The following is a 57671-nucleotide window of genomic DNA, read 5'->3' on the forward strand; positions in this document are numbered from 1 at the left end:
ATCCAGCGGAGCAGCGGGGCACGAGCCGGGTCGAACCGGGCCGCCCGGTCCGCGGCCATCAGCCGATCCCATTCGCGCGCATCGTCATCCAGCCCGGACAGGTCGAGTTCCGACCAGGGAACCTCGACGCCTTCATCGACCACCTGCACCGGTCCGGCGCCGGTGTCGGCGACGAACGCGGTGCGCAGATTCGCATGCCGGTCGAGCAGCAGCTGCGCGGCTCGGCGCAGCCGCTCAGGATCTACCTGCCCACGCAGCTCTAGGACCAACTGCACCAAGTAGGCGTCCATCGACTCCTCGGACACCAGCGCGTGGAACAGCAACCCCTCCTGCAACGGAGTCAATGGCCAGACGTCGCTCAACGCCGGATAGCTGTTTTCCAGTCGCTCGATCTCGGACTGCCCGAGCCTGACCAGATCCAGATCCGACGGCGTCCGTCCCCCGGCTCCGGCGCGATGGGTATGTCTCGCCAACGCGGTCAAGACCCGGCGCCACGACTCCGCCACCTCGCGCACCTCGTCGGCGGTGAGCACCCCGGCGGGATACGACCAGATCGCCCGCAACCGTGGCCTGCCGTCATCGTCGAGGGTGCAGGCCGTGATGTCGAGCACCGCCGACACCGGCATATCCGGATTCCGCGCACCGGCGAACTCGGCACCCGCGAGGTCGTCGTCCACCGGCAGCCATCCGGCCGACCGCATTCCTTCGGGAATCTTCGTGGAGACGTAGTCGAACGCGATCTGCGGCGTCGGCTGAGTCCCGAGTATCGGTCCGGTGTCCTCGTTGAGATACCGCAACAGGCCGTAGCCGATTCCGTGGTCCGGAACCGCGCGCAGCTGTTCCTTGACGGACTTGACCGCCGCTCCGACAGCTGGCCCACCGGCGCACGCGTCGTCGAGATCGATGCCCGAAAGATTCAGGCGCATCGGGAAACTCGTGGAGAACCAGCCGACCGTCCGGGTCAGATCCGAGCCAGGGACGACGCCTTCCGCACGGCCGTGCCCTTCGAGACCGATCACCATGTCCGCGAGCGGGTCGCCGGAGGCTTCCGTTGCACGCGCGCGCCGCCACTTCGTCACCGCTAGCGCCAGCGCGGTCAGTAGCCCGTCGCCCACGCTGCCGTGGAATGCCGCGGGCACGTCGGTCAACAGCGCCTCGGTCACCTCGGGGGACACGTCGACCTCGACCGCGCGGGCCGTGGCAGCCACATCGATCGCGGGGTCGAGAGGCCGAGACCCGATCACCGGATCGTCCCCGGCTGTCATCGCCCGCCACAAGTCGATCTCGGCGGCCGGCTCCGTGCGCTGGGCTGCCTCGACCAGCCCGTGCGCCCACCTGCGCATCGATGTCCCGACCGGGGCCGGATCGGGTGGCTCGCCGGACTCGATACGCGCCCATGCGGCCGCCAAGTCGGCCAGCAGCACCCGCCAGGAAGCCCTATCGATCGCCGAACGATGCACCAGCACAAGCACTCTGCCCGGCTCCGCCGCGTCGATCGGATCGAACCAGACCACCTGCATCACGATCCCGGCGCCAGGATCGAGCCGGTCCGCGGCGGCATCCAACTCCGCCGCCGCCGACGCACGGAACTCGACGCTTCCCGGCTTCCCCTCCATCGCGACCCGGTGGACGACGTCGTCGGCTCGAACCTTCCCGACCGGCAGCACCTCCCACGTCCAGCTCCCACCCGCGTCCGGGCGCAGCCGCGCGCGCAGCATGTCGTGCCGATCGAGTACCGCCTGCACCGTGCCCGCCAGCTTCTGCTGGTCGATACCCGCAGGCGGAGCCAGCAGAACTGCCTGCGAGAAGCGATCGAACCCCGACTTCGTGCGTTCGAGCAGCCGTCGCAGGATCGGCGTCAACGGTATCTGCCCGACACCCCCGCCGGGCAGTTCCTTCGGAAGGGAGGACGCCGCGGCGCTGTCGTCGAGAACGGCGATCTCGGCCAGCCCGGCAACCGTTTTGCGCTCGAACACGTCGCGCGCGGAGAACACCACACCCGCCGCCCCGGCCCGGGTAACCAGCTGGATCGACATGATGCTGTCGCCGCCCAGGGCGAAGAACGAATCGTCGAGGCCGACCGCATCGATACCCAATACACCGGCGAATGCTTCGGCGATCGTGCGTTCCAGGGGTGTCTCGGGTGCTCGGAACGCCTTGTCGCCGGTGAATACCGGATCCGGTAGCGCCTTGCGATCCAGCTTGCCCCCCGAGGTCAAGGGAATCCGCTCCAGCACCATGATCGAGGACGGGACCATATAGGATGGCAACCGGCCGGTGAGGTACTCCGTGAGGATCGCGGTATCGATCGAGTTACCTGGTGCCGCAGCAACATACGAAACCAGCGACTGGGCCCCGGAATCGCTGCGGTGACCGATCGTGGCGGCGAAACCGACGGATTCATGGGCGGCGAGCGCCGCATCGATCTCCCCGAGCTCGATGCGCAGACCACGAATCTTGACCTGGAAATCCGATCGGCCGAGATGTTGGATCGCTCCGTCGGCGGTCCATCGGACCAAGTCTCCGGTGCGGTACATGCGTTCGCCGGGCGCCCATGGGCATGCGACGAAACGCGCGGCGGTCAGGCCCGCCCGGCGGTGGTATCCGCGGGCCAGCAAGGTGCCCCCGATATACAATTCGCCTGTCACGCCGACCGGTACGGGTTGTAGCCGTCGATCGAGCACCCATGCGGAGGCACCCCGAATCGGGTTGCCGATGGTGACCGGTTCTTCTGCCGTCAACGGTGAGGCCAACGTCGCGGCGATCGTGGTCTCGGTGGGCCCGTATTCGTTGATCATGTTCCGGCCGTCGCGGCTCCATCGCTCGACCAACTCGGTGCTGCAGTCCTCGCCGCCGACCAGTAGGTTCCGCAAATCCGGTAGCGGCCAACGGGTGTGGTCGATGGTGGACAACGCCGTCGGTGTGATCAGGACGTGACTGACGTGCTCGCGGTCGAGTAGTTCGGCGAGTTCGTCGCCGCCGTAGACATCGCTGGGCGCGATGACCATGGTCGCGACCCAGTACACAGCGTCCAGTAATTCCAGTACCGACACATCGAAGCTCGGCGAAGCCAGATGCAGAACGCGAGAACCCGATCCGATTCTCATGCCGTGCCGGTGCACGGTGGCGCAGTTGCGGAGTCCGCGGTGGGTGACCGCGACGCCTTTGGGTAGTCCGGTCGATCCGGAGGTATAGAGGACGTAGGCGATGTTGTCGACACGCAGCGGGCGTACCCGGTCGCTATCGGTGACGGGGCGGCTTTCGGCCTCATCGAGGTCCTCCGGCGTCAGCCAGTCGATGTCGTCGGGTAATCGTGTTCGCGCGGAGGGCACGGTCAGACCGATCGACGCCTTGGAATCGGTCAGCATGTGGGTGATGCGTTCGACGGGATTGGTCGGGTCGATCGGCAGGAAAGCAGCGCCCGATTTGGCGATCGCCCACACCGCCAGTATGGAATCGAAGGAGCGTGGCATGCCGATCGCGACGACGTCCTCCGGGCCGATACCTCGCTGAATCAGTATCCGGGCCAATCGATTCGAACGCTCGTCCACCTCCCGGTAGCTCAGCTGCCGCCCCTCGAAAACGATCGCCGCGGTGTTGGGACCTCTTGCGGCCGCTCCGGTCAACAGGTCGGCCAGTGTGGCGGGCGCCGCTGCGGGCGCACCGGAGCGCGACAGTAGATCAGCACGTTCGGCGACCTCGAGCACCTCGATCATCCCCACCGGGACGGTGGGATCGGTGGCTATCGACTCGAGTATCCGGATCCACCGGTGCGCGAGCGAGTCGATTGTCGCGGTGTCGAACAGATCCGTGGCGTAGGTGACCGCTACCGCCATATCGCCACCGTTGTGGTTGTCCGACAGGACGACCTGCAGGTCGAAACGAGATACTTCGTTGGGGAGATCGATCACCGATACGTCGAGGCCGGGCAGTTCGAGCTTCACCTGTTCCAGATTCTGGAATGCCAGCATCACCTGGAACAGGGGGTGCCGGGACTGGGACCGCTGCGGAGCGAGTTGGTCCACCAGTTGCTCGAACGGCACGTCGGCGTGTCCGAAGGCATCCAGGTCGATCTGCCTGATTCGGCCGAGCAGGTCGGTGAACGACTCGTCGAGATCGATGTCGGTCCGCAACACGAGGGTGTTGACGAACATGCCGATCACGTCGTCGAGTTCGGCCGCGCCGCGCCCGGCGATCGGTGTGCCGATCGGTATATCGGTGGTACCGCTCAACCGGGCGAGCAGAACCGCCAGCGCGCCGTGGATCACCATGAACAGTGACGAACTATGTTGCCGTGCGAACGTTTCCAGCGCTCGCACCAATTCGGCATCCAAGGTGTAGTCGATGGTGGCACCCCGATTGGACGCCGCCACCGGCCGTGGCCTGTCGGTCGGCAAACGAAGTTCTTCGGCAACGCCGTCCAGGGTTTCGGTCCAGTACCGGATCTGCTGGGCGGCCAGCGATTCCGGATTGTCGGGCGAGCCGAGGGTAGCTCGTTGCCACAGTGCGTAATCCGCGTATTGGACAGGCAGCGGTGTCCACGAAGGGGCTTCTCCGCTGATCCGTGCGGTGTACGCGGTCGTCACGTCGCGGGCCAGCGGCGTCATGGAGAAACCGTCCGCGGCGATGTGGTGCACCACGACGGCCAGCACGTAATCGGGCTCCTCGCCACCGGCAGCGCGGAACAAGCGGGCGCGAACCGGCGCCCGGGTGCTCACATCGAAGCCTTCGGTGACGAATTCGGTTACCGCTGTATCCAATTGGCTCGGCGGAACCGTTACCAGGTCCAGCTCGGGGTCTATCGCGTCGGCGGGTTCGATGAGCTGGATCAGCATTCCGTCGTGGTCCGGGTACCGCGTCCGCAAAGACTCGTGCCTGCGCAGCACATCGACCATGGCCGATCGCAGGGCGTCGACGCTGAACTCGCCACGCAACCGAATGGCGATCGGCACGTTGTATGCCCCCGAGCTGGTGTCGTACTGGTTGAAGAACCACATCCGTTGCTGGGCCGGCGCCAATGGCACCAGATCCGGGCGCGGCCCGGCGATCAGCGGTGGGCGTTGGCGCCCCGTGCTGGAATGCTCCTCTATCCGGGTAGCGAGCACCGCTACCGTGGGCGCTTCGAACAACAGCCGCACCGGAATCTCGGTACCCAGCGCGGCCCCGAGTCGCGCGGCGACCCGGGTCGCGACCACGCTGTCCCCGCCGAGGGCGAAGAACGAATCGTCGAGGCCGACCGCATCGATTTTCAAGACCTCGGCGAACGATTCGGCGATCCTGCGTTCGAGGGGTGTCCGGGGTGAACGGAACGCCTTGTAGTCGGTGAACACCGGCGCCGGTAGGGCCTTGCGGTCCAGTTTGCCCACCGGCGTCAAGGGGATACGCTCCAGCACCATGATCGCGGACGGGACCATATAGGACGGCAACCGGTCGGCCAGGTACTCGGTCAGGATCGTGGTATCGATCGAACCACCGGACGCGGCAACAACATACGAAGCCAGTGACTCGCCCCCCGAATCGTTGCGATGGCCGATGGTCACGGCGAAATCGACGCTCTCATGGGTGGCGAGCGTCGTATCGATTTCGCCGAGTTCGATACGCAGACCACGGATCTTGACCTGGAAATCCGACCGGCCGAGATGTTGGATCGCTCCATCGGCTGTCCACCGGACCACGTCCCCTGTGCGATACATGCGTTCGCCGGCCGCCCACGGACACGCTACGAAACGCTCGGCCGTCAAAGGTGCCCGGCGATGGTATCCGCGGGCCAGCAGAGGACCCGCGACATACAACTCACCCGCCACACCGACCGGCACCGGTTGCAGCCGCTGATCCAGTACCCATTGCGAGACGCCGCGGATGGGGCGACCGATCGTGACCAACTCACCCGCCACCAACGGGGAAGTCAGCGTCACGGCAATGGTGGCCTCGGTAGGCCCGTATTCGTTGAACATGTTCCGGCCGTCGTCGCTCCATCGCTCGACCAACTCGGTGCCGTAACCCTCGCCACCGACCAGCAGGTATCGCAAATCCGGTAGCGGCCAACGGGTGTGGTCGATGGTGGACAACGCCGTCGGTGTGATCAGGACATGACTGACCTGCTCTCGGTCGAGCAGTTCGCCGAGTTCGTCGCCGCCGTAGACGTCGCTGGGCGCGATGACCATCGTCGCACCCGCGCACAACGCCAACAGCAATTCCAGTACCGAAACATCGAAGCTCGGCGAAGCCAAATGCGCGATACGAGAATTCGATTCGATGCGCATGGCATCGCGGTGCTCGGTGGCGCAGTTGCCGAGTCCGCGGTGGGTGACCGCGACGCCTTTGGGCAATCCGGTCGATCCGGAGGTATAGAGGACGTAGGCGACGTCATCGATACGCAGCGGGCATACCCGGTCATCGTCGGTGACAGGACGGTCCTCGGCCTCGTTGAGGTCCTCGGGTGTCAACCAGTCGATGTCGTCGGGTAATTGTGTTCGCGCGGAGGGCACGGTCAGACCGATCGACGCCTTGGAATCGGTCAGCATGTGGGTGATGCGTTCGACGGGGTGGGTCGGGTCGATCGGCAGGAAAGCAGCGCCCGACTTGGCGATCGCCCATACCGCGAGTACCGAATCGGGGGAGCGTGGCATGCCGATCGCGACGACATCCTCTGGGCCGATACCTCGCTGAATCAGTAACCGAGCCAATCGATTCGAACGCTCGTCCACCTCCCGATAGCTCAGCTGCCGCCCCTCGAAAACAATCGCTGCGGCGTCGGGATCCCGTGCGGCCGCCGCTGTCAACAAGTCGGCCAGGGTGGTGGGCGCTGTCGTTGGTGCACCACAGCGCGACACCAGATCGGCTCGCTCCTCAGGCTCGAGCACCTCGATGCCCCCCACCGCAACGGCGGGGTCGGTGGCTATCGACTCGAGTATCCGGATCCACCGGTGTGCGAAAGAATCAATCGTCGCGGCATCGAACAAATCAGTGGCGTAGGTGACCGCTACCGCCATGCCGCCACTGCCATGATCGTCCGACAATACGAGCTGTAGGTCGAAACGAGTTACCTCGTCTGGCAGGTCGGCCACCGACACATCTAGACCGGGTGACTCCAGCGCCACCCTCTCCAGGTTCTGGAAAGCCAGCATCACCTGGACCAGCGGGTGTCGCGACTGCGACCGCTGCGGAGCGAGTTGATCCACCAGTTGCTCGAACGGAACATCGGCGTGCCCGAAGGCATTCCGATCGGTCTGGCCGACCCGGACGAGCAGATCGGTGAACGACTCGTCGAGATCGACCTCGGTCCGCAACACCAGGGTGTTGACGAACATATCGGCCCTGTCGTCGAATTCGGTCGCGCCATGTACGGCGACCGGCGTACCGATCGGAATATCGGTCGAACCGCTCAACCGGGCGAGCAGAACCGCCAGCGCACCGTGAATAACCATGAACAGTGGCGAGCCACGTTGCCGCGCGAACCGTTCTAACGCACGAACCAACTCGGCGCCCATCGTGTAGCCGCGGGTTGCATGCCGATTCGACATCATCACCGGCCGTGACCTGTCCACCGGGAGATGGAGTTCCTCGGGAAGGTCCGCGAGCGTGGCTCGCCAGAACGCCAGGTTTTCGCGGCGGCGCCGTATCCCGGCGCCGTGGCGGGCGCTGTCGGGGTGGACCCGCTCGAGTTCGGTGTCCGGTGCGGCGGCGGCGAACGCGTCGAGAAACTGCGTGAATCTGGTGTAATGCGCCGACAATTCGAGGTCGGTGTAGAGATTGGGATTGGCCATGAAGTGAAGGATCGTTTGCGGCGGGTCTCCAGCCTGGTAGAGGTCGACCAGCAAATCTTCGACCGGTCCTGAGCTGAGGATATGAAACTCCGCGGTCATCGACCCGAGCCGGAGTTCCTGGTGGAAGAACATGACATTCACCAGCGGGCCCGCGAAACGCCGCTGCCCGTTGTGTCCCGCGGCGGCGCGAATGTCGGTGAGGCCGCACCGCTGGTGCCGTAGCGCTCCAACCAGATCGGACTGCACGCGCCGCACCAGCGTCGCGATCGTGTCGCCCGTGCCGAGCGTAATCGGAAGCGGCACAACGTTGACGAAGACTCCGGCGGACCGCCGCAGCACCGCGGTGGTACGACCCGATACGGGAATATTGACCAGGACCTTGTCCCGGCCGGTCATACGGGCCAGATAGCTTCCGAACGCGGCGATCACCACTGCGGCCGGGCTCGCCTCCAACGCCTCCGCGGAATGATCGATCCGCCCTACCGTCTCGGTGGGCAGTTCGGCTTTTGCCACGACACTGTCCGCGCGTGCGGGTGCGTATCCGTCGGCCAGGCTGGACTCTTCCTTGACGTCGGCGAGCTTGTCCAGCCAATATGCTTTGTCGCTGGTGAATCGGTTGGACTCCCGGTAACTGCGATCGGCCTCGTAGAGGGTGCGCAGGTCTGCCGCCCGGTTCGGCTCCGCTGTCCGGCCCTGCACCGCCGCTGTGTACAGCGCCGCGACCCGGTTCATTACCGTCATCGCGGCGTAGCCGTCCCCTGCGACGTGGTGGCCCTTGAGGTACCACAGGAAATGCCGATCCCCGACCTGCAGAACCACCCACCTCAGCAGCCGGTCTCGGAGCATATCGAAAGGCGATGTGTACTCCCGGCGCATCCACTCCAAAGCTGCCGCCATGGGGTCCGGTTCATCGCGCATATCGATGAGCGGTCCGGTCGAATCCAGCGAAGGGTCGAACAACTGATGCGGCTCACCGTCGATCTCTACCAGCCGCATATACCCCGATTGGCATTCGTGGCCTGCTCGAATCGAAACCTTGCGAAGTAAGTCGAGATCGAGATCCCCGTGGAACTCGAGATACTGTGCCTCACATATCGGCACATCCGGGCTCAATTTCTGTGCCAGCCACAGCCCCCGCTGTCCCGCGGACAGCGGCACCGGCTGAGTGACCGACACGTCGGGCTCGGAGTTCCCGTCCGATCTCCGGTCGGGCGGGAACTGCGGTCGCGGAACGGTCATCACTTGCCTCCAGACCCGACCGCGCCCCAGTATAAGCCGACTGATTGGTACGCGTATACCCCCCGAGTCGCGATTCGCGTCGCGTAAGTACGTCGATATTTACGAAAGTGATAGACGGCGCTCCGCGACTCCTCCACGTAGATCGTCGAGGCGCATCGGGTCCGAATAGCGATCGGCTCGAATAATGAATCATTCGCTATGGCTGGACACCTCGACGCAATTACGTTCGATGCCCGATTGCGAATTGCGTCTACTTGGTCGCGATCGAGCGCCGGGCTCGGCGGGATCGATGACGCGGACATATTCGGACAGGTATGAGTGCAGGCCCACCGCACTTCGCCTGATCTTGCGTCTTATTTGTCCGTATCCGCGATAAGGTGCCCGAACGTGCGTCTCCGCCTACTCCCCAGAACTGATGATCTGTTCGATATTGCGCTCGGCCAGCGCGCTGATCGTCAACGCCGGGTTCACGGTTCCGGTGCTGCCGGGCACAGCCGCCCCGTCCATCACGTACAGGCCTCGATAACCGCGCACCCGACCGTACTCGTCTGTCGCGCGCCCGAGCACCGCGCCGCCCAACGGATGTGAGGTGAACGATGCGTCCCCGCCGATGACTCGTAGGGCGATGGGCTCGCAGTCGCACGCGACCTTGTCGTTGACTTCCAGCGCTCGCGCGAGGTAGCCGGCCGCGCCGTTGTCGGGCCACTGCAGGTCCACTCGCCCATTGGCCGGGTTGTATACGAACCGGCCGCGGGTGTCGTCGAGCACGATGCCCAGCGATCCGAGAGTGGTGATGTCGAAAGGCGTCACGCCGGGGATGAACCAGCTCTCCAGCGACACAGGTGTGCCCGCCTCGTCCAGAATCCGGCTCGCGGACGGTGCGCCCTGCGTGCCCACTTCGAGTGAGCTGAGCGGTCGCGCCAGGCCGACATCACCGTTACTGCCCCAGCCTTCACCGATGTGTTCGTTCAGGTTCGGCAGCGCGCCGGTATCCCGCGCGCGCACCAACAGCTCGGAGGTGCCGATAGAGCCGGCGCCCAGGAACAACTTGTCGCAAGTCAGCGTCCGGGTCAGGAGCACCTCGCCGGTAGGTGCGAGTTTGGTCAAGGCGACGGTATAGCGACCCGACGGTCCCGGTTCCTTGGCGATGGCGTCCACGCGGTGGCCAGGGTAGATACGGGCGCGGCCGGTGTCCTCGGCATAGCGCAGGTAGTTCTGGTTCAGATCGAACTTCGCGCCGTTGGAGTTGCCGAGGTTCGAACAGCCGACCGTTGCCGACGGCTTCGATCGTCCGGCCAGCTCGTCGCGGATGATGTTCCAATTCCACATGCCGTCGATACGCTGCGGCACATAGCCGGCGGCGCGGACCTGATCGTCCCAAGCCCGCGAGTGCGCGAACGCGACGGAGTGATAGATGTCCTCCGGTATCGGGCTCGGCCGCAAAGCATCTCGAACTCTGGGGTAGTAGACGTCATGCATCTCGCGATAGTCGACAACACCGCCGAACACATGCTCGAAGAACCGCTGCTCGGGTTCGATCATCACCCCGGTGAACACCACCGAGCCGCCGCCGACGCATGCACCGCGCCACACGTCGATGCCAGGGTAATTGGAAACGTCGAGGACCCCGCCGAACGAATCGAACGACATGGGGGCCCTGGTCACGCCGGTGAACGTGGTGCGATGCCAGAAGCCGCGGCCATCCGGAATCGTGTCGACGGCGAAGATGTTGCGCCACGGATCGTTCGGCCAGCGCGATCCGCGCTCGAGCACCGCGACCTCGGTCCCGGACTGTGCCAGGCGCAGCGCGGCGATGGATGCCCCGAATCCCGATCCGACGACGATCGCGGGCACATGGTCGGCCGGATCCGGTAGCGGCGCGAAGATCTCCGGCACCAGTGCGCGGTACAGCAACGAATTCGGGCTCGGGCTGTAGTCGTCGGCCCGCACCGGGGAAGCGCCCGCCGTAAGCGCGCTTCCACCCGCGAGACCCAGCATCGCGGCGGCTAGGCCGACGCCTTTGACGAAACCGCGCCGGTCCATCGTGGCCCTCATGTGCTCTGAAGGTCGCTCCATCACATCCCCATACCTCTTGGTTTGTGTTGGGAAACTCGGTTACTCGCGGGCGGGCCGGTACCTGACGATGATCATTTCGATGTGTGTCCTGGGAGCTTGCTGATCAAGACATGGTCCGCTCTACCACGCTACCTGCGTGGCAGGACCGCGGAGCCGGAGTCGGTGCGATCGGCCACCGTGACGACCATGAGCAGTGCCTTCCGGCCCCGGTCGTCGACGTCGCAGACGGCGGCTAGCCCAGAATTAGCCAACCGTGCCGACGGTGGCGCTTACCATGGGGGACATCCAGCGTGGGAGGTGACGAATGTTAGCGCGCGCGTGGATACGGTGGCTGTTCCTCCATCGCGTGGCCCGGACCTATCTCTTGGTGTCGGCACGCCGGGGTGATCCCTTCGCGCAGATCGTGGTCGGTCCGGATCGCGAGCGGGGCGCGCCGCGCTCCGTAGAGGAGATCCGGCGGCGGGGCAGGATGTCCACGATAGCGCAGCAGGTGCGCGTGACCGCGGACCACGAACTGTGCAGGCTCATCCTGCGGGACCGTCGGTTCGGCACGTTCACGCCCAACAATCGAGCCCTGCCGAAGTCGATCCGATGGATACTGACCAAGACGGATCTTGGGCTTCCCAACCTCGCGGAACCGCCCTCGATGCTGGTGACCGATCCGCCGGACCACACCAAGTACCGACGCCTGGTCGGGCAGGCATTCGCTCCGAAGGCGATAGCCAAACTCGAGCGGCGGGTCGTCGAAGTGACCGATGACCTGCTCGAACGCCTGAAATCGACGCCGCGACCCGATCTGATCAGCGACTTCTCCGAGCAGTTGCCCATCGCGATCATCGCGGAAATTCTCGGGCTGCCCGCCGACATGCATTCGACCTTGCTGAGGTGGGGAGACACCGGTGCGCCGCTGCTCGACCGCGGCCTGACCTGGGCCGCTTTCCGCCGCGCCATCGAAGACTTGGCCGAGGGGCAGCGGTATTTCGACCAGCACCTCGACGGGCTCGCCGCCGAACCGGGCGACGATGTGCTGAGCCTGCTGGTGACAGGTGGCGAGCTCACCCGCCGCGAGCAGGTGGCCAACGCGGCCCTGCTGCTCGACGCCGGATTCTTGACGACGGTGAACATGCTCGGCAACGGAATCGTCCTGCTGACACGCCATCCGGACCAGCTGGAACTGCTGACGGCGCAGCCGGACCTGTGGCCGGGCGCGGTCGAGGAAATCCTGCGCTACGACGGTCCCATACGGATAACGGGACGCATCGCGAGCTGTGACATCGACATCGCCGGTGAGCACGTCGAATCCGGTTCCCTGATCCTGCTGTTGCTACAGGGCGCCAACAAGGACCCCACCGTCTTCCCCGATCCCGAACGCTTCGATGTGACCAGGGCCAACGCCGCGGAACATCTCTCGTTCAGTAGCGGGGTGCACAGCTGCCTGGGAGCCCACCTCGCCCGATTGGAAGGCGCCATCGGGCTGCGAGCGCTCTTCGAGCGGTACCCGGATCTGCGTCTGGACGGCCCGCCGATCCCGCGTGGCCTGGTGAACCTGAACAGCTACCGCTCCATGCCCGCCAAACTATCCGCCAACTAGCTGTCGCGGATGGGGGCGGCGGCGGGCCCGCCTCGTCGTGCTGGACCCGAATCCGGCGCTGCTGGAAGGCATCCGGTCACGCCAGTTATCGGCTACTGGCTCTGTTGTTCCATGCCAGCGGCGGTCATGCTGGGCCAATGCTTCTCCGGCGGTTGGTCGCGCTCTACAGCGGGTTGTGGTTGTACGGGTTCTCCATGGCGGTCATGGTGCGCGCCGGGCTCGGCCTCGACCCGTGGGACGTGTTCCATCAGGGTGTGGCCGCACACGTGCCGCTCAGTTTCGGAGCGGTCACCGCGGTGACCGGCGCGGTGGTGCTGCTCGCGTGGATCCCGTTGCGGCAGCGGCCCGGCCTGGGCACGGTCAGCAATATCGTGGTGATCGGGTTGTCGGTGGACGCCGGACTGTGGCTGCTGCCGACATGGGAATCGCTGCCGGTGCGCGTCGCCGCGATGTTCGCGGCCGTGGCGCTCAATGCCGCGGCCACGGTGCTCTACATCGGCGCCGGCATGGGTCCGGGGCCGCGTGATGGACTGATGACTGGCCTGGTCCGGCGCACCGGCTGGTCCGTCCGGCTGATCCGCACCGCCATCGAGGTGACGGTCCTTGTCACCGGCTGGCTGCTCGGCGGCGGCGTCGGCATCGGCACCCTCGTCTACGCCTTCGGCATCGGGCCGCTTATCCAGCTCATGATCCCCGCCGTAGACCGCCACCTTCCGGGTTTCCAGGCCGTCCGCGCACCGAAACCTGCTGCGGCGGAATTGACCTCGGAGCGACTCTAGTGCGAGTTGGCTTCAGCCTGCACACCGGCACCGCGACGCCGCGCGCGGGCGGACTGCGTGCGGCGATCGACTCGGTCGTCGCCGACCCGGCGGCCGATCAATCGAAACGCAGGGATTGGCAAATCCGCGAAAAGCGCCCCCTGGCTCACTACCCGGCGACATCCTGCACCAACGACACCTCGACCTGCCTACCTGAGTTGGGACGCGATCCTGGCTACCAGCGGCTGGGGGGTATTGAGCCGATGTCGTGAATGTCTTTCGTCGCAGCGGTTCCGGGGCGGTACGGATCGATCAACGGTTCGGCCGTGACCTGGTCTGCCCGCCGAGGGGTGGCCCGCCGACGGGTGGGCCGTCCAGCGAGACCGGCTGCGGGGCGACGAGCGGTATCGGTCGGCGCAGATCGACCATCGTCGCCGCGCGAATGATGCGCTTGCGTACCATGATCGGCCCGATTTCCGGCGCGCGGACCGACACCGTGACGGTGCAATCGCCGGGGCCCAACGCCGCTAGCATGCCATCGCGGACGGTCGCTGTGAGCGGCTGGAGCAGCATCGCGACGCAGAGTTCGAGCGCGAATTCGCCCACGGGACTTCCGCCGACGCTCACGTCGAGCCGAGGACGGTACGACTGGCTGATCTCGTGTTCGAACAAGGCGACTTGCTCGGCCCCGCCGGAGCGGGTGCGCGTCGCCGCACCGCGGAGCCGGTCGTAGCGGCGCCACCCCGCGACCGCGACTCCGCCGAGGTCGACCTCGAGCAGACCGTCGACCGCCTTGGCCACCTCGCACAGTGTCGTCGATTGCAGTGCGGCGGCGGCGCCGGGCATGCGGCGCAGCGCGAGCCGATCGACACCGCTCTGACGCAGGCATTCGGCCAGTTCACCCACTGCGGCGTCGGGTGCGCCGCTCCGGAACAGGACGGTCCGAGCCGTTATCCATGAAGTAGTCATCCTGGCACCTCCCTGATGTTCAGCCAGGGCTCGCCGACGCTCAGCCGGACCTGGACGCCCGGCGGACGGGTGAGCTGGCGAATGTGGATGGTCGGGCTGACGTCCTCGACCACGCGTACACGCACCTCGGGATCGGCCGGGCGGTTGCCCCGATGACGCAGAACCGCCGTCGCCACGCCCGCGGCGACGAGGAACCCACCGACGGCGAGCACGGCGGGGACGTGGTCGTCCGCCGGAGGCGGGTCCGGTCGCGCCGAAGTCGGGGGCTGCGAGCCGGGCGGCGTCACCTCCGGCGCGCTGACCGCGAACCCTGTTGTGGCGGAGACGGATTCCGTGACTGTTACGGCGGAGGTGGCCGTGACTCCTCCGGTTGTGGGCTCAGGGCGTTTCTCCGAACTGTCGGTGGATGAGGGGGAGGGAGTCACTGATGATGTGCTCGTGCTCGTGCTCGTGCTCGTGCCCGTGCCGGTGCCGGTGCCGGTGCGGGTGCCTGCGCCGGTGCAGGAGCCCGTGCCCGGGTCGGTGCCTTTGCCCGCGCCGGGGTCGGTGCCTTTGCCCGCGCCGGGGTCGGTGCCTTTGCCCGCGCCGGGGTCGGTCCCCTTACCGGTGCCGGGGTCGGTCCCCTTACCGGTGCCGGGGTCGGTGCCTTTGCCCGTGCCGGGGTCGGTGCCCTTACCGGTGCCAGTGCCAGTGCCAGTGCCTGCGCCGGAGCCAGTGCCCGGGTCGGTGCCCGTGCCGGGGTCGGTGCCGGGGTCGGTGCCTTTGCCAGTGCCCGGGTCGGTGGCCGTGCCTGTGCCTGCGCCCGGGTCGGTGCCTGTGCCTGAGCCTGAGCCTGTGCCAGGATCGGTGCCCGCGCCCGTGCCGGGGAGTGTGCCTGTGCCTGCGCCTGCGCTGGGGTCGGTGCCCGTGCCGGGGCCTGTGCCTGCGTCGGGGTCGGTGCCCGGCCAGCAACAGCCGGTGGTCACCGACTGTTCGATCGGCGAGTTCGGTGCGGTTGTCGGCGTCGTCGCCGCGATCGGTATCCACAGCGAGCCCAGGACTACCGCTGTGGCCGCCGCGACGAGGAACGATCGCGAATCGGTTCTCATGATCGTCTCTCCGGGACGGAGATGTTCTGGGGATTCCTTGTCCCGGAACAAGCCTGTGCTCATGACGACGCGCGAACGCGAGTAGTGGATTACCTGTTTCCGCCGGCTGATCGCGGGCGCGATCTCGCCGTCTCGGAAGTGCCTGCGATGAGCGGGTAGGCACCGCTTTCACCGCGCAAGCGCGGGCGGTGAAAACGGTCGTGGGTGGACCGTCGCACGTATCAGTCGGCGGCCACCGTTTCCTTGGCGGCCAGGTCGGCCTTCCATTCGCGGAAGCCCTCCTCGCTGCGGCCGCGGCGCCAATAGCCCGAGATCGAGGCGGCCCACTCGGGGGGTACCTGCCGTTCCCTGCGGATGTAGCGGCGCAGGTCGAGCATCACGGCCTGTGCCTCGCCGTGGATGAAGACTTGGACGCGGCCGTCGCGCCACGGGGTGGCCCGCACGGTCTCGGCGAGCAGTTCGCCCGTGGGTCGCGCGCCGCGGTGCAGCCAGGTGAACTCGACGCCTTCCGGCTTGTCGAGTTTCAGCTCGTCGTCGGGTCCCGACACCTCGACGAAGGCGTGGCCGACGGCGTCGGCGGGCATCGCCTCCAAGGCGGCCGCGATCGCGGGCAGCGCCGCCTCGTCACCGGCGAGCAGGTGCCAGTCCGCGTCGGCGCGCGGGGCGTACGCACCGCCGGGGCCGTACAAGTCGATGGTCTCGCCGGGCTGCACCGAGGCCGCCCACGGTCCCGCGATGCCCTCCGAACCGTGGAAGACGAAGTCGGCGGCCAGCGTTCCCGCGTCGACATCCACCGAGCGGACGGTGTAGGTGCGCAGCACATCGACGCCGTCGCGCGGGAAGATGAATTTCACGTAGGAGTCGGTGAATTCGCTCGGCCGGAAGGCGGTGAGACCCGGACCGCCGAAGTGCACGCGGATCAGGTGCGGGGTCAGCCATTCGGTGCGCAGCACGGTGAGGGTGGTGCGGGGGCGTGCCAAGGTAACCTCCGGACAATCGTCGATTTAGGTATGCCTTACCAACCGTACCTGGATCGGCGGCGGTGCGGTCCGCGCCGTTCCGCTCACGGTGACGGTTACCGCAGACGAGCGCGCCGCCGGTGGCCAAGATGAAGGCATGACCCAGATCGCACCGACCCCGGCCGACGCCCTGCGCCAGCGCTACCGCGACGAGACGCCGGTCGAACCCAGCCATTGGAACCCGGTCCTGCGGGTACTGCACGAGCACCGGTCGGTGCGGCGTTACCTGCCCGATCCGGTGTCCGACGACATCCTTCGGCTGCTGGTCTCCGCGGCCCAATCCGCGCCGACTTCGTCGAATCTGCAGGTGTGGAGCGTGATCGCGGTTCGTGACGAGGCGCGCAAGGCGCGGCTCGCGGCGCTGGCGGGCGGCCAGGCGCACATCGAGCAGGCGCCGGTGCTGCTGGTGTGGACCGCCGATTTCGCCAGGCTCCGCCAGCTCGCCGACGACCGCGGCGCCCCGCTGGACGGCGCCGACTACCTCGAATCCAGCTACGTGGGTTTCATCGACGCCGCCCTCGCCGCGCAGAACGCCGTAGTCGCGGCGGAATCGCTCGGGCTCGGCACCGTCTACATCGGCGCGTTGCGGAACAAGCCGGAACAGGTCGCCGCCGAATTGGGCCTTCCGCCACAGGTATTCGCGGTGTTCGGACTGGTGGTCGGTCATCCCGACCCGGCCGAGGCGGCCACGGTGAAGCCGCGGCTGCCGCAGCCCGCGGTGCTGCACCACGAAACCTACGAGCTGGCGGCCCAGCGCGAGCACGTCGCGCAGTACGAGGATCGAATCGCCGAGTTCTACGCCGAGCAGGGGCTCGCGCACTCCTGGACCGAGCGGGTGCTGAACCGGCTCGCCTCTGGGCGAAGTCTCAACGGCCGCGACCGGCTGCGCGAGGCATTGGCCGGGCACGGCTTCCCGTTGCACTAGGCCGCTCGCCGCGTGACCCGCTGCGACGTCGAGCGCCGTACTACGCGGCCGCGACCTTGGCGATGAGCTCGAAGGAGCGGGCGCGATCCTCGATGTCGTAGACGAGCGTGTTGAGCATCAGTTCGTCGGCCTCGGTGCGGCGCAGCAGGTCGTCGAGCTGCGCGCGCACCGTCTCCGGCGAGCCCATCACCTGGCCCGCGCGCCGCTGTGCGATGAAATGGCTCTCTCGTTCGGAGGGCTGGAAGGCCGCGGCCTCCTCCGGGGTCGGCAGCGCCCGCGGCCTGCCGGAGGTCAGGTAGAGGAAGGCCAGGTCGCGCGGGCGGGCCAAGGTGTCGGCGCGCTCGTCGGTGTCGGCGCAGATCGCCGAGACGGCGACCATGGCGTGCGGCCGCTCGAGCTGCTCGGAGGGACGGAAGTTGTCGCGATAGAGCGCGAGGGCGGCCTCGGTGTTCGTCGGGCTGATGTGGTGCGCGAACGCGAAGCGCACCCCGAGCACCGCCGCCACCTGCGCGCTGTAGCCGCTCGACCCGAGCAGCCAGATCTCCGGCGCCGCGCCCCGGCCCGGCGTCGCGGTGATGCCGCCCGGCCCGACGCCGCGAAAGTAGCGCAGCAGATCGGCCAGCTCGCTGGGGAACGATTCCGCCGACAGCCCCTCGGCGGTGCGGCGCAGCGCGAGCGCGGTCGCCTGGTCGGTGCCGGGGGCGCGCCCGATGCCGAGATCGATCCGGCCCGGATGCAGCGCGTCCAGGGTGCCGAACTGTTCGGCAACCACCAACGGCGCGTGGTTGGGCAGCATTACCCCGCCCGAACCCACCCGGATGCGCGCGGTCGCCGCGGCCAGGTGCGCGATGACCACGCTCGGTGACGAGCTGGCGATGCCCGGCATGTTGTGGTGCTCGGCCACCCAGAACCGCCGATAGCCCAATTCCTCGGTCCGCCGGGCCAATTCCGTCGTCGCGGCGAGCGCCTCGCCGGGGCTCGCGCCTGCCTGCACGGGTGCGAGATCCAGAACGGACAGCGGGACGTCGATCATGCGGCTCCTCCAGGGCAGACGGCCACCGGTACAACGTCCCGCGTCGCCGGCATATTTCCGGCGCTTCAGCGGGCGGCGGCCAGGGCGCGGAAGACCTCGATGGTGTCCATTTCGTCCTGCATGGTGCCGTGGTCGCTGAGCTTGACGATGATCGTGCGGCTCGGTGGGTCGACCTAGACGTACTGGCCGTAGACGCCGATGGCCATCAGGTCGGGCTCGGCGCCCGTCGGGTGCCACCACTGCGCGCCGTACCCCCAGTCGGAGACCGGCAGCGGCGCCGGTGTGGAGATCCGCTGGATCCACGCGGGCGGGATCACCTGGGTCTCGCCGACGCGGCCACCGTCGAGCACCAGCCGGCCGATCTTGGCGAAATCGCGGGCGGTGGCGTTGAGGCAGCAGAACGCCTTCTCTTGGCCGCCCGCCCGGTCGAGATTCCACAGCGCGTCGTCCTCGGCGCCGATCGGAGCCCAGATCTGTTGGGCGAGAAGCTCACCCAGCGGCGTGCCGGTAGCCCTGGCCAGCGCCATGCCGAGCAGCTGCGTGTCCACGCTGCGGTAATCGCCCCTGCTGCCCGGCGCGAATCGCAGCCCGCGATGGTCGCGGACGAAACCGTCGAGGTCCTCGGTGAGATACATGCGAGCCGTGCCGGTCAGCGGCCAGTACGGGTTGTAGTTCTCCGAGACGTCGACGCCGGAGGCCATGTCCAGCAGCTGGCGCAGCGTGACGGTGTCGTATTCGGTGCCGTTGGCGAGTTCGGGCAGGATGTCGACGAGCCGGTCGTCCTCGCGCAGCGCGCCCGCCTCGATCGCGCGGCCGATCAACAGCGACACAACGGATTTCGCGACCGACCAGGACGACTGCCTGGTGGTGGGGCCCACGCCGGCGCGATACCACTCGGTGGTCAGCTCACCGTCGCGCACCACCAGGAACGAGTTGGTTCCGGTGGCGGACAGGAACTCGGTGACCGGAACGCGAGAACCCTTCCACGGCACCGTGTCCGGCAGCGGCGCCGTCGCCACGGGGAAGGGGCGCGGGGTCGGCGCGGCCGGTACCTTCCGGCTCTCGAACAGGCTGCCCTGTGTCGACGGCGCGTCGCGCAGCAGGTGCGCGAGCGTGACCGGTCCAGGAATGCGCAGCAGCGGCGCCGCTGCGAAGGCGGCGCCGACGACCACGGCCACGATCAGGCCGAGGACGACCGCTATCCGCAGTGTGTAACGGCGCACCGGTGAGGCATGGGTCGGCTGGTCAGTCATGAGAATCGTTCCGCTCGTCGGTATTCGATTGTCTGCGCGCGTCGACCGCGGTCCAGAAGGCCTCGATCATGGTGTCCAGCACCATGTCCTGGTCGACCTCGGCCACTCGCGTGGCGTATTCGGCGATGCCCGGATACTCCTCGGCGTCGACCGCGTAATACTCACGCGTCCAAGACCTTTCGTCGGCGTCGCGGACTTTCTGCGGCAGCACCGCGTAGCTCGCGCTGACACCGGCGTAGGACAGCACGCTCACGGCGAGCATGCGCTGGTAGCGGGCCACGTCACCGGGGGAGAGGCCGAGCTCGGCCAGCGCCGTGAGCATCATGTCGACCACCGCGAACTCGCCGGGCCCCCGGGTGGTGCGCGAGGCGATCGCCGCGCCGACGTACGGGTGCCCGACGTAGACCGCGACGACCGCCCTGGCCAGCGCCTCCAGTCGCGGCTTCGGATCGAGCCCGGCGGGCACCTGTTCGTAGGCCAGCGCCAGCAGCCGGTCGCCGACCGCGCGCAGCAGCGCGTCCTTGTCCGCGAAGTGCCGCCACACGGCCGAGCGGTCGACCCCGAGTTCCTCGCCGAGCGCGCGCCCGGTCAACCCGTCGGGACGCCCGCGCGCCGCGATGTCCACCGCCGCCGCCACGATGCGATCCCTGGTCAGCCGGGGCGGGCGAGCGGCCTTGTCCGACATGGCCCGACCCTCCGTCACCGTTGTTGTCATCATTGATGACATCGATGGTGACAGAACGGTCGACGAGAGGCAATACCGAGGTCGCCCGCCGTCGCCGGTAGCCTGACGTGCTGATCTTTCGGATGAGGGAAGGACTGTGGCTATGACAGCCTCTGACCGTCGGCCACCAGCGGACGCGGTGCTGTCCGATTCGGCCGCGCCGGGCGAGGAGGGTTACGCGCGGGGTCTGAACCCGCGCACGATCCAGATGATCGCCATCGGCGGCGCCATCGGCACCGGCCTCTTCTACGGCGCGGGCGGGGCGATCGAACAGGCCGGGCCCGCGCTCATCCTGGCCTATCTGGCCGCGGGCCTGGCGATCTTCGTGATCATGCGCGCGCTCGGCGAGCTGCTCACCTACCGGCCGGTCTCGGGCAGCTTCGCCGAATACGCGCACGAGTTCCTCGGCCGCTTCGCCGGTTTCGTGACGGGTTGGACGTACTGGGCGGTGTGGGTCGCGACCTGCATGGCCGAGATCACCGTGGCGGGCAAGTACGTGCAGTACTGGTTCGACATCGAGCCGTGGATCACCGCGCTGGTGGTGCTCGCGGTGATGTTCGCGGCGAACATGATCTCGGTGCGGTTGTTCGGCGAGGGCGAGTTCTGGTTCTCCGCCATCAAGGTCACCGCCATCCTGGCCATGATCGGCATCGGCATCGCGGTGCTGGTCTTCGGCATCGGCCACGCGACCGACCCGACCGTGACGAACCTGTGGAACGACGGCGGCGTGTTCCCGAACGGCTTCGGCCAGTCCCTGCTGGTGCTGCAGATCGTGCTTTTCGCCTACGTCGGCGTCGAGCTGGTCGGCGTGACCGCGGGCGAGGCGCGCGATCCGCGCACCACGCTGCGCAAGGCGATCAACACCCTGCCCTTCCGCATCGGCCTCTTCTACGTCGGCGCGCTGGTGGTCATCATGTCGGTGGCGGGCTGGCGCACGTTCCACGCGGGCAAGAGCCCGTTCGTCGAGGTGTTCGAGCAGATCGGCATCCCGGCCGCGGCGGGCATCATCAACTTCGTGCTGCTGACGGCGGCGCTCTCGTCGTGCAACTCCGGCATCTACTCGACCGGCCGCATGCTGCGCAGCCTGTCGCTGCGCCAAGAGGCCCCGGCCCGGTTCGGCGAGCTGAGCGGCCGCTCGGTGCCGCATGTCGGCATCACCGCCTCTGCCGCGGCGATGGTCATCGGCGTGGTGGTGAACGTGATCTCGCCGGACAAGGCGTTCGCCTACATCACCTCCGTCTCGACCATCGGCATCATCTTCGTCTGGGGCGTGATCCTGGTCTGCCATCTGCTCTATCGCGCCAAGGTGAGCCGCGGCCTGCTGCCCGCCAGCGATTACCGCCTGCCCGGCGCGCCGGTGACCTCGGTGGCGGCGCTGGCCTTCCTCGGTCTCGTCGTTGTCCTGCTGTTCTGGACCGAGAGCGGACGCACCGCGATCGTCGTCGGCGTCGTCTGGGCGGCGCTGGTGTGCGCCGGTTACCTCGCGATGGAGAAGTTCGGCGGCGGTGTGCGCGAGAAGGAGGACGTCTCGGTGCGGTGACGCGCCGGACATCTGATCCGGTCGGCCGCTGCCGGAACACATCGCCCCGCGCTCGTCCGGCGCGGGGCGATCCGTCTTCCAGCCACTTTCGCTACGGTTGGTCGAAGGGGGGGGGCCGCGAGCCCGATCCCTTCGACGCACGGAGGTAGCGATGGCGCAGAAGACGCTGGCCGAACTGATCCCCGGCGATCTGCCGCCGACGATCGCCGCACTGCCGCCGGACCGCCGCGCCGAACTGGCCGCGACCGTGGAACGCGCGGAGGCAAAGCAGTTCGACGACCTGCACGAGGCGGCGATATCGCTGCTGGATCTGTTGCCGCGGATGCTGCGCGGCCCGGTGAAGAAGGCGGTGGGGCGGTGAGCGCCGATCCGCAGGTGATCAAACTGGCGCGGACACTGCGCGTCCCGGTCGACGACCTCGAATACCTGGCCGACGTGCCCGATACGGAATTGCGCCAGTTCCGTATGCAGGTCGCCGACATGCTCTTCGACCATCAGTCCTACGGGCTGCGCCGAATGGCGCGCGCCGCCAAGATCATTCCCACGCCGATCCTGGTCAAGCTGGTCGACCGCCACCACAACGCACTGATGGCGGCCAAGATGTCGGCGGTGCTCGACCCGGGCCACGCGGTGGAGGTGGCCAAACGCCTGCCCGTCGATTTCCTCGCCGACATCGCCGCCCAGCTCGACGCCCGCCGCGCGGCGACCATCATCGCCGGGCTTCCCCCGGCCACGGTGCGAGCCGTCGCCGAGCGGCTCGCCGCGCGAGGCGACTGGATCACCCTCGGCGATCTGATGTCGTCGGTCTCCGACGACGCGGCGCGCGCCACCGTCGCGGCACTGGACGGGCTCGCGTTGACCCGCACGGCGTTCCTGGTCGACGAGGCCGCGCAGCTCGAGCGTTTCGTCGGGCTGGTGCCCGAATCGAAACTCGCGGACATGCTTTCCGCGACCGCCGATCACGATCTGTGGACCGAGTTCCACACCACGCTGGCCGCGCTCTCGCCGGACGCCGTGCGATCCGTGCGTACGGCGGCCGCCGGTCTGCCCACCGTCCAGCGCGACCGCGCACTGGCCGAGATCGACGGCCACCGCGTCGCGGAGTGACCTCGCGCCGAAAATCAGGTCGTGCCGTCGGCGCTGCGGCTCGGCATCACGGCCGAGGCCACCAGCATGACCGCGGCCATCGCCGCGACGGTCACGAAGACCAAGTGCACCGCCGAGGCCAGGATGTGCGGGGCGGGATGATCGGTCTCGCCGACCCTGGAGTTGACGATGGCGCCGAACACGGCGACGCCGACGGCGCTGCCGATCGAGCGGGCGAACATGTTGGCGGACGTCACCACTCCGCGCTCGGACCATTCGGCGCTCGTCTGCGCCGCGATCAACGTCGGCGTCGCGACCAGGCCCATACCGGCGCCGATCACGAAACACGACGCGGAGATCTGCCACAGCGTCGAATGCTCGTCGATGAGCGTGGTGGACGCGGCGCCCAGCGCGGCGAGTCCGCTGCCGATGAGGGCGCTGCCGCGAAAGCCTATGCGTAGGTAGACTTTTCCGGCTTGGGAGGCGGCCAGCGGCCAGCCGAGGGTCAGCGCGCCGACGGTGAGCCCGGCGACCAGCGCGCCGGTGCCGAGCACGCCCTGGGTGAAGGTCGGCACATAAGAGGTAAGGCCGATCAGCACCGCGCCTATCAGCACCGAGACCAGGCTGCTCGCCACGACGACCCGGCGGGTGAAGACCCACAGCGGCAGAATCGGATCGGCCGCCCGCCGCTCCACGAGCGCGAACAGCACGAGCACCACGGCGCCCCCGGCGAAGATGCCGATGCTCGCGGGCGAGGACCACGCCCACGCCTGCCCGCCCTCGAGCAGGCCGAGGATGATCGCGCCCGCGCCCAGCGTCAGCAGGGCGGCGCCGAGATAGTCGATGTCCTGGCTGCGCTTCACCGTCTGCTCGGTGAAACTGCGCACCAGCATCCAGACCGCGACCGCCGAGAGCGGCAGGTTGACCAGGAAGATCCAGCGCCAGCTGACGAAGTCGGCGAACACGCCGCCCAGCAGCGGGCCCGCCACCGAGGACATCGCCCACACGCTGGCCAGATAGCCCTGGACCCTGGCGCGCTCGGTCAGCGTGTAGAGGTCGCCCGCGATCACCATGGTCATCGGCTGGATGGCGCCCGCGCCGATGCCCTGCACCGCGCGGAAGACGATCAGCGCGACCATGCTGCCCGCGAGCCCGCACAGCAGCGAACCCAGCGCGAATACCGCGATGCCGAACAGGATCACCGGCTTGCGTCCGACCGTGTCGGCGAGCTTGCCGTAGATCGGCACCGTCACCGCCTGCGCGAGCAAGTAGATCGAGAAGAGCCAAGGGAACTGGGCGAACCCGCCGAGGCTGTCGGTGATGGACAGCACCGCGGTGGCGATGATGGTCGAATCGAGGGCGACGAGCCCGGTCGACAGCATCAGCGAGCCGAGGATCGCTCCGCGTTCGGACCGGAGGCCGATGGACGACTGCGCGGTCTCGGTGGCCACCGGCGGCCCCTTTCGTTCGTTCGACTAACCATCTCGAACGAACGTATCCCCGGCCCGGCTATTCCCGCACGGAAATTTCCGGTGGCAGCCGACGTCGCAGTGCCGATCGGACGCTGGGCATTTTCGGCGGCGTTGCTCCCGCTCCGGCCAGTAGGCTGGCTTGGTCGCCGGCCCGTCGTGGCTCGGCGCGATCCGATTGCGACGGCGAAGGGGCCGGAATGTCATTGCGAGGACAGCTCGGCGTTGCGGAGTCGGCGGGCGCGCTCGTCTTCGGGACTCCGCAGGAGACCGCCGACGGGTCGGTCATCGTCACCGCCGCGCGGGTCGGCTGGTTGCGCGGCACAGCCCGGCCGCTCGGCGTGTTCGTGGTCAAGGACGGTCAGGCCACCTGGACGCCCGCCGTCGACGCGGGCCGGATCGCCCTTCTCGGCGAGACGATCGGTCTGGTGGCCGCGACGCTCGGCTTGCTCGCGATCGTCCGGCGTCCGCCGTGGCCGGATCTGTCCCGCTGAATTCGCTCGGCCGAGCGGTGGGGTGAAAGCCCAGCTCGTCCGGCTCGGAAAGCCTTCCCGCCGTACGGCTTCGAGTCCGTTTCGTCCCGGATTGCAAGACAGACCGACGATCTCGGGGCGAGTCGTGCGACTATGGGACGCACGTCGCGAACCGGACGGACGCGCATCATCGGCGATGGGCACACCCGCTCGGCACGGCCAGGCGGTGCCGCCGGTGTTTCGTGGTGATCCGGCGCGATGTCGGACCGGACCGTTAAGCTCGGCTCAACCGTGATGCGACAGCGAGAGTTTGGTTTTCCGTGAAGGGGGAACGATGGACACGCTGAAGCTCGACCCGGCGGCGATGGCCGCCTACACCGCGATAGCGGAGACCGTGGCACAGCAGTTGGCCCAGGCATCGGCCGCCGCGTCCGGCGCGGTGAACCCGCAGAAGCTCGACGCCGATCTCGGCATGGTCGGCGCGGAGTTCGTCGCGCGGTTCACCGCCGCGGTGTCCGAGCACACCCAGGCACTGTCCACCGCGGGCCAGCTGGTGGCCGCCTACGGTCAGGTGCTGCGCGATTACGGCGCGGCCATGCAGACCGGTGACGCGGAGGCCGCCGCCGCTCTGGCGAAGACCGAGGAGGAGCTGGCATGAGGCGGCTCAGCGCGTTACGCAGGCGGCGCCCCACCGAACAGACCAGCACCGACACGCTGCCGGTCGTCAGCAACGATCCCACCTCCGACCCGCCGATCGTGGCGGCGCTGGTGCAGCCGATGCTCTCGCTGCGCGCCACCCTCGGCACCGGAGCCACCCTGCCCGATCGCGCCATCACCGGCGCGCTGTCGGCCGCGTCCACACACGCCGCCGATTCCGAGGGCCCGCACCGGGACGGCCTGTACGCGCTCGAGTCCACTTGGACCTCGCGCGGCGCGGACGCCGCCGTGCCCGCACTGCGCACCACCCAGACCGAGATCGGCGAGATCTCCGATCGCGGCCCCGCCTACCTGTCGGTGCTCGGCGACGCCCAGGCCACCAGTGCGCGCGCCGCCCGCCGGGTGGATCAGATCATCGCCGACTTCCGCCGCGACGCTCGGGTGATCCTGGGCAACGCGACCGCCGCGCCCGACACCGACGCGGTCATCGAGCGCGCGGCTCAGGCGCTGCGCGACGCGATCGCCACCGTGGGCACCGCGCGCACCGAGATGAACGACCACACCCGTCGATTGGACGAGATGGGCCCGCTCACCGTCACCGCGCCCGGAGGCGTCGGCGGCACGAGCCAGCCGTCCATCGGCGGCACCTCGCCCACCGCCGTTCCCGGCGTCACTGTGCAGGGCCAGCCCCTCGACCCGGCGCAGGTCGCCCAGCTCCAGTTGCAGCAGCAGCTCATCTCGGCAGGCGTGCAGCTGGGCACCTCGGCCATCTCCGCGGGCGTCGACATCGGCACGCACCTGATCGACAAGATCGTCGAAGTCGGCACGCACGCCATGGACACCGTCGCGGCCTCCGCGGACAAGGTGATCGACAAGGCGCTCCCGGAACTGATCAACCCGGGCAGCACCACGAACGGCGCCAACAACGGCGGCACGTCCGGCACGCCTTCGAAGGTGATCGATTTCGGCGGCGGCTCGCCGGCGAATCCGTCGCAGAACGCAACGGGCCCGAGCGGGAAACCGGACGCACCGAAACCGGAGTCCAGGCCCGCGCCGCCGACATCGATCATTCCGCCTACGCCCGCGCCGCAGGACGCGCCGCCCAAATCGCCCGAGCCGGCCGGACAGCCCGGCACGCACGGCGGCGTCGCGATGCCGCCGCCGATGGGCGGCGGCGACCAAGACCGCAGGCCGCGCGACGGCCAGCTCGGTGTGACGGTTCCCGCGGCCGCGATGATTCCAGAATCGCTCACCGTCCCGGCCGCCGTGATCGGCGACTTCGGCGATGACGCGCCCTGACCAGGGCCCGACGAACAAGCAGCAGGGCCAGCCGAATCCGTTCGACACCGGGCTGCCGATGCTGCGCCTGCCCGCGCCGCCGACCGGTAAGCGTAAACGGCGTCGGTCGGCCGCGCGTCGGTCCGGGACATCGTCCGGCGCACCCTTGCGTGCGCCGGAACCGCCGCGCACACCGCCCCGTCCGCCGGAGCCGCCACGCACCGCACCGCCCTCGATGCCGCAGCCGTTCTACGAGCCCGAACTGCCAAATCCCGCATCACCGCGCGCGGTGCCGGAGTTCTACGGGCCCGAATCGCCGCGTCCTGAATGGCCGCGCGCAGTACCGCAGCCACAGTACGAGCCCGGATCACGGCACCCCGTATTGCCATTCGCGGAGCGGGGGCCGTCCTACGAGCCCGAACTGCCGCATCCCGCGTCGCCGGGCGGGGTGCCGGAGTTCGAAGGGCCCGAATCGCCGCATCCCGCGTCGCCGCGTGCGGAGCCGCGGCCGTTCTCCGAGCCCGAATCACCGCGCTTCGCATCGGCGTTCGCGGAGAGGGAGTCGTTCTTCGAGCCCGAAATGTCGCGCACCGAATCGCCGAACTCGGTCCCGGAAGAGTTCGGCGAGCCTGGATCACCGCGGCCAGCAATGCAGTTCGCGGAGCCGGATCCGTCCGACGAGCCCGAACCGCCACGGGCCGAGCCGCCGGTGCGCCGATCGCCGCGACGGATGGGCGAATGGGCCGAATGGCTCGACCCGCCGACCCGCTCCGAGGAACCCGCGGAGTCGCCGACCGTCGAAATCCGGGTTCCGGTGGACGAAGAGCCCGAACTCGAGCGCGGGGCCGGCGACGACGCGCCGCTGATCCCAGCGATCATCGACCGCACCGGCGGCAATCCCGGTCCAGCGCTGCGCCGTCCGCGTCCGCGTCCGCAGGAGCAGCAGCCCGAACGGAGCAACAAGATCCTCGCGGTCCTGATCGTTCTCGGCGTGCTCGTCGCGGTGGGTTCGATTCTGTGGGCGGTGCTGCCCAGCGCGGGAAATCGTGCCGCGCCGTCGCCGACGAGCTCGGTTCCCGTGGTCGACGACGCCCGCCCGACCGTGTCGCCGACGCCGACCGGACCCGAATCCCCTGCGGCGGTGGCGACTCCCGGTTGCGAACAGCGCCGCACCGGTGACGTGGTCTCGGGCACCGGCGTCGGTGGCACCACCGACGGCCCCTCGGCAATCCTGGCCTTCGAGCGCGCCTACTACGTGCAGCGCTCGGGCATCGCGGCGCGCGCCGTGGTGGCCGCGGATGCGACGGTCCCGCCCGCGGAGCAGATCCAGCGCGGCATCGATCAGGTGCCGGTCGGTACTCGCTACTGCGTGCAGATCACCCGCACCGCCAGCGGGGCGGGGGATGGGCAGTCGCACTGGGAAGTCCGGCTCACCCAGCAGTATCCGGATCAGCTGCCGAAGACCTTCACCCAGATCATCACCACCAAGACCGTCACCGGACGCACCGTGATCACCGGCATCTCGATGGCCTGACTCCGAGTCAGCCCCAGGTGAGCGGGTCCAGATGGAGATAAAAGCGCTGCCGTTCGGTGTCGAGGTCGATGCCGTAGCGCTCGGCGAAGCGGTGGTCGGCGTCCAGCGCCCACCGCTCGTCCGGCCAGGTTTCGCGCGAATTGGCCAGCAGCAGAGCGATATCGACGTATGGATCGGCCACGCCGAGGCGGCCCAAATCGAGGAATCCGGTGACCGACCCGGTGTCCGGGTCGAGGACGATATTCGGCAGGCACAGATCTCCGTGGCATACCACGGATTCAGCCGACTCCAGCGTGATCCACCGGTCCACCTGTGCGGCCAGTCGAGCCAGTAGCACCGGCGGCGGCGTGTCCGACTGCTCCTCCGGTAGAAACTCCGCCCTCACCGCGCCCCGGGCCACCACGTCCTGCGCTTTCGCGAACATCGTGGTGATGCCGCGATCGAATGGGCAAGTGTCCGTGGGCAGTTCATGCAGACGGCGAACGGCTTCCGCGATCGATTCCCATGCGGCGGCCAGCGCCTCCGCGGACACGCGATCGGCGGGCACGCCGGGCACCGCACTCGTCACCAGGCAGGCCGCGTCGGCTTTCTCGCGCCAGTCGAGCGGCTGCGGCCCGGAAATGCTACGGGCGTAGAGCCATTCGGAACGGTCGCGCTCTTGCACCAGCTCGGCCGTCGCATTCTCGGCGGCGCACTTCGCGTACCGCGAGCCGTCGGCGGCGCGAAACACGGCGGCCCCGGACTCTCCGCTGTCGACCGGCTTCCACTCGCCGTCGGAGGGCAGAACGGATCGGAATCGAGTCAGCGCGTCGGACACGATCCCGACGTTAACAGCGCGTTCCCGCTACGAACCGAGCTCGACCCTCGACTCCGGATCGCCCAACATCCTGACGTCCGATGGAGAGCGCAGTCGCGCAACGGTTCTCGATCGCCTCGTTACTCGATCCCCGCTCGGCTCCCTGCCTGTCGCCGATCAGCGGGCACTGGGCGATCTGCTCCGTGCACTGGTCGAATCCGATTCGGAGTAGGTCGCCCGCTGCCCGTCATCGACGGCGGCGCTATTGGCCAGGTTTGGTCGCCAGGCCGACGCGTCCGTGCTCTCGGCCGAGCAGTTCGCCGTTGAGGCGGGCGAGATAGTCGCGGCCGTACGTTCCGTTCTCCAGGTTCGCCAGCAGTACGGCCGGAAGATCCTGTGTGATTTCGGGGGAGCGTGCGGCGGCGGCGAGGGCGATCGTCGCGACGGTGTCCACGTCTCCGGTGAAGGCGACACAAGTGCGCAGCAGGTCGCTCATCGTGCCGCTGGTGGACAACGCGGTGAGGGCCGCGCCGACGCTCATGCGTCCTTTGGAGCCGACCTTGCCGCGCCAAGGTCGCGACCACCCGTTCGGGACGTGACTGTCCACCCACTGCGGGAGTTTCGCCAAGGGGCCCAGTTCGTAGTGGCAGTAGTGGACCGCGAGCGCCGCCGCCTGCGCGGAGGCGATGCCCGCCGGAGTGTCGTGGGTGACCGCCGCTTGCACCGCGGCGTGGTGCAGCACGTCGTCGACGGTGGGGAGCAGGCCGATAGGCGTCGCCCGCATGGCGGCGCCGCTCTTGTCGCTGTCGGGCCGGATTCGGCGCAGGAATTCCGCGCCGTCGTGCACGGAGCGCAGGAAGTCGTAGAACCGTCCGGCGTAGCCTTCGCGAGGGTCGCGGTGGAATGCCGCGACGAATCGGTTGGCCAGTTCCAGTGGCGTCCAAGGATCCCCAGCGACGAGCAATTCGGCGATGGCCAAGGTCATTTGGGTGTCATCGGTGTATGCCCCGGGGCGGATGCCGAGATGCCTCGGATGCTGCGCGTAACCCCGCAGCGTGTTGTGTGCCGCCACGAATGCCGGATCCGCGTACTCGAACCCCGCACCGTAGGCATCGCCGACCGCCGATTCGACCAGCAACCGCCGCCCCCTTCTGTCGGGATCGCCGGCCCGCATGGTAGGCGATCCATCGAATTCTCTTATTTGCCATCGTGTTACCGCTGCTGGTCCGGAACGGCGTCACCGGTCGTCGCGAAAATGGCTCGTGACGATCGGCCATCCACCATTGCCCTCCGGTGGCAGACCTTCTCATCGTTCTACGCGCCCGGCGATCTCGTGTCGTCCCATTTTCTCTCCCCTCGAGACAGGGCACGCCGGCGCACTCGGCGTTTCGAGCGGCGCCCGTCAGACCCACTCGTTCCGGTGATCGGCGACCCACTCGGCGAACGTACGAGCGGGCCGCCCCAAGGATCGTCGGCAGCTCCTCGGTGACGACCGGTCGGCGCTCGAGTTCGCGAGCGTAGCGATTCATCAGCGCGTGCACGAACCCCTCGTTCAGGCCGTGCGTGATCATCGCCGCCGCGGCTGCTTCGGCCGGAACCTCCTGATACCGCAGGGATTTGCCGATCACGGCGCCGATGATCGTGACGAGCTGCTCCAGGCTGAGCGCCTCGGGGCCGGTGATCGAGAGCCGCCTTCCGTCGAGAGCGTCGTCGACCATGGCGTGCGCGATCGCGTCCGCGACATCCCGCTCGTGGATGACGGCTTCCGAGAAAGCCACGTACGGGCCGAACACCTTGTCTCCCAGCGAGATAACGCCGCGCCACATCGCGAGGGTGTTCATCGCGAACGAGCTGGGCCGCACGCTCACCCACGGCAGTCCGCAGGCGACCGCCGCTCGCTCCACTTCGGTATTGCGATCGCCGTCGAACCGGGACGGCTGAGGCGCCGGATCGTCGTCGACATTGATGGCCGACAGAACGACGACGCGCCGGACATCGTGGGCGACGGTCCGGCGGAGCCCAGAGCGGTTACCAACGGTCGGCCGATGATTCCGTGGCGCAGAACTTCGTCATCAAGCCCACTCGCGACGCGCAGTCGTGGCGGTTCCGGCTGGACGGAACCGCCACGAGCAACTGATGCGCGAGAACCTCAGGGCATCCAGGTGATCCGGCCGCCTTGGAAGTCCTGGGCCTTGCCGCCCTGATAGTCGTATTCGTCGCCGGTGGGGTAGCCGTAGCGGCCTTTCTCGGCGCCGGCGCGGATCCAGTCGTCGCGAATAGCGCCCCAGACGATGTGGGCGCCGGTGCGCGCGGACCAGAAGATGGCGCCGCCCGCGAAGAGGTTGTAGCGGCCGTCGTCCGCGGCGGCGGTGGCTTCGTCGGTGATCGGGAAGCCGAGCGCGCCGCCTTCCCAGCCGTAGGCGCCCCACTTGTCGCGGATGGCGCCGCCGATCTGGTGCGCGTCGGTGCCGAGGGACCAGTAGATGGATCCGCCTTGGAAGTGGTTGAAGCTGCCCGGCCTGCCCGGTGTGGCCATTTCCCCGGTGACGGGGTAGCCGAGGACGCCGTTCTCCCAGCCGAACGTGCCCCATTTGTCGCGGATCGAGCCGCCGATCTGGTTCGCGCCGGCCTCGGGGTGCCAGTAGACGGAGGCGTTGCGTTCGAAGGCCTGGAATCGTCCGCCGCGGCCCGCGTCGAGTTCTGGGGTCACGGGGTCGCCCAGGGCGGCGGGGCCGCCCACCCGGTCGTATTCGACCTCGATGGCTCCGCCGACGTCGAAGGCGCCGACGGGACGCGCGGCGGCGGCCCCGATGCCCGCGGCCAACGCGATCGCGAGCGCGCCGGTGGCGATGGTGCCACGGCGGGACGCGGACAGTCTGGTGATGCGACGTTGCCGAGCCAAGTGAACTCCTTGACAGGTGTGTACCGGAGGGCGGACCGGATCGCGAGGCGCCCGGTGTCGACGTGCGAGGTCAGCGTACTGGCGTCGGCGTGCGATGCCCTTCTCGACTCGCGCAACGACCTGGGCGAGAGCGCGGAAAACCCCGCGCGGACGTGGGTGCCGATGTCGTGGTCGGCACTCGGTCCATCGGCGCTCCGCGCGCGGTGGTTGGCGATCCTTGCGATTTCGCCCGCTCGGTCCGGTTCGCTGTGGAGCGATGCCGGACCGGACCGTCCCGACTATTGGGCGGCGATGGTCAGGATGTCCTCGATCGGCAGGCGGGGTGTCGGCGGCACTGGGTCGGGCTCGGGTGCGGTGCCCACCCGGATGACGACCTGTGGGCGCAGGTCGCCGGATATCAGCGTCGCGATCACGCGGCGGGCGGCGGGCAGTTCCGTGATGTGCGTGAGCGGGCAGGTCGACAGCCCCGCGCCGGTGCACTCCAGCAGCACCGCCGACAGGGCCTCGCCGGTGCGCAACCACTGGGCGGGCGTGTCGCCGGAGGAGCTCAGTGCCAGCAGCCGGGCTCGGTCCTCGTTCGCCCTCCTGCGGGTGGTTCCCGGCGGGATGGGGAAGTCGCGGCGAACCGGCACGCGCCCCGCTTCGGCCGCGGTGGCCATGGCGGTCGGGGGAATGCCCTCGGCGATGTCGAAATGTCCCGACCACCAGCGCAATTCGCTCTGGTACGGCTGGTCGTAGCGGCGCAGCGCCGCGGCCTGGTCGGAGGCGGTGGCGAGCCGGTCGCGCACCGACTCGGGTAGGGCGTCGAGCGTGATCTCACACGCGCGCGCCACTTCCGTCACGCCGGGCAGGAGGGCGTCCCACCCGTCCGGCGCGTCCATCGGGAGCCGGTCGGAGTACCTGCGCCCGATGATGCGGGCCTGATTGCGGATGCGCTCGGGCGGATCGGGCCAAGGCCGGAAGGCGAGTGCGGCGAGATAGCGCGGCCGCGCCGGATCGGGTAGCCGGACGACCTCGGTATGCCAGCCATTCGCGGCGAAGGCGGTTCTGGTGTGGTGCAACAGCGCGCCGCAGCTGATCACCTGCTGGCGTCCGTCCGGATCGGCCATCGGAAGCGACCGGTCGGGGTCGCTGTACAGGTGCAGCCGCCTGCCGTCGAAGATCAGACGCCATGGCTGAGAGTTGTGCAGGGAGGGAGCGCGGCGGGCGACCTGCAGCGCGGCGGCGACGGCCGAGGCGTCGGGAACTGCAGATCCGGCACTAGCGTTTTCTGCGGTCATGCCTATCGAGTATGGCACTAGGTCGGCAGGCTGTGGCGTAGCTCTGGCTCGAGAGCGCTGGTGGCGCAGGTCATCGGGTGGAACACCGGGCCGCGGTTCGTCCTTCCAGCGAGCGGCTGGACTCCGATCAGCCCTTTCCCGCCCCCGGTACCTCCGCTGTCACCGCGAATGCTCATGGTTTGCTGATGGCGCAAAAGGGAGCTGAACGCGATCGCTGAAGCCCAGGTAGAGTCACATTTTTGCGGGAATTGCCGATATAGCGCCGCGCGCTGTGTTGTGCTCGTCGCGTGAGCCAAGTCCACTTGGGGCACATCTTTCACGTCACTGGACAACCAACCGTCCAGGAGGCGTCGAACGCGCTGGTTTCGATACCGGACGGCGCTCTGATCGTCGACGGCGAAGGGCGGATCGCCTACTGCGGCACCAGGGACGAGATCCCGGACGAATTCCGCGGGTTGCCCCCGATGGACCACCGCCCCGGCTTCCTGCTTCCCGGCTTCGTCGATACCCACATCCACTTCCCGCAGACCTTCGCGGGCGACGCCTACGGTGGCGGCCAGCTGCTCGAATGGCTCACGCGGTGCATCTACCCGTCCGAAGCGCAGCTGGCCGACCCGGTGTACGCGCAGCGGGCGGCCGTCGAGTTCTGCGCCCGGCGCCTCGCCGCGGGCACCACCGCCGCGATGGTCTTCGGCTCGGCCTTCCCGCACGCCCAGGACGCGTTGTTCGCCGAGACGCGCCGACGCGGCCTGCGCATGGTCAGCGGCCGTGGCATCCAGACCACGGGCGAGTCGTCGGTCGCGCCGCTGATCACTTCCGAGGAGAAGGCGATCCGGCTGACCGAATCGGAGATCGACACCTGGCACGCCGTCGACACCGGCCGCGTCGACACGGCCCTGCTGCACGTGGCGGTGGTACCGCGCTTCGCGCTGGCGGTGACCCGCACAACGCTGCGCAACCTCGGCGAGCTGTACGACTCAGTGCGCGATCGGGGTGTCTATTTCCACAGCCACCTGAACGAGAACAACCGCCCCGGCACCGGCGAGGTCGACAGCACCAAACAGGTGTACGAGGTGGAATCGTATTTGGACACCTACGACGGGAAGTTCATGCCGGGCTCGCAGGTGGGCGGCAAGAGCCTGCTCGGCAGGCGCAGCATCCTCGCGCACGGCGTGCATTGTCAGGAAGCGGAATTGCGGCGCTTGGCAGAGACCGGCAGTTCGATCGCGCATTGCCCGGTGTCGCAACAATTCCTCGGTTCGGGCACGATGCCGTGGAAGCGGACGATCGCCGCGGGCGTCACGGTGGCGGCGGGCACCGACTACGGCGGTGGCGACGAATGGTCGATCCCGCGGGTGCTCTCGGCGGCGTTCAAGGTGCACATCTCCGAGCCGGGCGAGGACGGGGTCTCGATGCACCCGGCGGAGATGCTGTTCACCGGAACGCTGGCCGGTGCGCGCGCCCTCGACATGGAGAGCCGGTTCGGCAACTTGGACGCGGGCAAAGAGGCCGACTTCCTCGTCGTCGATCCCGTGGGGACGCCGTCGCTGGAAGCCACTCTGGCGCAAGGGGTCCGATCGGACGACCCGGTCCTCGCACGCGATCAGACACTGTTCGCGCTGCTGATGGGCATGGACGAATCGACGATCGCGCAGGTCTACGTCCGAGGTCGTCGCGTCGACGACCGCTAGCGGCCCGCCGATGAACGCCACGGCAGTCACCGTCTTCCATCGTCCAGCGGACCCCGCGGCCTTCAGCGCTTGGTTGGATCGGATGACCGAAATCGCTTCGACCGCAGAGGGATTCATCGAGAGCTGCCGCGCGGTGAGCGACGACCCCGCGCTGGAACCCGGGTTCAGCACCACGTTCGGCACCGAGCGGCAGGTGAACGACTTCCTGGACTCGCCCGCCCGGCGCCGTGCGATCGCCGAGGGGGAGAAGCTCGGCTTTCATCGGAAGAGTTCGGATCTGGTCGTCGATGGAGGGTTGCCGCCGCCCGGCGTCGGCGTGTTCCAGCACAGCGTCGCCGCCGGTAAGGCGGCGGAATTCGTTGCGGCGGAGGCGAAACTGGTCACCTTGAGCGCCTCGTTTCCCGGGTTCGAGGGCGTCGCGCTGTTCCCGTGCGGCGACACCGGCCGGTGGTTCACGGTCCTGCGGTTCCGCACGTCCCAGCATCTGGCGGACTGGATGCGCTCCGAGGAGCGGGCAGCGGCGCTGCCCGCGCTGCGCGCCGAGCTGACCGAGGACTTCTCGGTCGTCGCGCACACCACGCCGTTCGGGTCGACGCTGCGCACGGTCGACGGTCAGACCCGGGTGACGCCCACCTGGAAGGTCGCGATGCTGGTGCTGCTCGTGCTGTATCCGACGGTGATGACGCTGTCCCGGTTCCTCGGCCCGGTGCTGGACGAGAACGGCGCGCCGCCCTGGCTGGCGATGTGGCTCAGCCAGATCGTGAGCGTCGCGTTGATGAGCTGGGTACTCTCGCCCGCCGTTGCCGCCTGCTTCCGGTGGTGGGTCGACCCGATCGACGGCGCGCGATGGCGCGTGAGCGCGCTGGGAGCGGCGATCGTCGTGGCACTCTACGGCCTGACGCTGCTGCTGTTCGCATCCGTGAAGTGGCTGCACTACTGGGATTACAACTGATCGGCGGCCGCGAGCGTCCCGGTCGATCAGCGGGCCATCGCGGTACCGCCGATCGACACGTACACGAGCATCACCGTGAAGAGGAACCAGCCCGCGCCCTGCCAAATCGGCCAGACGCGGCCGCGCCGCCAGCGCAGATAGGTGATGACGAACGCGCCGATGCCGCCCGCCAGCAGGACGAGGGCGGGTACGAGGACCACCGCGATACCGGAGGCGGCGTCGCACAGCAGCGGACCGGACAGACAGGCGTCACGACCGGCGGCCCAGATCGTCGCCACCAGCGCGACGAGCGCCGCGGTGCCGAGAACCGCGAGGTCATAGCGGACGGCCTGGCGAAATCCCTCCGGATCGGACCAGCGCTTCTCGACGTCGTTCGCCATCCGGCTCACCTCCGATCGCGGTCACGGGCGTCGAGAACGCCCGTGACCGGAGTTCCCGGACCGGTTGCCCCCAAACTCGCGGTCGACCGCTCAGTGCGCGGCGGTCAGATCCGGTGGGTCGGCGCGGCGGTGACGCATTTCGAACCAGTAGGTGGCGGTCACCGTGCCGTAAGCGGCAACGACGACGGAGGCGGTGACAGCGAGCGTGCACAAGAGCATCAACAGTAGAAAAGCCATGTACCCTCCCCGGAATCGGTGTCAGGTCGGCGTCGAAACAGGGACGGCGCCGCGTCGCGCCCGGTCCCATTCAGTCCCCCTGCACCCCTCGAATCCTAGGACCGCCGGCTTTTCATGGCACGGGTGTGGCGGTGTGAGTCGAGTCATAACGAATTGGGTGTGTCTGGCCCATCACATGATCTTGCTTTGGTTGAATTGGCGCGATCTACGTTTTCGAAGTAACGCGCTCTCGTGAAAACGCATCCCCAGCATCACTCCAGCATCCGCGAAGGAGCATGACAGTGAGCACGATCCTCTGCGCGCTACACGACACGGTCCTCGCGCAGTACAGCAATCCGACACCGGAAGCGCCGCCGTTGGCGGACAAGCTCATGCAGATGGGCCGGTACTTCACTTGGCTCGTCCAGCTGTCCGGGATCACCGCAATTACCTACGGCGGTGGCCGTTTCGCCTGGGAGAAGTGGAACGGCGGCGGATTGCAGTCGCCGAAGATGATCGCGAGCGCGATGGCAGGAGGCGCCGTCGCCACGAGCGCGGGGACGATCATGAACGCGGTGATCTAGCCGCTCTGTGGGCCGCGCATCGCGAACGGAACCGACTCCGCCCGCGATGTGCGGCCCGTTTCACATCTCATATTAGTTGCGCACAACTTAGTTGCTCACTACCGTTCATGGGGCACGGAACGCTCTTCGAGAAAGGCACCCCATGAACACCCTCTACACCGCACAGGCCACCGCGACCGGCGCCGGACGCGGCGGGCATGTCCGCTCCTCCGACGAGGTGCTCGACCTGGAACTGAGCATCCCGAAGGAGCTCGGCGGCGCGGGCGGTGCGGGCACCAACCCCGAACAGCTGTTCGCCGCGGGATACGCCGCCTGCTTCCACAGCGCGCTCCAGCTGGTCGCCCGCCGCGAGAAGGTGAAGATCGCGGACTCCGCGGTGACCGGCGCGGTCGGCATCGGTCCGAACGGGGAAGGTTTCGGGCTGGCCGTCACCCTCACCGTCGACCTGCCCGGTATCGACCCCGCCCTGGCCCGCTCCCTGGTCGAGGCGGCGCACCAGGTCTGCCCGTACTCGAACGCCACCCGCGGAAACATCGACGTCGACCTCGTGCTGGCCTGATGCGCTGGTTCGCGTAACCCGAATCGGCTGCCCGTCCGCGCTCGCACGGCCACGGAATCCGTTCCGTGCGGTGGCGGATCGGGCATTGCCGGATACAACGCGCCGGGCGTGGGTAGGCGTGCGGTATGACACGGACACGTCCACTCGCCCTGGTGACCGGAGCTTCCAGCGGCATCGGGCTGGAACTCGCGAAACAGTTCGTCGACCACGGTTACGACGTGGTGATGGCCGCCGAGGACATGGCCATCGAGACCGCCGCCGAGCAGGTGCGCCACCCCGGGGTGGAAGTCCGCGCGGTGCAGGTGGATCTGCGGACGGCGGACGGGGTGGAGCGGCTCTACTCGGCGGCGACCGAGGACGAACGCCCGCTCGACGCCGTCGCGTTCAACGCGGGCGTCGGCCGCGGCGGTGACTTCGTGGAGACCGATCTCGACGACGAATTCGACATCATCGCCCTCAACGTGCGCTCGACGGTGCACCTGGCCAAACTCGTGCTCGGCGACATGGTGCGGCGCGACACCGGCAAACTGCTGTTCACGTCGTCGATCGCCGCGACGATGCCCGGGGCGAGGCAGGCGGTGTACAACGCGTCGAAATCGTTCGTGCAGTCGTTCGCCGAGGCGCTGCGCGAGGAGGTGCGCGGCACCGGCGTCACGGTGACCGCGCTGATGCCTGGACCGACCGACACCGACTTCTTCCGCAGGGCCAAGATGCTGGAGACGGTGATCGGCAAAGGGCCCAAGGACGATCCCGCCGACGTGGCGCGCCAAGGCGTCGACGCGTTGCTGCGCGGCGACCAGAAGGTGGCGGCCGCGTCGCTGGGCACCAAGCTGCTGACGACGATCAACCACGTCCTTCCCGATTCGGTGAAAGCGGCCGCCAACCGCGTCGCCGCGGCCGCCCCGGTGCCGCACCGGCACTGAACCGCCGGACATGGCCGTCTCGTTGAACAGGGTCGTCCGCACGCCCCTGCTGTATTTCTTCATCCTCGGCGACGTGCTGGGCGCCGGGGTCTACGTGCTCGTCGGCGAGATCGCCCGCGTGTCGGGCGGCGCGATCTGGCTGCCGTTGCTCACCGCCCTCGTCCTGGCCTGCCTCACCGCGGGCTCCTACGCCGAGCTCGCCACGAAGTACCCCAAGGCGGGCGGCTCGGCGCACTACGTCACCCGAGCGATCGGCCCCGCGGCGGGCACCTTCGTCGGGTTCTGCATGCTCGCCGCGGGCGTGGTCTCGGTCGGGGCGTTGGCCAAGGGCTTCGCTTCGGACTACCTCGCGGCACTGGTCACGCTGCCGACCGTCGCGGTGGTGGTGGTATTCCTGCTCGTGCTGGCCGCGCTGAACATGCGCGGCATCAAAGAGTCGTTGGGCGCGAACGTGATTGCCACGGCGATCGAGCTGAGCGGCCTGCTGCTGGTCATCGGTCTCGGCGGCTGGGTGCTGGCGCGCGGCGGCGGCGACCCTGCCAGGCTCACGCGGATCGGGACGGCCGAGCAGGGTGCGATCGGTGCGGTGCTCGGGGGCGCGGTGCTCGCGTATTACTCGTTCGTCGGCTTCGAGACGTCGGTGAACCTCGCCGAGGAGGTGCGCGACCCGCGCCGGACCTACCCGCGGGCGTTGTTCGGTGCACTGCTCACCGCGGGCGCGGTATATGTGCTGATCGGTCTGGTCGCGGGTGCGGTCGTGCCCACCCATGTGCTGGCCGATTCGAGCGGGCCGCTGCTCGAGGTGGTCCGGGTGAGCGGCGGGGTGCCGGAGCGTCTGTTCGCGGTGATCGCCTTGGTGGCCGTCGCCAACGGCGCGCTGCTCACCGGCATCATGGCGTCCCGGCTGGCCTACGGCATGGGACGGGACGGTCTGTTGCCCGTTGTGCTGGCCGAGGTCTTGCCGGTCCGCCGCACGCCGTGGGTCGCGATCCTGGCCACGACCACCGCGTCGTTGGCGCTCGCCCTGACCGGGGAGGTGGCATCGCTCGCGGCGACACTGGTGTTGTTGCTGCTGGTCGTCTTCACCGCGGTCAATGTCGCGGTGCTGATCTTGCGTCGGGAGCCCGGCGAAGCGGATCACTTCCGGGTGCCGGTCGCGGTGCCGTGGCTGGGTCTCGCCTCGTGCCTGTTCCTGTTCACTCGCATCGATGCGCAAGTGTGGCTGCGCGGGGCGATTCTGCTCGGGCTCGGTGTGGTCCTCGGGATCGTCAACGCGGTGCGGACGCGCTCGGCCGCCGGACCGGAAACGGCGGCGCCGACGCGGGTGTGAGCACACGGCCCGCCGCGCTGGCCCGCGACCCGTCTCGGTGCGGCCGACCGGCCATCCAGTAGCTTTGGCAGCAGGGTGGCCGCGTCGCTCGCACGAGCCGACGATGCCGCCGCGGAACCAGTTTTCGCACACCCACCGGACCTGACGAACGAAGAGAGCTGATCGATGCCGACCTCTACCGCGCGTGCACAAATCGGTGTTACCGGCCTGGCTGTCATGGGCAGCAACATCGCCCGCAACTTCGCCAGGCACGGGTACACCGTCGCGCTGCACAACCGTTCCGTCGCCAAGACCGACGCGCTGATCGCCGAGCACGGCGGCGACGGCGATTTCATCCGCACCGAGACCGTCGAGGAGTTCGTCGCGGCGCTGGAGAAGCCGCGCCGGGTGCTGATCATGGTCAAGGCGGGCGACGCGACCGACGCGGTCATCGAGGAACTCGCCGCCGCGATGGAGCCGGGCGACATCATCATCGACGGCGGCAACGCTCTCTACACCGACACGATTCGCCGCGAGGCCGCCATGCGCGAACGCGGACTGAACTTCGTCGGGGCAGGCATCTCGGGCGGTGAGGAGGGCGCGCTCAACGGTCCCGCGATCATGCCGGGCGGACCGAAGGAGTCCTACGAATCGCTCGGTCCGCTGCTGGAGTCGATCGCGGCGCAGGTCGACGGCACCCCGTGCTGCACCCACATCGGACCCGACGGTTCCGGGCACTTCGTCAAGATGGTGCACAACGGCATCGAGTACGCCGACATGCAGCTGATCGGCGAGGCGTACCACCTGTTCCGCGACGCGCTCGGTCTGGACGCCAAGCAGATCGCGGACGTGTTCACCCAGTGGAACTCCGGCGATCTGGAGAGCTACCTGGTCGAGATCACCGCCGAGGTGCTCGCGCAGGTCGACGCGAAGACCGGCCGCCCGCTGGTCGACGTGATCGTCGACGCCGCCGAGCAGAAGGGCACCGGCCGCTGGACCGTCAAGTCCGCGCTCGATCTCGGCGTCCCGGTGACCGGCATCGCCGAGGCGGTCTTCGCGCGGGCGCTGTCCGGTTCCCGCGCGCAGCGCAAGGCCGCGGTCGGCCTCGCCTCTGGCACGCTGGCCGAAAAGCCCACGGACATCGAACAATTCACCGAGGACATCCGCCAGGCGCTGTACGCGTCCAAGGTCGTCGCGTACGCGCAGGGCTTCGACCAGATCGCCGCGGGCAGCACCGAGTACAACTGGGATCTGCGCCCGGGCGACCTGGCGACCATCTGGCGCGGCGGCTGCATCATCCGGGCCCGGTTCCTGAACCGGATCAAGGAGGCCTACGACCAGGATCCCGCGCTGCCGAGCCTGATCCTCGCGCCGTACTTCCGCGAAGCGATCGAAATGGCCATCGACAGCTGGCGGCGCGTGGTGTCGACCGCGACCCTGCTCGGCATCCCGGTCCCGGCCTTCGCGTCCTCGCTGTCGTACTACGACGCGCTGCGCGCCGAGCGGCTGCCCGCCGCGCTCACCCAGGGACAGCGCGACTTCTTCGGCGCGCACACCTACGAGCGCATCGACGCCGAGGGCAAGTTTCACACGCTGTGGAGCGGCGACCGCAGCGAGGTCGCCGCGGGCTGAGCGGCGCGCGTTACGCCGTGACCCCGTCGTAAGCGGCCGCGACGATGTCGAACGACCGGTCGTCGGTGAGCGATCGGTCGTCGTCGAGCATCCGGTTCATGACGTAGGACACCGTCATTCGCGTGTCCATGTCGACCCAGACGAGCGAGCCACCCCAGCCGCCCCAGAAACACGTACGGGCGTTGGGGGATTCGCCGCCGCCGAGACCGTACCCGAGGCCGTAACGCATCCGTGCGCCCAGCACGGTATCCATGCCGCGGAACTGCTCGTGGACGGCGCGTTCGCAGCCTTCTCGCGACAGCAACCGCACGCCGCGCCAGGCGCCGCCGTTCGCCATGACCGACTGGACGGCGGTCACCGAGCGGGCGTTGCCGAATCCGCCGACGGCCGGAATCTCGGCGCGCCGCCAGGCAGCGGTGTTGGCCGCGGCGGCGGGCACCGATGGATTGCCGGGGCCGCGCGGCGCGGAATCGTTGCCCCCCGGGCTCGCGGGCGGCGTGATGACCGGTGCCACGCGGTGGTCGTGCTCCGCGGGCAACCCGATGTGGAAGTCGGCTTCCAGCGGTCCGGCGATCTCCTCGGCGAAGAAGACGCCCAGACTGCGACCGGTGATCCGCCGGACGATCTCGCCCACCAGATAACCCTGGGTGAGCCCGTGGTAGCCGGCCGCGGTCCCTGGCGACCAGCGGAGAGTTTGCGCCGCAAGCCGTGCCGTGGCGGTCGGCCAATCGTAGAGATCTTCCAACGTCATCGGCTCGTCCCAGGTCGGCAGGCCCGCGGTATGCGAGAGCACATGTCGCACCAGCACGCCTTCCTTGCCCGCGGCGCCGAATTCGGGCCAGTACTCGGCCACCGGCGCCGCCGGATCGAGCTCGCCGCGGTCCGCGAGGACCAGCGCGCACAGCGCTGTCATGGTTTTGGTCGTCGACCAGACGTTGGTGATGGTGTCGCGCTGCCACCGCGCGGTGCGCGACTCGTCGGTATATCCGCCCCAGATGTCGACAACGAGCTCGTCACCCACCGACACCGCCACCGAGGCGCCCACGTCGTCGCGATCCAACGATGCCGCCAAAGTATCTGCCACCGTGCCGAATTCGCTGGCGCAGCGCCCGTGGATCTCAGCCATATGGGGCAAGCTAATCCGGGACGTCCGCTCGAGCCACCGATTTTCGCGTGCGGCGGCCGAGACGGCTCGAATGCTTCGGCGACGGAACGCAGATCCGGGGGATCCGGTCGGGCGGCCGCCGTGCCGGGAAACATGACGGTTCACGAAGCACCCGCACTCTCGTACAGTGCAGATATGCCCGAAGAAGCGCATCCAGGCGCGGTCGAGGCCGCCGCCGCGGGCACCGATGACGTGCTCTCGCTCGCGGCCCAGCTGTGCTTTGCCCTGTACTCGACCTCACGCTCGATGACCGCGGCCTACCGGCCGTATCTCGACGCCATGCGGGTGACCTACCCGCAGTACCTCACGCTGCTCGCGCTCTGGGAGAACCCGGGGATGACGATGAAGCAGCTCGCCGATCGGCTACGGCTCGACTACGGCACCGTCTCCCCGCTGGTGCAGCGGCTCCAGACCCGCGGCCTGGTCGAGAGCGTACGCAGCACGCACGACCGCCGGGCCGTGCAGCTGCACGCCACCGAGGCGGGCCGCGCGCTGGAACAGCAGGCCAGGCAGATGATCGCCGCGGTGCTGGCGGAGGTCGGCTATTCCATCGAGACGGTGACGGAGTTGCGCGACCAGGTCAACGCCCTCGGCGCCAGGCTCGACGCCATCGTCGCCGAACGCGCCGCGCGCTGACCTGTCGCTCGGATCGCTGAGTCCGCCTACGCGTCCGCGTCTTGGAACTCGCGCCGCGGGATGCGGATGCCGGATGTTTCCCGCGCGGGTCGCAGGGCGATGGCCAGTACGGCCGCTCCGGAGAGTGCGATGAGCATGGTCCAGATCGCGCCGACGTGCATGGCGTGCACGAACGCGTCGTCGGCGGCGCGCGCCAGGTCGGGCAGCCCGACGGCGTCGGCGACGTGCCGAGCCTGTTCCGCGGAGACGCGCGCTCGGTCCCGCACATCAGGCGGAAGACCGGGCAGCGCCGATTCGATGCCGCGGCTGTACACGATGGACATGATCGTCCCGCCCACCGCGATACCGAGCACGCTGCCGGTCTGACGCACGGTGTTGGTGACGGCCGATCCGGCGCCGGCCTGTTCCATCGGCAGGGTGGCCATGAGGGCCGCGGTCACCGAGCCGATGACCAGACCGATGGCAGAGCCCTGGATGAGGACGAGGATCTCGTACCAGACCATCGAAGTGCCCAGGCCGAAGAAGCCGAAGGTGCCCATGGCCAGTCCCGCGACGGTCAGCGCGGTCACGGTGACGGGACGCAGCCCCCAGCGGCGGACCAAGCGGATGCCGAGCGGGCCGCCGACGATCGCGCCGAATGCGCCAGGGGCGCTGGCCAGTCCCGCTTGCAATGCCGAGAAGCCGCGTGCGCCTTGGAGATAGAAAGCGCCGTAGAAACCGACGGCGGTCATGGCGAACAACAGCAAGCCGATGGCGGCGTTACCGCCACCGAAGGTGCGCTGCGCGAGCAGTCGTGGGTTGAAACTGGGCTGGGCGCTGCGCAATTCGACGATCACGAAGGCGGCCAGCAGCAAAATTCCTGCGGTGACCGGCAGCCAGACATCCAGGCGCCCCCAGGTGGCGACCTGGCCAGCGCGAATGAGGCCGTAGGCCAAGAGCGCGAGTCCAGTGATGGACAGCGCCAATCCAGGAAGATCCAGTGGACGCCGGGTGGGACTGCGGAAGTTCGGGATGAGCGTCACGATCCCGATCAACCCGAGCGCAACCGCCGGGAGGTTGACGAGAAACACCGAGCCCCACCAGAAGTGGTCGAGCAGCACACCCGCGATCAAAGGTCCCGCCGCGATACCCACACCGGCCGACGCCGAGGTGATTCCGATGGCGGTCGCCCGCGCGGGGCCGGTGAAGGTCCAGGTGAGGATGGCCATCGTCGCGGGCATGATGAGCGCGCTGCCGACCCCCATGGCGGCGCGGGCGGCAATGAGCTGCCCGGCATCGGCGGAGTAGGCGGCCCACGTGGACGAGGCGGCGAAGACGGTCATCCCGGTGGCGAGCACGGCTCGGTGGCCGAAGCGATCGCCGAGGGCGCCTGCGGTGAACATCAGCGCGGCGAAGACCAATGTGTACGAGCCGGTCGTCCATTGCAGTTGCGCGGGACTGGCATTCAGTCCGTGGACCGGATCGGAGAGAGTTTCGAGAGCGGTGCTGAGGATCGTGTTGTCCATCCAGATGAGCAACGAGGACAGCAGGAGTACGGCGAGGATCAACCGCTGCCTGACGTTCGGCAGTGTCGCGGGCGTGGTCATGGAAACCTTCGATACGATTGGTAGGAACCTGACGTTGTCGAGAGTGCATGATCGTCAGGAACCTGTCAATCTTGGAAAGGGCTGCGCGTGGATGCCGAAGGCGGATCGCTGACCTTCTTCGTTCGCAAGGTCTGGCTGAATATGCGGGCGGCGATCGGCGAGGAGCTCAAGGAGTTCGGGCTGTCGACCTCGCAGTACGCCACGCTGATGATGACCGCCGCGCAGCCGGGAATGTCGGTGGCCGATATCGCGCGCGAGGTGGCGAGTACCCGGCAGGCCGCGAACGAGATGATCGGCGGACTGGAGAAAGAGGGCCTGATCGAACGCCGCCCGCATCCGACCGATCGTCGTACGCACCAGATCCAGGTGACCGAGGCGGGAATGCGGCGATACGCGGCGGCGCGGGTGGCCGTCGCGCGGCGCGAGGCGGAGCTGGAAGCCGACCTTACCCCTGTGCAGCGCAAGGCGATTCGCGAGTGGATGTCAGGTATCGCCGACGCCTGTCACTGACGAGATCGTGCCATCGCGGGAGTCGCCGGCCCGGCCGAGTAGGACCGCATCTCGCGAACGTGTCCGCGGGTCTCGGTCCTGGGACGTTTGGCCGGGCTCCTGCCTACGGCTGACTCAGCGGGTGGCCGCCAACCATGCGCGCGGTGAGCATCCCACTCTTTGCGTGAACGCCCGCGAGAACGCCGGAGGGGTGGCGTACCCGAGTTCCGCGGCCGTCCGGGCGACCGATGCGCCGGCGCGAAGCCGGTCCTGGGCGACTGTGATCCTCCATCCGGTCAGGTACTCGGCGGGGGGCTGCCCCACCATCTCTTTGAACCGGGCGGCGAAGGAACTACGGGACATGCGCGCTTCGCGTGCCATCGTGGCGAGCGTCCATGGCCGCCCGGGCGACTCGTGGACGGCCACGAGTACACGGGCGAGACGTTCATCGCAGAGCCCTGTCAGCAGCCCGGTGGGCAGCGCGAGCTCGTCGGCGTGGTCGAGAATCCAGCGGAAAAGCTGGATGAGGACAACTTCGAAGAGCCTATCCGCCAGCAGCTTTCGGCCGCACCGCACATTGTCGATCTCGGCGAACAGCAGATCGAGCGCTGGTTCGAGGGTGCCGACGGCGTCCAGCGGGAGCACGATCACGGGAGGGAGCGTGCGGACCAGGGGATGGGTCGGGCCGCCGTCGAAGTCCAGTGTCGCGCAGGCGAAGTCGGAATCCTCGGTGGGCGCGTTGTGGAAGGCGTGGTCCAGCGGGCGTGGGTAGAACAGCAGGCTGGGCTTATCGATCCGCTGCTTTTCCAGCCGGCCGCCGACGCCTCGATGCGTCACTTCCATCTCACCGTTTCGGAGCACGTGCAGGAAGCCTCGGCCCAGTTGCCCGTCGAATGTCGTTACCCCGCACAGGGGTCCCGCATGGAACAGACGGGTTCGCACCCGGAAGCGTTCGAGTAGGGGCGAAAGCTGGTCGAGGGAAGTCACAGGCCAAGGATGGCAGACGATCTGGTAGGAAATCGAGATGATTTGCGTCAATCAGTCCAAGTGATCCCGGCAGTCTGAGAGTGCGTCGCCCGGCGAGACACCGCCGGGAGCGTCGTCCGAATCACGACCCAAGGAGCACTCCATGTCTCTCGTCCCCCTTGTCGAGCGCGAGTCCGCGACCGGAACCGTCAAGGACCAGCTCGATCGGATCCACGCCGCGTTCGGCACCGTGCCCGCGATGTTCCGAGCCGTCGCGAACTCGCCCGCCGCGCTGACGAGCATGTGGGCGTCGTTCGGCGCCTTCGGCGGCGGTGCGCTGGGGCCCGCGATCGGCGAGCAGATCGCCGTGGCCGTCGCCAACCGAAACTCCTGCGAGTACTGCCTGGCCGCGCACACCGCTCTCGGACGCAAGGCCGGGGTGAGCCGTGCGGCGCTGGAGGCCGCGCAGACGGGGCAGTCCGACGACCCTCGGACCGCTGCACTCCTGGGCTTCGCGCTGAAGCTGGTCGAGGAGCGTGGCCAGGTCACGGCGGAGGACGTGCAGGCTCTGCGTGACCACGGCTGGAGCGACGAGCACATCGTCGAGGCCATCGGGCAGGTCGCGCTCAACCTGTTCACCAACTACGTCAACGTCGCCCTCGGAGTCCCGGTCGACTTCCCCACGGTCGGTCTGCGGCGGGCCGGCTGACTCAGGAGTCACAACCAGCCGGCCGCCCCGATCACGGGCGCTTCGCGTAGTCGGCGAAGCCCTGCCAGTCGAGCATCACGCAGGGTTCGTCTCCCACGGTCCACGCGTCGTGGCCGGGTGGGATGATCATGAAGTCGCCGGGCCCGTATTCCTGTTGCTCGCCGTCGTCCATGGCTACCACCATCCGACCCGAAATGCAGTAGCCGACGTGGGCGGCCTGACAGCTGTCGGTCCGAGCTATCGGCTTGACATGCTCCGACCACCGCCAGCCGGGTTCGAAAACCGCCCTGCCCACCGGTCCTCGCTCCAGGTTGACGACATCGACTCTGCCTTTGTCCTGCTCGAAAGGCCGGGTCTCTTCGGGTGATTCGAAATTCTGGCGCACCAGACCGGACATGGCGGTTCTCCTTCGATATCCGTCCCCCGATGGTGAGTTGGGTCGCGGCCCGGCGCGATGGACCGCTCCTGTGGTGCTCGGCAAATCGCAGTTGACGAATAGCACCCGCGGCCGGCGGCAAACATCGCGCGCACGTGCCGACAGCTGCGCACCGCACCGGCCGCCGGCGCGACCGGACGTGCGCTTCTGGCTCGCGAGCCCCGGTCACAAGGGCCGGGGCTCGCGGGCTTCGGTTCGGGAGAGAAGTGGTACCGCTCCTGTTCGGGCGGCCGGCAGGGCCCTCCTCAGTCGGTGGCGGCGATTGTCTCGTCGGGCCGGTCGGGGCGCCTGAGCCGGGCCGTATGTGTGGGATTCTCGCCGCATAGGCGGCTCAGGCCGGTGAGGGTGAGCAGCCGGTGGACCGGCGGGGATGGCTTGCGCAGGGTGAGAGTGGTGCCGCGTTCTCGTGCCGCGGTGCGGAGGAGGCCGAGCGTTCCGATCGCCGCCGCGCTGAAGAAACTCACGTCGGCCAGGTCGATCTCGATGTGGTCGACGGTGGGATCGGTGACCGCTGTGCTGACTGCGTCGTAGAACTGTCCACCGGTGGCATAGTCGATTTCGCCGCGGCAGACGACTTCGCACCGGTCACCGGATCGGCGGGTCACCACCGAGAGATACGAGCCCGGAGTGACGAAGTCGTCCGCGAGATCGGCGCTCGGAGAAATTTCGTGCTGGTCGTTCATGAGGTGCCACCTCATCGATCGAGAGCGGACACTCGCGCGCATTTCTTTGACGAGGGTGTTGGGGGTTAGTTCATCAGATCGCAGGTCCGCGGTGGTGTCTAGTACCGGAAACGAACGGTGGCCGGCCAGAATGCGAACCGCAGCCGCCTCGTCGAATGCGTCTGACAGCGAATTTCGCACGACCCGGTCGTGGCTGCCGTCGTGCCGGGCGGTGGCAGCCACGGCGACGCGGAGCGCGGAATTGTTCGCTCCTCCGTACGGATGGTTACCCGGTGCTGCGGCGGAACGGACGCGGCCGGAGCCCGCGCCCGCCCTTCGGCTCCGCGCTGGGCGTCGCCGGGAACAGGTGCGGAGCAGACCGGACCGCGTTCGCCGCGCGCAGGCGAGGCGATGCGCCCCCCGGCCAATGGGTACAGTGCGCGATCACGCGTCGACCGCCCGCCGGGCGTAGGCGCGCACGTCGGCGTCGCTGTCGTCGATAGCGCGCTTCAGCGCCCCGCGTGCCGATTCGTCCGCGCGCCAAGTGCTCAGCGAGAGCACCGCCGCCTTGCGGACGTCCAGATGCGGGTCGAGCAACGCCTCGGCGAGCACGGGGATCGCCGGCTCCGGCGCCGCGCCCGCCAGGCCGCGGGCCGCGCCGACGCGCACCTGCCAGGCCGAATCACGCAGCGCCCCTGACAGATTCGCGGCGTCGTCCGGACCTGCGCCGAGCGCGGCGAACGCGGTGAGCGCCGCCGCGCGGACCAACGGGTCGCGGTCGGCGGACAGGATGCGCACCACCTCGACTCCGCCCGCGCCGATGGCGGCCAGACCGTTGGCGACCGCGATCCGCACCTCCCGGTTCGGATCGCCCGCCAAGGCGGCGACCCCGGCGCGATCGTCGAGCGAGACCAGCGCGCGCACCGCCTCGATGCGCACCCGGTGATCCGGGTCGGCCAGCGCCGCGCCGAACTGCGCCGCACTGCCCGCGCGCAGGGCCCGCAGCAGATCGATGACGGTGGCGCGGACCAGCGGGTCGGCGGAGTCGAGGTGCTCGGGCAGCCCGGTCGCGTCTGGCAGCACTTCCACCAGTTCTCGCAGGCTTTCGGCGGCCACCCGCCGGACCGAGGCGGCGGCGTCGCCCAAGGCGTTCGCCAGCGCGGCGGCGAATCCGTCCGGCGTGTGCTCGGTGAGCACCGAGATCGCCGCGGCCCGCACGCCGGCGTCGGCATCGGCGAGGTAGCTCGAAAGGTCCTGTACCGTAGGCGAATCCAGGGCGAGCAGGGTGACGAGTCGCGGAGACGGGGGAGCGACGGGCGTCGCGGCCTCGGTGACGACCACCGTATCGTCCCGCTGCGGCGGTCGGCCGGTCCGCAGCGGCGGCTGTTCGACCGCCACGATGGCGGGATCGGTCGACGGCAAGTCGTCCAGTCCGGGCACCGGCACCAGATACGGCGCGACGGGACGCTTGAGGAACTCCATCTCCCCGTCGGCGTCCTTGCGCAGGTTCAGGTGATAGCGCCAGGCGTTGTCGTCGCGCTCGGGCAGGTCGGCGCGCTCGTGATACAGGCCCCACCGGGATTCGGTGCGGGTCAGCGAGCTGCGCGCCGCCATCTCGGCGCAATCGCGGATGAAGGAGACCTCCACCGCGCGCATCAGCTCGTGCGGCGTACGCGCGCCGATGCCTTCGACCTCCGTGCGCATCCGCTCGAACGTCTCCACCGCGATGGACAGCTTGGTGGCCGTCTTCGGCGGCGCCACGTAGTCGTTCACGAAGCGGCGCAGCTTGTATTCGACCTGCGGCTGCGGCGGCCCGTCCGGTTGGCGCAGCGGCCGATAGACGAGTTCGTGTGCGGCGGCCAGCTGGTCCTCGGGAAGGTCTTGCGGCGCAGCGAGATCAGGGAGGGTGGAGGCGGCGTGCGCCCCCGCGAGATCGCCGTAGACGAACGCGCCGATCATGTAGTTGTGCGGCACGCAGGCCAGATCACCCGCGGCGTAGAGCCCGGGCACGGTGGTGCGCGCGTGCTCGTCCACCCACACCCCTGACGCGGAATGCCCACTGCACAAACCGATCTCGGAGATGTGCATCTCGATGTCGTGAGTGCGGTAGTCGTGGCCGCGATTGGCGTGGAAGGTGCCACGGGTCGGACGTTCGGTGGTGTGCAGGATGCCTTCGAGCGTGGACAGCGTCTCGTCGGGCAGGTGCGACACCTTCAAATAGATCGGGCCCCGCGCGGATTCGATCTCGCGTTTTACCTCGGCCATCATCTGGCCAGACCAGTAGTCGGAGTCGACGAACCGCTCACCTTCGGCGTTGACCTGGTAGCCGCCGAAGGGGTTGGCGACATAGGCGCAGGCGGGGCCGTTGTAATCCTTGATGAGCGGGTTGATCTGGAAGCACTCGATGCCGGAGAGTTCCGCGCCCGCGTGGTAGGCCATCGCGTAGCCGTCGCCCGCGTTGGTCGGGTTCTCGTAGGTGCCGTACAGGTAGCCGCTGGCGGGTAGCCCGAGACGGCCGCACGGTCCGGTGGCCAGGATCACCGCTTTCGCGCCGACGGCCACGAATTCGCCGGTGCGCGTGTGCAATGCTGCGGCGCCGACCGCGCGACCGTTCTCCGTCAGCACGCGAACGGGCATGAGCCGGTTCTCGATCCGGATCCTCTCCCGCATGGAGCGCTGGCGCAGCACGCGATACAGCGCCTTCTTGACGTCCTTGCCCTCCGGCATCGGCAGCACGTACGAGCCGGAGCGGTGCACCCGGCGCACCGCGTACTCGCCGTACTCGTCCTTCTCGAACTTCACGCCGTAGCGCTCCAGCCGCTGCACCATCGCGAAGCCGCGCGTCGCGGTCTGGTAGACGGTGCGCTGGTCGACGATTCCGTCGTTGGCCCTGGTGATTTCGGCGACGTAGTCCTCCGGCGTCGCCTTGCCTGGGATGACCGCGTTGTTGACGCCGTCCATACCCATGGCAAGCGCGCCGGAGTGGCGCACGTGGGCCTTCTCCAGCAGCAGCACGTTCGCGCCGTGTTCGGCGGCGGTCAGCGCGGCCATGGTGCCCGCGGTGCCGCCGCCGACCACCAGGACGTCGCAGTCCAGCCGGATCCGATCGGACAGCTCCGGAATGTTCACAGTTTCTCCAGGATCTCGTCCCGCACCGTCTGCCGGTCCACCGGCTGTCGCGGCGCGGGCACCTCGACGACGGCGCGCAACGCGGCGGAACGCTCGTCGTGCCTGCCGAGCACGGCGATGCGGTCGCCGAGCAGCAGTGCCTCGTCGAGGTCGTGGGTGACGAAGACGATGGTGGTGGGATGGGCGCGCCAGGTGTCGATCAGCAACCGCTGCATGGTGGCCCTGGTCTGGGTGTCGAGCGCGCCGAACGGCTCGTCCATCAGCACGGCTCGCGGCGCTCCTGCGAGGCTGCGCGCCAATTGAACTCGCTGCCGCATCCCGCCGGACAGGTCGCGCGGCAGATAGTCGGCGTAGCCGGTGAGACCGACCTCGGCGACCCACCGTCGCGCGACGGACTTGCGTTCGGCGCGCGGCGTGCCGCGCAGGTGCAGCGCCAGTTCGATGTTCTGGCGCGCGGTGCGCCACGGCAGCAGCGCGTCGTCCTGGAACACCAGCGCGCGATCGGCCGACGGTCCGGTGACCGTGGCGCCGTCGGCGCGCACCACCCCGGCGTCGGGACTGCGCAGGCCCGCGATGGCGCGCAGCAGGGTGGACTTGCCGCAACCGGATTTGCCGACCACGACGAGGATTTCGCCCGCGGCGATGTCCAGGTCGAGACCGTCGACGACGGTGCGAGCGCCGTAAGCGATCCGCACGCCGTCCAGCGTCAGCCGCATGCCCGAAGTGACGGGCGCGGGGGGCGCCGTTGTGGTGGTCGTCATTCCGCAACCTCCCTCGGCAGCCAGCGGGTGATCCGGCGACCGGCCAGCTCGACCAGGCCGGAGGTGGCGAAGCCGAGCACGCCGATGGTGATCATGCCGACGAAGACCGCCGGATAGTCGACGATGGTGTAGGCCTGCCAGGTGCGGTAGCCGACGCCGAGCCGCCCGGAGATCATCTCCGCGGAGATGAGGCAGATCCAGGCCACGCCCATGCCGACCGACAGCCCGCTGAACACGCCGGGCAATATGCCGGGAAACACCACGCGCACCAGCACATCTCGCCGCGACGCGCCGAGCGTGCGCACCGCGTCCTCCCAGATGGTCGGCAGTGCGCGCACCGCGTGCCTGGTGCTCACCAGGACCGGGAACAGCGACGCCGTGAAGGTGATGAAGACGATGCCGGATTCGTCGCTGGGGAACAGCAGGATCGCGACCGGCACCAGCGCGATGGCGGGAATCGGACGGACCAGCTCGGTGAGCGGTCCGAAGACGTCGGCCAGCGACCGGGAGCGGCCGAGCCCGATACCGGCGAGCACGCCGACCACCGCCGCCAGGCCGAAGCCGGTGACGATGCGGATCAGCGACTGGGCGATGTCCAGGTAGTACTGATCCTTGCCCAAGTGCTCGCCGAACTCCGCCACGATCTCGGTCACCGTGGGCAGCGAGTCGAAGCGCAGCCCGGCTCGCACGTCGTTGACGGTGAGCAGCTGCCAGAGCCCGACGGCCGCCAGCACCGAGGCGATCCGGACGGCCCTCGACCGCCACTCGGAAATGGTTCGGCTCTTTGCGGTCTCGGCTACGGTGACCGCTTCGCCCGCGACCGCCACGGCGCTCATCCGCGTACTTCCGTGACCGCTTGGTCGTAGGAGACCGGCGTGGCGGCGGGGTGGTTCTGCCGGTAGCGCTGCGCGGCGGCCTGCGTGGTGAACGGCAGGTACTTCGCGCCGTCGCGCAGCCACACCGCCTTGTCGGCGAACCAGCGGGTGCCGAGCTCGGCGTCGGGCACGTAGACCGCGCGGATCACCTTGCCCTGAGCCTTGGCGGCCTGCACCGCGCGCAGCAGGCAGGTGGGGTCGGCGGCGGGCTGCGGACGGTCGGCGCCGTCGACCCACAGCTCGCCGGCCAGCGCCGGATCGCTCACCGCGGTGCCGCAGACCGGGTCGGCGCCCGTGATCGCGCTCGGGTTGGCGGTGGCGGCCAGCGCCCGGTCGTAATCGCCCTGACCCGTTTCGGCGAAGGCCTTGCGGATCGCCGCGTCGTCGACGAATCCGTCCACGTTCAGGTCCGCGAAGTCGCCGATCGACTTCAGGTAGGGCACATCGCCTTTCAGCGCCGAGATCAGGCTCGGCTTGAGCGTGGTGTCGAACCGGGTGCCGCCGGGGCCGTTGTACAGGTACACCACTTCCTGCGGCAGGCCGGAACCGTCAGCGACGATCTTGGCGGCCTCGAACGGGCGCTCGTTGATGAACTTCGTCGCGTCGAGTTGCGCGGCGAGGAAGGCTTGCAGCACCTCGGGATGGTCGGCGGCGTAGGAGCGGCGCGCGACGACGCCGTGAAAGGTGGGCACGTCGAGCTCGGCGCCGTCGTAGAGCAGCTTGGCCTTGTTCTGGAAGACGAGCAGGCCGGGCCATGCGACGAACTGCGACAGCGCGCCCACCTGGTGCGACTCCAGCGCGGTCGCGCCGACCTGCGGCTGCTGGTTGAGCACCTCGACGCCCTTGGCCGGGTCGATGCCCGCCCGCGACAGCGCCTGCACCAGGGTGCCGTGGCCCGCGGAGCCGACGCTGGCCGAGATTTTCTGGCCGGCCAGGTCGGTGATCCCGCTCGCGGTCGAATCATTCGGCACCACAACCATGTTGAGCGCGCCTTTGGGGTTGTATCCGGTGACCGAGACGAGCGCGGTCCTGGCCCGCTCGTTGGCCTGCGTGCGAGAACCGTTGATCAGCAACGGGTAATCGCCCATCGAGCCGATATCGATCTTCTCGGCCACCATCTGCGCGGTGATCGGTGCGCCGGTGTCGTAGTCCTGCCACTCCACCTGGTACTTGGCTCCGCCGTTGTCGGTGATCTGGCGTAACCGCTGCTCCAGATAGCCCTGCGCGCGCAGCAGCGTGCCCGCGGTGACGGTGTTGATGGTCTTGGACTGGTAGCCGACGACGACCTTGACCGTGCCGGCCGGGGCTTCGTCGGAGCTTTCGAGCGAGCAGCCCGCGGCGGCCAGTGCGACGGCGAGCAGGAAGGGAACGAGACGTGCTTTCATGAGACTTCCAGATCAGCGGAGCAGATAGGGCATGTTGACGGTGACCGCGCCGGTGGGGCAGCGGGCCGCGCACGGTCCGCAGTACCAGCACTCGTCCACGTGCATGTAGGCCTTCCCGTTGTCGGGATTGATGGCCAAGGAGTCGAGCGGGCAGATCTCCACGCACAGCGTGCAGCCCTGGATGCACAGCGATTCGTCGATCGTGACCGGGATGTCGGCGCGCTGATTCGCGAGTGCCATCTACAGGACCTTCCATTCGGGTGCGCCGCGGGACAGGCTGCCGCGCATGGTGATTCGGTCGCCGCGCATGCGGATGTACTCGAGGTCGACCGGTCTGCCGTCGTCGAGACGGGTCAGTCGTTCCAGCATCAGCAGCGGGGCGCCATCGGGTGTGTCGAGGGTGGATGCGGTGTGCGGGTCGGCGGCGATCGCCTCCAGCGCCAGATCGGCGCGCCCGAGGGAGCGGCCGCTGATCTTCTCCAGCAACACGAAGATGTCGGTGTTCTCGAGGTCGTTGGCGAGCACCTCGGCGCCGATGTCGGGGACCAGATAGGTCAGGTCGAGGCTCAGCGGCAAGTCCGCCAGATAGCGCAGCCGCTCCAAATAGACGACTCGCTGCCCGGGTTCGAGGCCGAGCCTGCGAGCCACCGCGGGAGGCGCGGTGATGTGCTGCGCGGTGCGCACCTCGTTGCGCACGGTGCCGTGGCCCTTGAGGGTCTCCTGGAGGCCGAGCAGCGCGTCGAGGCCGTGGTCGTACTTGCGGGTCGCCACCCGGGTGCCGACCTTGGGGGCGCGGTCGATCAGGCCTTCGTCCTTGAGCAGGGCCAGTGCCTCGCGCACGGTGTTGCGCGAGGCGGAATGCTCGGTGGCCAGCTGCTGTTCGGTCGGCAGCACCTCGTCGAACGCGCCGGCGTGGATCTGGTGGCGCAGCACGTCGGCGACCCGGCGCGCCTGATCGGCGCGCAGCTGCCGCACGGGGGCCGGTTCCGCACCCATCTGTTCCGCCTCTCTTTCGCTGACCTGCACGGACAGCGACGATAGACGGGGAATGGGCGCGCGAATTCCAGCTCGCGCGCCGTGCGAATCAGGGGATGTTTCTTCGCCAGTGGTGACCGGCGCTGACCTGGGGAAACAGGGTGGCTAACGGCTATTGCGCCACCCTGTTTCCCGGGCCCTGGTTTCGATCACGCAGATTCGAATGATCGGTTTCGATCGTGTCAGAACCAGTCGTCGCGCATCTCGAGCGTGGTGCGGTCCAGCGCGGCGAGCAGGTCGAGCTGGGGGCCGGTCTTGGGCAGCTCGTAACGGAAGAAGTAGCGTGCCGCGGCGCGCTTGCCCTCGTAGAAGTCGCCCTCGTGGTCGGCCGCGGCCACCATTTGTTCCAGCCAGATCCAGGCGAGCACGATGTGTCCGAACGCCTCGAGGTAGATGCTCGAGTTGGCCATCGCCGCGGCCGGATCGCCCGCCGCGAACATGCCCATGGTGACGGTGACCAGCCGGTGCCAGGACGCGTCGAGCCGCGCGGCGAATTCCGCCGCGTCGCCGCCTGTGCGCTCGGCCGCTTCGACGGTCGCCGCGATCCGCTCGCCGAGCAGGCGCAGCGAGGCGCCTTCGTGCTGGATCACCTTGCGGCCCAGCAGATCCAGGCCCTGGATGCCGTGCGTGCCCTCGTGGATCGGGTTGAGGCGATTGTCGCGGTAGTGCTGTTCCACGTCGTATTCGCGGGTGTAGCCGTAGCCGCCGTGCACCTGGATGGCGAGGCTGTTCGCCTCGAGGCACCACTGCGACGGCCAGCTCTTGGCGACGCCGGTCAGGATCTCCAGCAGCAGCGTGTGCTCCCGGGCGGCCTGCTCGTCGGCGGCGGTGCGGCGCAGGTCGACCAGCCGGTTGCAGTAGAGCAGCAGGGCCAGCGCGCCTTCGACATAGGCCTTCTGCGCCAACAGCATTCGCTTCACGTCGGCGTGCTCGACGATCGGGCTCTGCGGCGAGGCGGGGTCTTTGGCGGTCACCGCGCGGCCCTGGTGCCGCTGCCTGGCGTACTCGACGGACTTGAGGTAGCCGGTGTATCCGAGCGCGGTGGCGCCGAGGCCGACGCCGAGCCGGGCCTCGTTCATCATGTGGAACATGTAGGACAGGCCGCGGTGCGGTTCGCCGACCAGATAGCCCACCGCGCCGGGCGCGCTGTCCGGGGTGTGCCTGCCTTCGCCGAAGTTGAGCACCGTGTTGGTGGTGCCGCGGTAGCCCATCTTGTGGTTGAGGCCGGCCAGCACGACGTCGTTGCGCTCGCCGAGCGTGCCGTCCGCGCCCACCAGGAACTTCGGGACGACGAACAGCGAGATGCCCTTGGTGCCGGCCGGACCGCCCGGGATCTTGGCCAGCACCAGGTGCACGATGTTCTCGGTGAGCTCGTGATCGCCGCCGGAGATCCACATCTTCGACCCGAACAGCCGGTAGGTGCCGTCGGCCTGCGGTTCGGCGCGGGTGACGATGTCGGCCAGCGACGACCCGGCCTGCGGCTCCGACAGGCACATGGTCCCGGTGAACCTGCCCTCGACCATGGGCCGGACGAAACGGTCGATCTGGTCCTGGGTCCCGTGCGCGGCGAGGAGATTGGCGTTGCCGATGGTCAGGAACAGGTAGCCGGAGGTGCCGACGTTGGCGGCCTGGAACCAGCTGAACCCGGCGGCCTCGACGGCGGCGGGCAGTTGCAGGCCGCCGATCTCCTCGTCCATGCCCGCCCCGACCAGGTTCGCCTTGGTGAACGCCTCGACGGCCGCCTTCACCTCGGGGATGATCGTCACCCGCTCGCCGTCGAAGGTCGGCTCGTTGCTGTCGTTGCGCTTGTTGTGCGGCGCGAAATGCCGGGTGGCGATGTCCTCGCAGAGATCGAGGAAGCCGTCGAAGGTCTCCCTGGAATGCTCCGCGAAACGGGGAAACGCGGCCAGGTTCTCGACCCGCAGCCATTCGTACAGCAGGAAGTCGAGATCCCTACGGGAGATCAGGTTCGAGCGCACGGCAATCCTCTCGCGAACGTCACTGCCGGGGCGCGGTCTCGGCCCCGGGGCATTTGATACGTTACTACCGATGTGTCGCGAAAGGTGAGGGGCGGCTACCGCGACCCGGCCGAGGCGGCCGCCACCGCCTCTAGCAGCGGCGTTCGCCATGCCGCC

General features: G+C 68.5%; 49 protein-coding genes and 1 pseudogene (2 of these 50 cut by a window edge). 22 read left to right on the forward strand and 28 right to left on the reverse strand.

From position 1 onward, the window contains the following. Positions 1-9005, reverse strand: the 5' portion of a protein-coding gene (locus NX1_RS04770; protein WP_084501011.1) for a non-ribosomal peptide synthetase. It extends 8230 nt beyond the left edge of the window; 9005 of the gene's 17235 nt are visible here — the first part of the coding sequence; its start codon is at positions 9003-9005; the stop codon falls past the left edge of the window. A gap of 399 nt (positions 9006-9404) precedes the next feature. After that, on the reverse strand, positions 9405-11060 hold the full coding sequence (locus NX1_RS04775; protein WP_245668322.1) for a GMC oxidoreductase: 1656 nt from the start codon (positions 11058-11060) through the stop codon (positions 9405-9407). A gap of 490 nt (positions 11061-11550) precedes the next feature. On the opposite strand from NX1_RS04775, the gene NX1_RS04780 reads away from it, so the two are divergent. The 3 genes from NX1_RS04780 (at position 11551) to NX1_RS04790 (ending at position 13702) form a co-directional block, all read left to right on the forward strand. Continuing rightward, on the forward strand, positions 11551-12672 hold the full coding sequence (locus tag NX1_RS04780) for a cytochrome P450 (RefSeq protein WP_245668323.1): 1122 nt from the start codon (positions 11551-11553) through the stop codon (positions 12670-12672). Positions 12673-12809: 137 nt separating this feature from the next. Next, positions 12810-13451: a membrane protein YczE gene (gene yczE, locus NX1_RS04785; protein WP_068054379.1), complete on the forward strand. Its 642-nt coding sequence runs from the start codon at positions 12810-12812 to the stop codon at positions 13449-13451. Next, positions 13451-13702, forward strand: coding sequence for a hypothetical protein (locus NX1_RS04790; protein WP_068054382.1), 252 nt, complete (start codon positions 13451-13453; stop codon positions 13700-13702). Before yczE ends, NX1_RS04790 begins: the two co-directional genes overlap by 1 nt. A 40-nt stretch (positions 13703-13742) precedes the next feature. On the opposite strand, the gene NX1_RS04795 is transcribed toward NX1_RS04790, so the two are convergent. The 3 genes from NX1_RS04795 to NX1_RS04805 all read right to left on the reverse strand — a co-directional run bounded on the left by NX1_RS04795 (position 13743) and on the right by NX1_RS04805 (position 16467). Further along, positions 13743-14399, reverse strand: a complete 657-nt coding sequence (locus tag NX1_RS04795) for a hypothetical protein (RefSeq protein ID WP_157119544.1) — start codon at positions 14397-14399, stop codon at positions 13743-13745. Beyond that, complete coding sequence (locus tag NX1_RS04800) at positions 14396-15487, reverse strand: hypothetical protein (protein WP_068054388.1); 1092 nt, start codon at positions 15485-15487, stop codon at positions 14396-14398. Before NX1_RS04800 ends, NX1_RS04795 begins: the two co-directional genes overlap by 4 nt. 221 nt (positions 15488-15708) lie before the next feature. Further along, on the reverse strand, positions 15709-16467 hold the full coding sequence (locus NX1_RS04805; protein WP_068054391.1) for a siderophore-interacting protein: 759 nt from the start codon (positions 16465-16467) through the stop codon (positions 15709-15711). Positions 16468-16603: 136 nt separating this feature from the next. On the opposite strand from NX1_RS04805, the gene NX1_RS04810 reads away from it, so the two are divergent. Beyond that, positions 16604-17431: an NADPH-dependent oxidoreductase gene (locus tag NX1_RS04810; protein ID WP_068054395.1), complete on the forward strand. Its 828-nt coding sequence runs from the start codon at positions 16604-16606 to the stop codon at positions 17429-17431. A gap of 40 nt (positions 17432-17471) precedes the next feature. Here NX1_RS04810 and NX1_RS04815 read toward each other — a convergent pair whose 3' ends face one another. The 3 genes from NX1_RS04815 to NX1_RS04825 form a co-directional block, all read right to left on the reverse strand. After that, on the reverse strand, positions 17472-18464 hold the full coding sequence (locus tag NX1_RS04815; RefSeq protein ID WP_068054397.1) for an LLM class flavin-dependent oxidoreductase: 993 nt from the start codon (positions 18462-18464) through the stop codon (positions 17472-17474). Positions 18465-18637: 173 nt separating this feature from the next. Next, positions 18638-19717, reverse strand: a complete 1080-nt coding sequence (locus NX1_RS04820) for a serine hydrolase domain-containing protein (RefSeq protein WP_218024056.1) — start codon at positions 19715-19717, stop codon at positions 18638-18640. Beyond that, entirely contained in the window at positions 19710-20402 is a 693-nt protein-coding gene (locus tag NX1_RS04825; RefSeq protein WP_068054571.1) for a TetR/AcrR family transcriptional regulator, read from the reverse strand. Before NX1_RS04825 ends, NX1_RS04820 begins: the two co-directional genes overlap by 8 nt. A 142-nt stretch (positions 20403-20544) precedes the next feature. On the opposite strand from NX1_RS04825, the gene NX1_RS04830 reads away from it, so the two are divergent. The 3 genes from NX1_RS04830 (at position 20545) to NX1_RS04840 (ending at position 23088) form a co-directional block, all read left to right on the forward strand. Beyond that, positions 20545-21981, forward strand: a complete 1437-nt coding sequence (locus NX1_RS04830; protein ID WP_068054400.1) for an amino acid permease — start codon at positions 20545-20547, stop codon at positions 21979-21981. Positions 21982-22132: 151 nt separating this feature from the next. Further along, positions 22133-22342 (forward strand): hypothetical protein, encoded by a 210-nt coding sequence (locus NX1_RS04835; RefSeq protein WP_068054404.1) that lies wholly within the window; start codon positions 22133-22135, stop codon positions 22340-22342. Further along, positions 22339-23088, forward strand: a complete 750-nt coding sequence (locus NX1_RS04840) for a hypothetical protein (RefSeq protein WP_068054407.1) — start codon at positions 22339-22341, stop codon at positions 23086-23088. Before NX1_RS04835 ends, NX1_RS04840 begins: the two co-directional genes overlap by 4 nt. 14 nt (positions 23089-23102) lie before the next feature. Here NX1_RS04840 and NX1_RS04845 read toward each other — a convergent pair whose 3' ends face one another. Next, positions 23103-24518 (reverse strand): MDR family MFS transporter, encoded by a 1416-nt coding sequence (locus NX1_RS04845; RefSeq protein WP_068054410.1) that lies wholly within the window; start codon positions 24516-24518, stop codon positions 23103-23105. A 218-nt stretch (positions 24519-24736) separates the two neighbouring features. Here NX1_RS04845 and NX1_RS04850 point away from each other — a divergent pair, with 218 nt between their 5' ends. The 4 genes from NX1_RS04850 to NX1_RS04865 all read left to right on the forward strand — a co-directional run bounded on the left by NX1_RS04850 (position 24737) and on the right by NX1_RS04865 (position 28478). Beyond that, entirely contained in the window at positions 24737-25030 is a 294-nt protein-coding gene (locus NX1_RS04850) for a hypothetical protein (RefSeq protein WP_068054413.1), read from the forward strand. A gap of 313 nt (positions 25031-25343) precedes the next feature. After that, entirely contained in the window at positions 25344-25667 is a 324-nt protein-coding gene (locus NX1_RS04855) for a hypothetical protein (RefSeq protein ID WP_068054416.1), read from the forward strand. Beyond that, on the forward strand, positions 25664-26965 hold the full coding sequence (locus NX1_RS04860) for a hypothetical protein (RefSeq protein ID WP_068054419.1): 1302 nt from the start codon (positions 25664-25666) through the stop codon (positions 26963-26965). The genes NX1_RS04855 and NX1_RS04860 overlap by 4 nt, the downstream gene beginning before the upstream one ends. Then, positions 26952-28478: a DUF8176 domain-containing protein gene (locus NX1_RS04865; protein ID WP_068054422.1), complete on the forward strand. Its 1527-nt coding sequence runs from the start codon at positions 26952-26954 to the stop codon at positions 28476-28478. The genes NX1_RS04860 and NX1_RS04865 overlap by 14 nt, the downstream gene beginning before the upstream one ends. A gap of 7 nt (positions 28479-28485) precedes the next feature. Here the strand turns inward: NX1_RS04865 and NX1_RS04870 are convergent, their stop codons facing one another. Together NX1_RS04870 and NX1_RS04875 are read right to left on the reverse strand one after the other, a co-directional pair. Then, on the reverse strand, positions 28486-29295 hold the full coding sequence (locus NX1_RS04870; protein ID WP_245668324.1) for an APH(3'') family aminoglycoside O-phosphotransferase: 810 nt from the start codon (positions 29293-29295) through the stop codon (positions 28486-28488). Between the two features lie 241 nt (positions 29296-29536). Then, positions 29537-30448, reverse strand: coding sequence for an ADP-ribosylglycohydrolase family protein (locus tag NX1_RS04875; protein WP_245668325.1), 912 nt, complete (start codon positions 30446-30448; stop codon positions 29537-29539). Positions 30449-30809: 361 nt separating this feature from the next. On the opposite strand from NX1_RS04875, the gene NX1_RS37705 reads away from it, so the two are divergent. After that, positions 30810-31478, forward strand: coding sequence for a hypothetical protein (locus NX1_RS37705; protein WP_245668326.1), 669 nt, complete (start codon positions 30810-30812; stop codon positions 31476-31478). Here NX1_RS37705 and NX1_RS04885 read toward each other — a convergent pair. Further along, the gene (locus NX1_RS04885; RefSeq protein WP_068054429.1) at positions 31424-32176 is read right to left on the reverse strand and encodes an LGFP repeat-containing protein; all 753 of its coding nucleotides are present in this window, start codon (positions 32174-32176) and stop codon (positions 31424-31426) included. The genes NX1_RS37705 and NX1_RS04885 overlap by 55 nt on opposite strands. 278 nt (positions 32177-32454) lie before the next feature. Then, entirely contained in the window at positions 32455-33456 is a 1002-nt protein-coding gene (locus tag NX1_RS04890) for an Acg family FMN-binding oxidoreductase (RefSeq protein ID WP_068054432.1), read from the reverse strand. A 287-nt stretch (positions 33457-33743) separates the two neighbouring features. Between NX1_RS04890 and NX1_RS04895 the strand changes: the two genes are divergently transcribed. Further along, on the forward strand, positions 33744-35147 hold the full coding sequence (locus NX1_RS04895; RefSeq protein ID WP_068054435.1) for an amidohydrolase family protein: 1404 nt from the start codon (positions 33744-33746) through the stop codon (positions 35145-35147). A 10-nt stretch (positions 35148-35157) separates the two neighbouring features. Beyond that, complete coding sequence (locus tag NX1_RS04900) at positions 35158-36099, forward strand: antibiotic biosynthesis monooxygenase (RefSeq protein WP_068054438.1); 942 nt, start codon at positions 35158-35160, stop codon at positions 36097-36099. A 26-nt stretch (positions 36100-36125) separates the two neighbouring features. Here the strand turns inward: NX1_RS04900 and NX1_RS04905 are convergent, their stop codons facing one another. Next, complete coding sequence (locus NX1_RS04905; RefSeq protein WP_068054440.1) at positions 36126-36479, reverse strand: hypothetical protein; 354 nt, start codon at positions 36477-36479, stop codon at positions 36126-36128. A 90-nt stretch (positions 36480-36569) separates the two neighbouring features. Beyond that, entirely contained in the window at positions 36570-36716 is a 147-nt protein-coding gene (locus NX1_RS35995; protein WP_157119545.1) for a hypothetical protein, read from the reverse strand. A 281-nt stretch (positions 36717-36997) separates the two neighbouring features. On the opposite strand from NX1_RS35995, the gene NX1_RS04910 reads away from it, so the two are divergent. The 5 genes from NX1_RS04910 to gnd all read left to right on the forward strand — a co-directional run bounded on the left by NX1_RS04910 (position 36998) and on the right by gnd (position 41702). Continuing rightward, on the forward strand, positions 36998-37279 hold the full coding sequence (locus NX1_RS04910) for a hypothetical protein (protein WP_068054580.1): 282 nt from the start codon (positions 36998-37000) through the stop codon (positions 37277-37279). Positions 37280-37421: 142 nt separating this feature from the next. After that, positions 37422-37838 carry an organic hydroperoxide resistance protein gene (locus tag NX1_RS04915; RefSeq protein ID WP_068054443.1) on the forward strand — a complete coding sequence of 139 codons (417 nt, stop codon included), beginning with the start codon at positions 37422-37424 and terminating at the stop codon, positions 37836-37838. 125 nt (positions 37839-37963) lie between these two features. Next, positions 37964-38761, forward strand: coding sequence for an SDR family NAD(P)-dependent oxidoreductase (locus NX1_RS04920; protein WP_068054446.1), 798 nt, complete (start codon positions 37964-37966; stop codon positions 38759-38761). A gap of 10 nt (positions 38762-38771) precedes the next feature. After that, positions 38772-40091 (forward strand): APC family permease, encoded by a 1320-nt coding sequence (locus NX1_RS04925; RefSeq protein WP_068054448.1) that lies wholly within the window; start codon positions 38772-38774, stop codon positions 40089-40091. Positions 40092-40256: 165 nt separating this feature from the next. Then, positions 40257-41702, forward strand: coding sequence for an NADP-dependent phosphogluconate dehydrogenase (gene gnd / locus NX1_RS04930; protein ID WP_068054451.1), 1446 nt, complete (start codon positions 40257-40259; stop codon positions 41700-41702). A 10-nt stretch (positions 41703-41712) separates the two neighbouring features. Here the strand turns inward: gnd and NX1_RS04935 are convergent, their stop codons facing one another. Continuing rightward, entirely contained in the window at positions 41713-42828 is a 1116-nt protein-coding gene (locus NX1_RS04935) for a serine hydrolase domain-containing protein (RefSeq protein ID WP_068054453.1), read from the reverse strand. Between the two features lie 174 nt (positions 42829-43002). Between NX1_RS04935 and NX1_RS04940 the strand changes: the two genes are divergently transcribed. Beyond that, on the forward strand, positions 43003-43503 hold the full coding sequence (locus NX1_RS04940; RefSeq protein WP_068054457.1) for a MarR family winged helix-turn-helix transcriptional regulator: 501 nt from the start codon (positions 43003-43005) through the stop codon (positions 43501-43503). 26 nt (positions 43504-43529) lie between these two features. Here the strand turns inward: NX1_RS04940 and NX1_RS04945 are convergent, their stop codons facing one another. Continuing rightward, positions 43530-45089 carry an MFS transporter gene (locus NX1_RS04945; RefSeq protein WP_084501018.1) on the reverse strand — a complete coding sequence of 520 codons (1560 nt, stop codon included), beginning with the start codon at positions 45087-45089 and terminating at the stop codon, positions 43530-43532. 87 nt (positions 45090-45176) lie between these two features. Between NX1_RS04945 and NX1_RS04950 the strand changes: the two genes are divergently transcribed. Continuing rightward, positions 45177-45599 (forward strand): MarR family winged helix-turn-helix transcriptional regulator, encoded by a 423-nt coding sequence (locus tag NX1_RS04950; RefSeq protein WP_218024057.1) that lies wholly within the window; start codon positions 45177-45179, stop codon positions 45597-45599. Positions 45600-45713: 114 nt separating this feature from the next. On the opposite strand, the gene NX1_RS04955 is transcribed toward NX1_RS04950, so the two are convergent. Further along, the gene (locus NX1_RS04955; RefSeq protein WP_068054460.1) at positions 45714-46565 is read right to left on the reverse strand and encodes an AraC family transcriptional regulator; all 852 of its coding nucleotides are present in this window, start codon (positions 46563-46565) and stop codon (positions 45714-45716) included. A 142-nt stretch (positions 46566-46707) separates the two neighbouring features. Here NX1_RS04955 and NX1_RS04960 point away from each other — a divergent pair, with 142 nt between their 5' ends. Continuing rightward, entirely contained in the window at positions 46708-47253 is a 546-nt protein-coding gene (locus NX1_RS04960; RefSeq protein ID WP_068054463.1) for a carboxymuconolactone decarboxylase family protein, read from the forward strand. Between the two features lie 31 nt (positions 47254-47284). Here the strand turns inward: NX1_RS04960 and NX1_RS04965 are convergent, their stop codons facing one another. The 10 genes and pseudogenes from NX1_RS04965 to NX1_RS05010 form a co-directional block, all read right to left on the reverse strand. Continuing rightward, positions 47285-47650: a cupin domain-containing protein gene (locus NX1_RS04965; protein WP_068054466.1), complete on the reverse strand. Its 366-nt coding sequence runs from the start codon at positions 47648-47650 to the stop codon at positions 47285-47287. Positions 47651-47934: 284 nt separating this feature from the next. Continuing rightward, complete coding sequence (locus NX1_RS04970) at positions 47935-48372, reverse strand: STAS domain-containing protein (protein ID WP_068054469.1); 438 nt, start codon at positions 48370-48372, stop codon at positions 47935-47937. Positions 48373-48795: 423 nt separating this feature from the next. Beyond that, on the reverse strand, positions 48796-51480 hold the full coding sequence (locus NX1_RS04975; protein ID WP_068054472.1) for a fumarate reductase/succinate dehydrogenase flavoprotein subunit: 2685 nt from the start codon (positions 51478-51480) through the stop codon (positions 48796-48798). Next, entirely contained in the window at positions 51477-52241 is a 765-nt protein-coding gene (locus NX1_RS04980) for an ABC transporter ATP-binding protein (protein ID WP_068054475.1), read from the reverse strand. The genes NX1_RS04975 and NX1_RS04980 overlap by 4 nt, the downstream gene beginning before the upstream one ends. Continuing rightward, on the reverse strand, positions 52238-53077 hold the full coding sequence (locus NX1_RS04985; protein ID WP_084501022.1) for an ABC transporter permease: 840 nt from the start codon (positions 53075-53077) through the stop codon (positions 52238-52240). The genes NX1_RS04980 and NX1_RS04985 overlap by 4 nt, the downstream gene beginning before the upstream one ends. Then, on the reverse strand, positions 53074-54501 hold the full coding sequence (locus NX1_RS04990) for an ABC transporter substrate-binding protein (RefSeq protein ID WP_068054478.1): 1428 nt from the start codon (positions 54499-54501) through the stop codon (positions 53074-53076). The genes NX1_RS04985 and NX1_RS04990 overlap by 4 nt, the downstream gene beginning before the upstream one ends. Before the next feature lie 12 nt (positions 54502-54513). Further along, positions 54514-54741 carry a 4Fe-4S dicluster domain-containing protein gene (locus NX1_RS04995; RefSeq protein ID WP_068054481.1) on the reverse strand — a complete coding sequence of 76 codons (228 nt, stop codon included), beginning with the start codon at positions 54739-54741 and terminating at the stop codon, positions 54514-54516. Further along, entirely contained in the window at positions 54742-55497 is a 756-nt protein-coding gene (locus NX1_RS05000; RefSeq protein WP_068054484.1) for a GntR family transcriptional regulator, read from the reverse strand. It lies immediately after the preceding gene. Positions 55498-55718: 221 nt separating this feature from the next. Continuing rightward, a complete protein-coding gene (locus NX1_RS05005) occupies positions 55719-57515 on the reverse strand; it encodes an acyl-CoA dehydrogenase (RefSeq protein ID WP_068054487.1) in 1797 nt (598 codons plus the stop codon). Positions 57516-57634: 119 nt separating this feature from the next. Continuing rightward, positions 57635-57671 (reverse strand): annotated as a pseudogene (locus NX1_RS05010) (3'(2'),5'-bisphosphate nucleotidase CysQ); its annotated part runs 698 nt beyond the window's last position; the annotation flags it as partial.

Source organism: Nocardia xishanensis NBRC 101358, from assembly GCF_001613365.1.
GTDB lineage: Bacteria > Actinomycetota > Actinomycetes > Mycobacteriales > Mycobacteriaceae > Nocardia > Nocardia xishanensis.

What these genes read in the sequence shown, in the direction of transcription:
- NX1_RS04820 (WP_218024056.1), bottom strand. Translation starts at nt 19,717, where the DNA reads ATGACTGACCAGCCGACCCATGCCTCACCGGTGCGCCGTTACACACTG.
- NX1_RS04945 (WP_084501018.1), bottom strand. Translation starts at nt 45,089, where the DNA reads ATGACCACGCCCGCGACACTGCCGAACGTCAGGCAGCGGTTGATCCTC.
- yczE (WP_068054379.1), top strand. Translation starts at nt 12,810, where the DNA reads ATGCTTCTCCGGCGGTTGGTCGCGCTCTACAGCGGGTTGTGGTTGTAC.
- NX1_RS04995 (WP_068054481.1), bottom strand. Translation starts at nt 54,741, where the DNA reads ATGGCACTCGCGAATCAGCGCGCCGACATCCCGGTCACGATCGACGAA.
- NX1_RS04915 (WP_068054443.1), top strand. Translation starts at nt 37,422, where the DNA reads ATGAACACCCTCTACACCGCACAGGCCACCGCGACCGGCGCCGGACGC.
- NX1_RS04815 (WP_068054397.1), bottom strand. Translation starts at nt 18,464, where the DNA reads ATGATCGACGTCCCGCTGTCCGTTCTGGATCTCGCACCCGTGCAGGCA.
- NX1_RS04935 (WP_068054453.1), bottom strand. Translation starts at nt 42,828, where the DNA reads ATGGCTGAGATCCACGGGCGCTGCGCCAGCGAATTCGGCACGGTGGCA.
- NX1_RS04850 (WP_068054413.1), top strand. Translation starts at nt 24,737, where the DNA reads ATGTCATTGCGAGGACAGCTCGGCGTTGCGGAGTCGGCGGGCGCGCTC.
- NX1_RS04855 (WP_068054416.1), top strand. Translation starts at nt 25,344, where the DNA reads ATGGACACGCTGAAGCTCGACCCGGCGGCGATGGCCGCCTACACCGCG.
- NX1_RS04980 (WP_068054475.1), bottom strand. Translation starts at nt 52,241, where the DNA reads ATGACGACCACCACAACGGCGCCCCCCGCGCCCGTCACTTCGGGCATG.
- NX1_RS04900 (WP_068054438.1), top strand. Translation starts at nt 35,158, where the DNA reads ATGAACGCCACGGCAGTCACCGTCTTCCATCGTCCAGCGGACCCCGCG.
- gnd (WP_068054451.1), top strand. Translation starts at nt 40,257, where the DNA reads ATGCCGACCTCTACCGCGCGTGCACAAATCGGTGTTACCGGCCTGGCT.
- NX1_RS04960 (WP_068054463.1), top strand. Translation starts at nt 46,708, where the DNA reads ATGTCTCTCGTCCCCCTTGTCGAGCGCGAGTCCGCGACCGGAACCGTC.
- NX1_RS05000 (WP_068054484.1), bottom strand. Translation starts at nt 55,497, where the DNA reads ATGGGTGCGGAACCGGCCCCCGTGCGGCAGCTGCGCGCCGATCAGGCG.
- NX1_RS04795 (WP_157119544.1), bottom strand. Translation starts at nt 14,399, where the DNA reads ATGACTACTTCATGGATAACGGCTCGGACCGTCCTGTTCCGGAGCGGC.
- NX1_RS04825 (WP_068054571.1), bottom strand. Translation starts at nt 20,402, where the DNA reads ATGTCGGACAAGGCCGCTCGCCCGCCCCGGCTGACCAGGGATCGCATC.
- NX1_RS04835 (WP_068054404.1), top strand. Translation starts at nt 22,133, where the DNA reads ATGGCGCAGAAGACGCTGGCCGAACTGATCCCCGGCGATCTGCCGCCG.
- NX1_RS04920 (WP_068054446.1), top strand. Translation starts at nt 37,964, where the DNA reads ATGACACGGACACGTCCACTCGCCCTGGTGACCGGAGCTTCCAGCGGC.
- NX1_RS04890 (WP_068054432.1), bottom strand. Translation starts at nt 33,456, where the DNA reads ATGACCGCAGAAAACGCTAGTGCCGGATCTGCAGTTCCCGACGCCTCG.
- NX1_RS04940 (WP_068054457.1), top strand. Translation starts at nt 43,003, where the DNA reads ATGCCCGAAGAAGCGCATCCAGGCGCGGTCGAGGCCGCCGCCGCGGGC.
- NX1_RS04965 (WP_068054466.1), bottom strand. Translation starts at nt 47,650, where the DNA reads ATGTCCGGTCTGGTGCGCCAGAATTTCGAATCACCCGAAGAGACCCGG.
- NX1_RS04830 (WP_068054400.1), top strand. Translation starts at nt 20,545, where the DNA reads ATGACAGCCTCTGACCGTCGGCCACCAGCGGACGCGGTGCTGTCCGAT.
- NX1_RS04925 (WP_068054448.1), top strand. Translation starts at nt 38,772, where the DNA reads ATGGCCGTCTCGTTGAACAGGGTCGTCCGCACGCCCCTGCTGTATTTC.
- NX1_RS04985 (WP_084501022.1), bottom strand. Translation starts at nt 53,077, where the DNA reads ATGAGCGCCGTGGCGGTCGCGGGCGAAGCGGTCACCGTAGCCGAGACC.
- NX1_RS04810 (WP_068054395.1), top strand. Translation starts at nt 16,604, where the DNA reads ATGACCCAGATCGCACCGACCCCGGCCGACGCCCTGCGCCAGCGCTAC.
- NX1_RS04990 (WP_068054478.1), bottom strand. Translation starts at nt 54,501, where the DNA reads ATGAAAGCACGTCTCGTTCCCTTCCTGCTCGCCGTCGCACTGGCCGCC.
- NX1_RS04800 (WP_068054388.1), bottom strand. Translation starts at nt 15,487, where the DNA reads ATGAGAACCGATTCGCGATCGTTCCTCGTCGCGGCGGCCACAGCGGTA.
- NX1_RS04970 (WP_068054469.1), bottom strand. Translation starts at nt 48,372, where the DNA reads ATGAACGACCAGCACGAAATTTCTCCGAGCGCCGATCTCGCGGACGAC.
- NX1_RS04780 (WP_245668323.1), top strand. Translation starts at nt 11,551, where the DNA reads ATGTCCACGATAGCGCAGCAGGTGCGCGTGACCGCGGACCACGAACTG.
- NX1_RS04860 (WP_068054419.1), top strand. Translation starts at nt 25,664, where the DNA reads ATGAGGCGGCTCAGCGCGTTACGCAGGCGGCGCCCCACCGAACAGACC.
- NX1_RS04905 (WP_068054440.1), bottom strand. Translation starts at nt 36,479, where the DNA reads ATGGCGAACGACGTCGAGAAGCGCTGGTCCGATCCGGAGGGATTTCGC.
- NX1_RS04875 (WP_245668325.1), bottom strand. Translation starts at nt 30,448, where the DNA reads ATGCGGGCCGGCGATCCCGACAGAAGGGGGCGGCGGTTGCTGGTCGAA.
- NX1_RS04865 (WP_068054422.1), top strand. Translation starts at nt 26,952, where the DNA reads ATGACGCGCCCTGACCAGGGCCCGACGAACAAGCAGCAGGGCCAGCCG.
- NX1_RS04775 (WP_245668322.1), bottom strand. Translation starts at nt 11,060, where the DNA reads ATGAGGGCCACGATGGACCGGCGCGGTTTCGTCAAAGGCGTCGGCCTA.
- NX1_RS35995 (WP_157119545.1), bottom strand. Translation starts at nt 36,716, where the DNA reads ATGGCTTTTCTACTGTTGATGCTCTTGTGCACGCTCGCTGTCACCGCC.